We start from the raw sequence: 46,305 nt of genomic DNA, 5'->3' as shown, positions 1-46,305 counted from the left end.
CCGCCCACGTACGTCCACTCCCGCTCGCGCGTCTCGTCGGGCGGCGCCCCGAGCCGCGCGATCACCCGGGCCATCCGGCACGCACCTCCCGGAACACACCCGCGTGTCCGGTGCGGCGCGCACATGCTGCGGATATGCCAACCCGCGAGCCGCTCGACGAGCGCCGGGACCCTCCGCCCGCGCCACACCCCACCCGGTCCGCTCCGGCGGCACCCTGGACGAGGTGAGCGAGGCGGCGCGGCCGCCCTGAGCGCGCCTTCCGCCGTACTCCGAACGCCCCGCCCACCAGGTACAGCCCCACGCTCCGTGCGACGGTGACGGTACTGCACGAGGACCGTACGGAGCCCCCATGGCAGACCTCCAGAACGACCTGCGCCCCAGCGCCACAGCCGGCGATCTAGACGATCTGGCCGAGCCGTACCCCGACGACGGCGTCATCACGGCCGAGTCCTACGAGCCGGTCTCCGACCCGGACGACGCGCCGATGGTCCGGGCCCACGCCATCCTCGCCGCCCACCCCGTCGCCGACGGCTACAACGGACTGCCCTGGGCGCTCAAGCGCCTGTCCTACTACGACCTGGAGCTCGGCGAGGGCACCGTCGGCACGGACGTGCCCCGGCTGCGCGGCGGTCATGTGGGCGCGCTGTTCTGGTCGCTGCACCTGCCCGAGGGGTTCGACGGCGACCGGGCCGTCGGCGCCACCCTGGAGCAGCTGGACCTGGCCAAGACCGTGGCCCGGACCTGCGACGACGGGCTGCGGCTCGCCGCCACGGCCGGGCAGGTCGCGGACGCGCGCAACTGCGGCCGGGTCGCCGTGCTCCTCGGCCCCGCCGGAGCCCCGGCCATCGGCGACTCGCTGGGCATCCTGCGCCAGCTGCACCTGCTCGGTCTGCGGGCGCTGACGCTGACCGGTGTCTCCTGGGCGAGCGAGGCGGGGCTGACCCGGTTCGGCGAGGAGGTCGTGCGCGAGATGAACCGGCTCGGTGTGATCGCGGACCTCTCCGGCGCGTCCGCGCAGACCATCCGCCGTGTCCTGAGCCTCTCCCGGGCGCCCGTGCTGTGCAGCCGCTCCGCCGCCCGCGCCATCCGGCCTCACCCGGTCAACCTGCCCGACGAACTGCTGGCGGAGCTGGGCGCGGCCAAGGGGCTGTGTCTGGTGCCGCTGACCGCCGAGCAGACCGGCCCGAGCGTCCGCGACGTCGCCGACCACCTCGATCACATCCGGGCCGTGGCCGGAGCGCGGTGCGTGGGCCTGGCCGGCACGTACGACGCCGGCTCGGCCCACCCGCAGGAGCTCGGCGACATCTCCTGCTATCCGCGGCTCATCGCCGAGCTGCTGCGACGCGGCTGGGAGGAGGCCGATGTGGCCCTCCTGACCTGGGGCAACGTCCAGCGGCTGCTGCGCGGCACGGACTTCACGGCCCGCGCCGCCCGGCAGCGCCGCGCACCGTCACCGGCGAAGATCTCGGAGCTGGACGGGTGAGCGTCCCGCCCGCCCGGCCGGATCAGCCGTGCTCGATCCGGCACAGGCAGAACGGATGCCCCACGGGGTCCGCGTAGACCCGGAAGTCCTTCTTCTCGTAGTCCTCCTTGTCCAGTACCCGAGCCCCCAGCGCCAGCACCCGCTCCTCGGCCGCGTCGATCTCCTCCCAGGTCGAACCACCGTCGAAGTCCAGGTGGAACTGCTGGGCGTTGCGGTCCGAGCGGGGCCACTCCGGCGGGGAGTAGCCGGGCGAGCGCTGGAAGGCGAGCCGGGGCCCGCCGGGAATCCGCAGCACCACCCAGTCGGGGTCGTCGTCCTCGGGGGTGCCACCCCCGACCTGCGCGTAGAAGCGGGCCAGTTCGCGCGGATCGGGGCAGTCGACGACCACGGAACGGAAACGTGCCACTGCGGACATGGGGCCTCCAGGGGTCAACAGGCACAGAGACAGAACGGGTGCCCGGCCGGGTCGGCGTAAACCCGGAAGGACCGCGACCGGTCCTCCGCGTCCAGGGGCTTCGCACCGAGCGCCAGCACGCCCTTCTCGGCCGCGTCCAGGTCCTCCACCTCCAGGTCGAGGTGGAACTGCTGCGAGTGGTCCGGCGAGGGCCACCGCGGCGGTACGAACCCGGGGGCGGCCTGGAAGGCCAGCGGCGTGCCGCCCGGCACCTTCAGGTCGACCCATTCGTCCTCCCCGTCGCTCTCCACCGTCGGTGTGCCGCCGAGCACCTCGGCGTAGAAGGCGGCCAGTGCGTGTGGGTCGGGACAGTCCAGGACGACGACACCCAGCTTGGCGAGAGCCATGACTTCCTCCTCGAAGTCGCTGTTACCTTCGGATCCGGGTAACCGGTAACCGTTACTGCATGATCCCGCAATGGCGGTAACCTCGCAAGGGAATACGCGAGAGGTACGGTCCAGCCATGACGGAGAGATCACCCGCGCCCGGCGGCCTGGCCCTGGTCGAGGCCCTGGTGAACACGCTGGACATCGAGTCGGGCGCCGACTCGCTGGACACCGCGGAGGGCCGGGCCCGGTTCGGGATCACCCGGGACGGGGAGGCCGAGCAGGCCCGGGTCCTGCGCGAGTCACTGCGTGCGGTCCTGCTCGCCCACGCCGGTCACCCGCCGCACCGCGAGGTGACCCCGCTCGGGGACCTGCTGGCCGGCACGCCCCTCGTCGTCACGGTCGACACCACGGACGGCTCGGCCGCCCTGACCCCCGCCGACGACCGCCCCCTGCCCGCCCGGGTGGCCGCCGCCGTCGCCGAGGCCCTGGTCGCCGGCACCTGGACCCGGCTCAAGGCGTGCGAAGCCGCCGACTGCCACTGGGCCTACTACGACCGCAGCCCGGCCGGCCGCGGCCGCTGGTGCTCGATGCAGGTGTGCGGAGCCCGCGCGAAGATGCGCCGTTACCGGGCGAAAGGGGCGTGACCCGCCCGCGTGAGGGCCCGGTGGGGCAGAATGCACGTGACGCCGGTTCGGCCGACTGAGCCTCGGCCGAACCGGCGTCACCCTTCTCAGACGCCTTCAGGCATCTTCCGGCGTTCCAGGCACGTTCAGGCCCTGGGCCGACCCATCGCCCGGTACGTCCAGCCGGCCTTGCGCCAGCGCTCCGGGTCGAGGGCGTTGCGGCCGTCGAGGACGACCCGGGCCGCCGCGACCTCGCCGAGGGCCTCGGTGTCCAGCTCGCGGAACTCCCGCCACTCCGTCAGATGCAGCACGATGTCGGCCCCGCGCACGGCCTCCAGCGCCGTGTCGGCGTAGCCGAGGGTCGGGAAGACGCGGCGGGCGTTGTCCATGCCCTTGGGGTCGTAGACCGTCACCTGGCCGCCCTGGAGGTGGATCTGCCCGGCGACGTTCAGCGCGGGGGAGTCCCGGACGTCGTCCGAGTCGGGCTTGAAGGTCGCGCCCAGCACGGCCACCCGCTTCCCCAGGAACGGCCCGCCGCCCAGCGCCTGCCGGGTCAGCTCCACCATCTGCCCGCGCTGGCGCATGTTGATGGAGTCGATCTCCCGCAGGAACGTCAGCGCCTGGTCCGCGCCCAGTTCGCCGGCGCGTGCCATGAACGCCCGGATGTCCTTCGGCAGACAGCCACCGCCGAAGCCGATCCCGGCCCGCAGGAACTTCTTCCCGATCCGGTCGTCGTAGCCGATGGCCTCCGCCAGCTTGGCGACGTCACCGCCCGCGGCCTCGCACACCTCCGCCATGGCGTTGATGAACGAGATCTTCGTGGCGAGGAAGGAGTTCGCCGAGGTCTTCACCAGCTCGGACGTCGGGAAGTCGGTGACCACGAACGGCGAACCCTCGGCGATCGGCGTGGCGTACACCTCCCGCAGCAGCTTCTCGGCCCGCTCACTGCGCACGCCCACCACGAGCCGGTCCGGGTGCAGCGTGTCGTCGACGGCGAAACCCTCGCGCAGGAACTCGGGGTTCCAGGCCAGCTCGGCGTCCTCACCGGCGGGCGCGTGCGCGGCCAGGTAGGACGCCAGCCGGTCGGCGGAGCCGACGGGCACGGTCGACTTGCCGACCACCAGGGCCGGACCGTGCAGATGCGGGGCGAGGGACGCGATCGCCGCGTCGACGTACGACATGTCACACGCGTACTCGCCGTGCCGCTGCGGAGTGTTCACACAGACGAAGTGCACGTCCCCGAACGCACCGACCTCGGCCCAGTCCCGCGTGAAGCGCAGCCGGCCGCTGGAGCCCTCGATCCCGGCGACATGCCGGCGCAGCAGTTCGTCGAGCCCCGGCTCGTACATCGGGGCCTCGCCGCGCTCCAGCTTCTCGATCTTCTCGGGCACGACGTCGAGGGCGAGCACCTCGAAGCCGAGCTCGGCCATGGCCGCCGCGTGTGTCGCGCCGAGATAACCGGTGCCGATCACGGTGATCTTCAGGGCCATGGGTGCTCCAGGGGTCTACGGCATGTGGTGCGCGCCCGAGCATAGCCGGGGCATGGGAAGGCGCTTCACTGGGCAACTTCTCCGCTGTCGTCTAGCTCACGTATCACTCCCGGGGACGACCCCATAAACTTTTGATTACTTAACGGTAGTTAGCGTCAGCATCGCAGCGTTTTGGAGCGTGAGAGACCTTGGCCGGATCGGCTGACTTCGACCTGTACCGCCCGTCCGAGGAGCACGACATGCTCCGTGACGCCGTCCGCTCGCTGGCCGAGGCGAAGATCGCGCCGTACGCCGCCGCCGTGGACGAGGAGGCCCGCTTCCCGCGGGAGGCGCTCGAGGCGCTGGTCGCGAACGACCTGCACGCCGTGCACGTGCCCGAGGAGTTCGGCGGCTCCGGCGCCGACGCCCTGGCCACCGTCATAGTGATCGAGGAGGTCGCACGCGTCTGCGCGTCCTCCTCCCTCATCCCGGCGGTGAACAAGCTGGGCTCGCTCCCGGTGATCCTCTCCGGCTCCGAGGAGCTGAAGAAGAAGTACATGTCCCCGCTCGCCAAGGGCGACGGCATGTTCTCCTACTGCCTCTCCGAGCCCGACGCCGGTTCCGACGCCGCCGGCATGAAGACGAAGGCCGTCCGCGACGGCGACCACTACGTCCTCAACGGCGTGAAGCGCTGGATCACCAACGCCGGCGAGTCCGAGTTCTACACGGTGATGGCCGTCACCGACCCCACCAAGCGCTCCAAGGGCATCTCGGCCTTCGTCGTCGAGAAGTCCGACGAGGGCGTCTCCTTCGGCGCCCCCGAGAAGAAGCTCGGCATCAAGGGCTCCCCGACCCGCGAGGTCTACCTCGACAACGTCCGCATCCCCGCCGACCGCATGATCGGCGAGGAGGGCACCGGCTTCGCCACGGCGATGAAGACCCTCGACCACACCCGCATCACCATCGCCGCCCAGGCCCTCGGCATCGCCCAGGGCGCGCTGGACTACGCCAAGGGCTACGTCCAGGAGCGCAAGCAGTTCGGCAAGCCGATCGCCGACTTCCAGGGCATCCAGTTCATGCTCGCCGACATGGCCATGAAGATCTCGGCCGCCCGCGCCCTGACCTACCAGGCCGCCGCCGCCTCCGAGCGCGGCGACGCCGACCTGACCTACCTGGGCGCCGCCGCCAAGTGCTTCGCCTCGGACGTCGCCATGGAGGCCACCACGGACGCCGTCCAGCTGCTCGGCGGGTACGGCTACACCCGCGACTACCCGGTGGAGCGCATGATGCGGGACGCCAAGATCACCCAGATTTATGAAGGCACGAACCAAGTTCAGCGGATCGTGATGGCAAGGAACCTTCCCTAGCAGGGTTTTTGCAGGTCAGGAGCTGTTTCGAGGGTCCGCAGGGAGACCTTCGGCTTTCTGCCCGTTGCGGCCCGATCAGAGGCGTTCCTGGGCGTCATGCTGGGGGAATCCTGGGCGGAAGCCGGACTGCAAACAGCCACTGACCTGCACAAACAACACAGCCCCCGGCGCGACGCCGGGGGCTGTTGTCGTACACGGATCAGGCGACCTCTGATGCCTCCGTCGGGTCGTCGGCGCCGGGTGTCAACATCGTCGCGATGGCCGCCCGGCCACGCTGCTCGGCCCCTTCGAAGATGTAGTGGTAGTGCTCCCTCAGCACGTCCGTACTGCTGTGGCCCATCCAGTCGGCCACATCGTTCTCGGGGACTCCGGCGTACAGCAGTCGCGACCCGTAGTAGTGCCGGAGTGAGTGGGCCTTGCAGTACTTCACCTGTCCCTTGCCCAGAGCCTCCATCCAGATCTTCGGATAGAAGTACGACGCGTAGAGGTAGCCGGTCCGCGTCACGTTGGGGAAGAGAAGCCGCTCCGGCCCCCATACGCCGTGGTTCTTGATGTGCCGCCGAAGCTCGAAGGCGACATTCGGCGGGAGGGGGACGGAACGCCCTGGCTCGCCTTCGTCGCGAGCCTTGATGTGCCGACGCTGGATGGCGCTGTTCTTGCCCGACTCGGTGGCTCCGTCCTCCGCAATCTGGAAGTCGACCCGAAGCGTCTCGGCCTTGAAGTCGATCTGATCGCGGGACACCGCCATGGCCTCACCCAGCCGCAGGCCGCACCCAGCCATGAGCCACAGCATCGCGCGGTAACGCGGAGGGGCGGCATCCAGCATCGCCAGGACTTCCCGCGTCGTGAGCCGCCTTGCGGTGCTCTTCTGCTCCCGGATCTCTTTGGCGCGGCTTCCGGCGCCCTTGACCTTCTTGCACGGGTTCCGGCCGATGATCTCGTTAACGACAGCCCAGTCCATCATCCCGGAGAAGAACGAGAATCGCTGACGGCGTGTGCGGGCGGAGAGCTTCCGGTCCTGCTCCATCCACAAGAGCCACTGCTCAACGTCTGCGACCTTCAGGGACACGATGGAACGGGCCTTGAAGAACGGCTCAATGGTCGTGTTGAGGATGGACCGGTACTGCTTCTTGGTGCTGTTCTCCAGCTTCCTTTGATTGGTCCACTGCTCCCACACGGCCGTCACGGGCTGCTTGCCCAAGCGGTCGTCCAGGTAGGTCCCGGCGTCGAGTTCCTGTTCCTTGCGCTTGCGCTGGTCATCAGCCCGCTTCTTGGTCTCGAACGTCTTCTGTCGTTGCTTGCCGTCCGGGTCGTACCAGAACGTCGTCCACTTCTTCGGGTCGTCCTTTGACCGCGCGACCCATGCCCTTGCCACTGAAGCGGCCCCCTCCTGCTGCTGCCGACGTACGGGCCCGCCCCGCCGTCGCGCCGGTCACTCCCCGGCGTCTTCAAGTTTGCGCATTGACCACCCGGGGTTGTCAACACAGGGTGGAACCCCCTGGGTGTGTTAAGTTGAGTGATATGGAAGCGGATGACAGCGGGTTCGAGATCACTCAGCAGCAGGGCGCCTGGGCGGTCCGCATGTGGTGGCCCGTGGGGCCGGTCAACGGGGGGCCGCAGCGGATCACCATCGAGCCGGCCGAAGATGCCCCTGCTCGCGAGGTGGCGCGGGGCATCTCGACCACTGTCCTGCGCAGGCTCGATGTAGCCGCAGCCCTGGAGTTGGCCAAGCAGGCTCCCGAAGCCCAGCGAACGTTGGAGGAGGTGGCAGGGAAGCTGAATGGGATGGGAGAGGCGGCGGGGCTCGCCCTGGAGGGCGAAGGCGTCTCAGAGCGGTACTTGGCCTTGCTTGTTGCCACGTACACCGCCATGGCGGATTTTGGGGCTCCTGCGCCCATTCCGTGGCTGGCACGGCTCATCGGCCGGCGACCTGAGACGGTGAAGGATCACCTGAAGCGGGCCAGAAGGGACGGCTTCCTGACCACAGTTGCCGGTAAGGCGGGTGGAGAGTTGACGGACAAGGCCACAGCAGTACTTGAGGAAATGCCTGAAGCAGGTAGCTAAGGCGGCTGAACGACCTAGCACTTCATACGCATGAGCCCCCGAGGGTCTTCGGGGGCTTTCTTGTTTCTTGGAGGACGGATGGCGCTAGCCAAGCTGATGACCGTTGATGACGTAGCCGACTATCTCAACAAGCCCCGTTCCTGGGTGTACGGGAACTGGAAGGCCGAACAGATCCCGTTCCGGAAGGTAGGACAGTCCCTCCGCTGCCGACCGGTCGACTTGGAAAAGTGGCTGGACGACCAGAACTGAAGAACCGCGAGAAGCGAACGCCCCCGAGGCAAACCGGGGGCTTTTCTGTTTCCGACGTGAGGATGGAATGGCAGCAGTAGAAACGAAGCGCGTTCAATTGGTCTGCGCATGGTGCAAGGAGGAATGGACGTTCCTCCGCCCCAAAGGGAGGCGAGGGGCAAACCCGGTGACGAATCCCAATCACCCACAGTGCGGCGTGAAGCGACAGAACCAGAACCGCGCTATCCGTCGCCAACAAGAGCGTCAGGGAATCGCCTACGAAGCGTGGAACATCCGCCCACCGGCCAAAGCGGACAACCTGACAGTGCAGGAAGAATCCGTCCGACAGGATGTTGTCGAACGGCCTTGGTGGCGCAGTTGCCCGTCGACAGATCTCGATGAGGGAAATCATCGTTACCTCTGGGATGAGTGGCGGAGCGAGGACAAGACCGACGTAGACAGCATCGTCATGTACTCGAACGAGGAAGACCGGAAGACAGTAGAGAGATGGTTTCAGGACAGCCGGGCCGCCAAGATAGGGGACTACCTGGGGCAGACAGCGAGACGGGACCGGAAGATAGCCGTCATCGGATCCGCTCGCCCTTGGAGAGAGGCGAACCTACCTGGGGCACTCCTGTGCACGAGGGGGACGGTGGAACGCATGGAACCGTTCGGCATGGGCGAGTGAGGACGGGCCCTGTCCGATTTTTTATAGGAGTGAGGGAGCTTTCCCTTGGAGTTGGCGTTCACTGGGCGGTGAACCGTCGACGCGGACGAGAGTCCGGGCCTGTCTGAAGTCCAGAGCATGTTGTGAAGGTGCTCGAATGCAGCTCTGCGGATACCTGCCTGTGAGACACAGCAGTGACAACACAGAGTCAGTCCCACACCCTGTGAAGTAAATGTGCGGGGTAAGGGACCTGTCTTCTCTTACGTTGTCCTGTTGTGAGTTATAGGGCCGCCTCAGAGCGGCCCTTCTCTCTACTACATATTCTTCTCTCGTTAAGTTCCCTAGGAGGTGTCGCAATGAGCGACGCAGAACCGATTTCCGAGGCCATGCCGGCCGTCAGAGTTGAAGGACCGTGAGAGTAAATCCCCCGGGATTTAACGAATAGCCAAGGAGAAGAACGATGAGCAATGACCCAATGCACGCAATGATCCGAGACGAAATTCTGAAAGTGATGCAGGAGGCCGGGCCCGCGCAGTACACGCGGGACGATCTCGCCCACATGTCGCCGGAGCAGATTGCCCAGGCCCGACGCGAGGGCCATTTTGACGACCTACTGTTCGGCCGTATCTGACATCTGAGGAGCCACGTATGACTATTACTCACAAGGGATTTGACCTGTCTGCATTCCAGCTCTCTGACGAGACTCTGGAACTGATTCACAAGCGTGACGAGCTGGAGGAACGCCACCGCAAGTACAGAACGGAGAATGCGGATTGCGCTCGTCAGTATATCGATGACAGCCACGGCCACGTGTCGCGTGATTACTACGTTCCCGCATTGCGCAGAGCGGATAGGGAACTCAGGGAGCAGGAGATGCAGGCCGTAGCCGACGGCCGACCGCTTCCCGATCGGGATGAGTATCTGGCCGAGGTCCGTTCGAGAGTCAAGGAGTATGAGCGGGTAGAGCCTGCCCTAGCCCGTGCTGTGGAGCAGGCCGAGTCCGCAGTAACAGGCGCCATCGTGAAGGAGCTGCCGGAACTGGCCCGCCAGGGGTTCGAACAGTCTGAGCGGGCACTCAAGCAGTACCGGGCCGCAATCGCCAAGGCGGAAGTGGCACGGGCACAGTTGACAGACAGCGTCAGCCGTTTCCTGTGGGCCGTAACCGGCGCAGAGCTGACCCGGCCGAAGTGGCGCGGCTTCTCTGGGGCGCTCGGGGAAGAGGTGAACGCCTGGCGGACCACATCAGACGGTCGACTCACGTTCGAGAGCGCCAAGGACCTGGGGATCATCGATCCGTATCGAGGCAACCTGGCTGAGTGTGATGGCTTCATTGCACCGCCCGAGGAAGATGCAGCCTGACAATTTTTGCCGAACCGGCCCCCTGCACGCAGCAGGGGGCCTTTGTTTTGCTTGAGAGGTGATGAGATGCCGAAGTTCCGAAACCCGAACAGTCCCCATTCCAGATATAAGGGGCTGGTGGAACTGCCTTCCGACCACGGGCTCCCCGTGCCTGACATGCCGGCCGTCCGGGACTGGACGGAGGCTGAACGGGATCAATGGCGGCAGTGGTGGGAGTCTCCGCAAGCCGCCATGTGGGACGAGTCGTTCATCCCGACCGTGGCTGTGATGCTCACCTACTTCGGCAAGATCCTTGATGGCACTGCCACCAGCACTCATCAGATGGAGTTCCGTCACCTTGCCGGGGCCCTGGGCCTCACCGCAGAGGGTATGAAGCGACTTGGGTGGGCATTTGAGGGCGATGCCGAGTGAGCGCCCGCCGCACAGCGAAGGCCGGGGCCGCTGAGACTCGTGGTGGTGTGCATCGTCCCGGCTTCGAATGCCCCTGGACTGAGCCTCAGTGTCCAGCCTGCCTCCAGGAGTTCGCTGTTCACGTCGGTTGGGCTGTGACCGGCGAAGCTCGCCCATGGGGTGAACGCTTGAGACACATCGGGTCGCGCTGCTTCGAGTGCTGTCAAGGCCCCTGACTCGTTGTCAGTGGCAGCCGCTACAGTCCGATGCACCGATTTGGGAGGGGCGTTGGGCAGGAAGCGCAAGAAGTTCGACACCTGGTTTCAACTCATGATCCTCATGGCCAACGAGGGAAGGTGTGTTTACTGCGACGCCGCGAAGTCGGAGGTCATGGATCACGTAATACCATTCGCTCACGGCGGTGCGGATAACTGGAAGAACCTGGTCCCTGCTTGCAAAAGATGCAACCAAGAAAAGGCAGACAGGTCCGTTCTCACGTGGATTGCAGACCGCGTCTCGCGAGGTGGCTGGTACAAGCAAATTTCTATGGGGAGCACACCGCATGGCGAACAGGGACTTGAATGGCTTAATGGGCAGATCGACTACGTCTACCAGAACATTAATGCCCTTCTGGTCGGGGCCTACGAGGAAATAGGGGACGCGCAACGGCGTGATTGGTTCTTTGATGGCTTTTGGTCGACCGGAAGGGGCAGTTTTGCCCTGTCATGGGGAAGGACGCTCGCCGAACGCGACATTCAGGAGGCCAAGCAAGCGGGGTACCCCAAGCGGCCTGAGCCGCCCAAGAAACGCTACAGAATTGTCCGAGACGTTATAGGGAAGGTTCTGGAGGAGATCCCCGGGGATGGCGACCAGGGGATCTCGTAATCTGATTGGCAAACGCGGTCGAAGAACGGCACCCCCGGTGGGTCCTTTTCAATCGAATTCCAGCATTACCCCCGGTTTCATCATGCATTCAATTCAAATTCGATCCATTCTTTGCAATCAGTTCGAAATCTTGGAGTGATCGTTCCGGGATGGGTTTTCTTTGAATGGATGAGAGATTAGAGACGTAGGTAGACGTCAGGTGGCGGGCCGATATCAGTCGACTCTCAAGGCAAAGGAAGCGGGCAATGCGCAAGACGGTTGTAGTCGAAATCGAGAAGACGTTCTGCGATGCGTGCTTGCGCAAGGGCGAGGAGGCGGAGGCGACCGAGCTTCTGTCTCTGGCCACCTCTGTCGAGGGTGCCTCTGACCGTGCGTGGGACCTCTGCCTCACCCACAGTGTCACCTTCGGTCGCTACCTCATAGACACCCTCGGCATGGGTGACGGCACTGTGCCTCAGGCCGCTGCCCCTGTGTCCGTGCCTGAGGTGGATGAGCGCCAGGACGTGACCGAGGCTGAGCCTGAGGCCGTTGCTGAGCAGCCTGCTGAGGCTGCGCCTGTAGCTGAGGTGGAGCGCAAGGGCAGTGTCGTTGTGGCTGGCCTGCCTGATGACTACGACGTGAGCGACTACCGCACGGCCTTGACGAACCTGGGCTACAAGACGGTGCACAAGGCGCAGGGTGACACCGTGGGCATCATCGTGGGCACCAACGGGGCCAACGCCATTGGCAAGCTGCTGGACGCCAGTGAGAAGACACTCCCGTGCCTGGACACGATTGAGCAGCCGGGCGCAGTCAGGGCCGCTGTCTCGGCCGGTGTGCTGACGTTCCCTCACTCTGTGCCTGCTGTGGCCAAGGTCTACGCCGTTCGCAGCACTGAGCCTGAGGCCGGTAGCCCGGAAGCGATCCGGGCCTGGGCCAAGCTCAACGGTGTGCCCTGTGCCTCGAAGGGCCGGATCAGCAGCAAGATCCGGGAGGCTTACAAGGCGGACCTGGCGGGAAAAGCGTCGGCGGCCTGAGGAAGTCTGAGAACGGGGCCGCGGTAGTGGCGGCCCCCGCTCCCAAGAGGGTCGCTCGCAAGCACCCAACGCCCAAGGACACGACCGTATGGCGGTCGGCCCGGGGCAGCCTCCCCACCAAGCCGAGCCGTAAGGCGTTCTCCGCAGGCTCCTGGGTGAAGTGGACCGGCACAAATGGCCGTGACTACCAGGGGATCGTCTCGACCGACCGGGCCACGCTTCATCAGGTCACTGGTGAGGTGGCGACGGGAAGCAGGTCGGCCCGGGTGAAGGTCGTGATCATTCCGGCCGATGGCTCAGACGCTCTCCCGCTGGCACTGCCGAATGCGAACCACTGGAAGGCAGAGGCCAAGCAGGCCGGCCGATGGATTCAGGTACAGCGAATGGATATGGAGGGGGCAGCGTGAGCACGCAGGTTGAGCTGTACGGCCCGGTCGGTGAGGCCGTGAGGACGGTTGCTCCCAAGGTCGAGACCGATCCGGTCGGCATCTACATGGCGACCCTCAGCCTGTGGTCCGCTGCCATCAGTGGCACGGTCACGGTGGAGGGTCGTGCCCCCCTCGTGTGGTCCGCCCTGGTGGCCAAAACGGGACGCGGTAAGGGCACTGCCCTCCGTGCGGCCAAGCACATAGCAGGGCCGGGCCTCGGCCGGTTCCTGGATACCCACACTGCCTCTGGCCTTACCTCGGGGGCCTCCCTGGTGAACGCCCTCTATGAGGCCTAGGAGGCGTCTGCCGAGACTGAGCACGGCACCGACGTGCGCCTCTTTGTGGAAGAGGAGGAGTGGCAGGAGACGCTGAGGCGAGTGAAGAGGGACCCTAGCTTCACGGGCAAGCTGCGGTTGGCCTGGGACGGTTCCGTGCTGCGGAACACGACCAAGGAAGGCCCTCAGGAAGTGCGTGACCCGCGCATGGTCATGCACACCCATTGCACCCCGTCTGACTGGAACAAGTACGTTAGTGCCGATGAGGCCGCGGGCGGCTCGTACAACCGCATCCTGCCTGTGATCCTGGGCGGGGCCCACCTGATCCGGAAGCGGTCGGCCCTGCCTCATGTCGACCCGTTCTCTGAGGCGTACACCTGGGCCACGGCCAAGCCTCGCGTCATGGTCATGGACGCCTGGGCTGAAGACCTCTTCTACGTGATCCGTCGTTACGGCTCCATTCTCAGTGAGTCCCTGCCTGAGGTTGAAGCTGCGATGATCCAGCGCACGGCCGAGCAGACGCTCAGGGTCGCGGCCTGCCTCGCAGCGGCCGACATGACCGAGGTGATTACGGAAGACATCCTCTTGGCTGCGTTCTCTCTGGTGCGCCGTTCCGTGCGTGACGTCCTGGTGCTCACCCGTGGGCAGGCGACTGCCGCCAAGGCGCCCGTGAGGACGCTTGAGGAGAAGGTTCGGGAGCGCATTGCCAGCCTGGGAGGTAAGGCGTCCTCCAGTGATCTGCTGCCGTTCCTTCGAGTGTCCAAGGCTGCTGTGGAAGCCATCCCGGCCGTCGTGATGACTCAGGCCCGCAACGGGAAGCAGGGCCGCCCGGTTACGTTCTACTCGTTCGGGGAAAAGCAGCGGCCGGCCAGCTCGGAGAGCAGCAAGCAGCAGGCTGCCTCATCTAGGGTGGCCGCCGCAGTCAAGGCCACACCCAAGCGGATCACCGTTCGCATCCCTGCCCAGACCGCGCCTGTGGAAGTGCAGGCTGATAACCCGTTTGCTGCCTTGATCTAGTGACGCTCGGATGTAAGGCCCCCGCTACGGCGGGGGCTTTCCTCATTTTTCAAGGTACATATGGCGCCCATGGTGACCTGGGGCAGTGCGGCTTACCTACCTCGCAGCGCGGCATATTTATGCATCTCGGTGTCGAGATTCTTAGCGATACGTTTCAGTTCATGAGAGAATGGATTGCGCCAGTTATCAATATCATGTTCGATTTTCACTCCGTGACTGGAAAGCCTTTCCAGGCTGGTCCGAAGCTCAGCAACAAGCTCCCGATGCCTATCCGGTTCAACAGCCCAGGTCTTCACTACCTCATTGGCGATCGGCAATGCCTTTGCCAGCTCAAGGTGCGCACGCTTAATCCGCTTACGCTCCTCTTCAGCACCCCTCAGTTCAACGGCACGATCCTCGTCCATCTTGACGTGCCGGAGCTGTTGCCTCTTCTCCCGGTCACCCTTCATGATCTCGACGCGGTGCCGGAGATCGTCAACCCAGATCATGGTTGCCTCAAGCGAGGCTTTCCGCCAAGCCGTGACCATTCCGGCAGCGAAGCCGAAGACAAGCGTGCTGATGAGTCCGGCCCAGTCGACCACGTGCCCCCCTTTTGCGCAGTCAGAGTGTGCAGGAATCCTACTCCCGAGCCCTGACAGTGCGCTTGCCTCTTGGCGAGAGACATGGGCCTACCCCTGCCAGCCACGGGGGACATCTTGCAGGGGCTCGGAGGTGTCAGCCGTGTAGCCGTCAAAGTGCGTCTAGGCCGACTTCGGCGCGCACATCAGGTTGCTACTCGTTCCGCACCACTATGGCGAAGGACGTGCAGAGGCGCCGGAAGCCGCCATGTCCGGTCCGGCCGGTATGGCTCGTGCACTCGACATGAACGGCGGCCCTGTCCGTCGACCGGGGGGGGGGCCTGCCAGCCGCATTCGTATGTCGGGACTCGGTCTCGAAGGTCACGTCAGTGTCCGGGTGCTGGGTGATCTTGCGTTCGATCTAGGAAAGGACGGAACGGGGCATCACCGGCAAGTGAAGCCCAGCGAGAGGCCGAAGCATCCACCGGCTTAAGCCGGTGCGGGGCAGGCTGCAGAGTCACTAGCAAGTGGAACAGGCTTGATAGCTAACCGACTACAAGGTTCCTCAGCAGAGTTGGGAGGGCTGACGCGGAAACAAAGAAAAGCGCCCGGCTGCCTCATGGCAACCGGGGGCGATTCTTTTATTTCCCTCAAAACCCGAGGTAGACCCCTCTACCGCGGGTTGAGAGATAATGAACCCGCCCCCCAGGGGGCGGGCCCTTTTTCGTTTCACGCCTCAGCGTCGAGGAGGCTTCCTCTTCGCCTGACCCTTGATGACCTTGACCGGGGGGAACTGCACGCTAATGAGGCCGTTACGGCGCTTTACGACCTCCACCCGGATCGGACGCTCGGGGAGGAGGTTGAAGGTGGCCGCTGCGCGGATGTCTCCACTCTCGTCCCACGCAAAGGAGCGGTCTTCGGCGTTCTTGAACAACTCGATCATGCCCTTGAACGCCAAGTCCATGACCACGCCCTGCAAATTCCTAGGCATGCCTTCCATGCTGATGGGCATCAGCTCTTCCCCCCGAAGATCGGAACCTTGACGACCGTAAAGTTCGTGCGGTGCTCGGCCACTAGGAGCCGCTTCCTGGTCTCCGCCGCCCTCGCACTGTAGGACACCACGGAGCGGACGCGCTGCCCGTTCGGCCCACTCCACCTTGCCGGTCTCTCGTCAAGGTGTGGCAGGCCCGTCCTGCAGGGACGGACCCCTCGGAGAGACAGACCGTCCGGGGATGGTGCCAGGAGTGGGGAGCGCCGTCTTCACGAGCCTCCTCTACTCGTTCACCAATTAAGCACTTATGATCGGCGACCACACGAACCATGTGGGGGGTACATCTACACGCAAACGACACAGGGCCGGCGCCCTCTGCGAAGACTGGTCGACCGCTACGGCTGGCCGAAGGTGCTTCTCGTCGCCTGCATCATCGGCGCCTCGGGCGGCTGGATCAGCTCGCACATCAACCACAACGACGGGCCGCCGGCCTGTGCGAAGCGGTGGGCTGGCGTGTCCGGCGTAAGTAACGCGGACGCGAACAAGATGGTCGAGTGTGACGACCAGATCGACAAGTGGTGCGCGAAGAACCACCCGGAAGACCCGGACGGCTGCTCCAACAACATCACCATCGACGGCGACGCTCGCAACGTCGGCAAGGGCTGAAGCTGGTGTTCCTCAAGAGTCGGAGACGTCGACAACACCGTCTTTGGGTGTGGTTGTGCGTCCTTGAGGCCAACGACGGTTGCTGTGTGTACTGCGGCGGGGCCTCAGAGACCATGGATCACGTCATACCGTTCTCTGACGGGGGAGCCGACGACATGTCGAACCTCGTGCCGGCCTGCCACCGTTGCAACCGGCAGAAGGGCGACAAGACTCCGGCTGAGCTGTACATCGGATGGGATCTGCGCCACCGGTGGAGCGGGAAGGGCACAGCCCAGAAGTCAGACACAAGCGGCTTGAGCCTTCGGGACATGTACCTGTCTATACATGAAGGAGTGCTGGGTCTGCTCGATGACCTCGACAAGGTTGCAGCCGAGATAGCAGACCGGAGACGTCGGGACTGGTTCCTCTGGGCCTCGCCCTGGACTTACCACTATGACCTGGGTATCAACTACTACCGCAAACGCTTCGCTGAGGAGATTCAAAAGGCCAAGGCGGAGGGGTGGCCGGACAACCGTCCCGAATCGGTCAAGAAGAGGAGTGCCTAAACAAAGACAAGCCCCGGCCCGACGGCCGGAGCTGACTGAGCGCCGCCGCCCGTACCGGGCGGGAGTCAAGGTCCCCCACACTGCGCCAGGGGCTTTACTCGGCGCGAACGACCATGGCGAACGAGGTCCTGATACGTCGGAAACCGGCGTGACCGGAGCGCCCGGTGTGGCTCATGCACTCCACATCGACAGACGCCGACTCGGTGGAAGGTGTCGCCTTCCACTTGCAGTGCAGGCACTCAGCCTCAAAGGTCACGTCTGCATCCGGGTGCTCGGTGATCTTGTGCATCACGTACCGCATCGCCGTTCTGATGCTCACAGCCCGCCCCTACGGCTCCGCGCGTTGGCCTCGGCAACTCTGCTGCTCAGTCCCTCTGTCGGCCCATTCGGCGGGGTCTTGTAGTCAGGACACTTCGGGCTCCCGCACTCGCACCGGGGCCAGCGCAGGGCCGAACCTGGCGCCATGTCGGCGCCTTCGGGGCCAGGATCGCTCTTATGCACCATGAGCACGCCGCCTACGCCGAATGCGTCGGAGAGACGGGAGAGGAACTGTCGGGCCTCACTGCTGCCCAGATGATCAGCCGGTTCGCTACCCCGCGGCCTGCTTTCGCCCATCACACCGTGCCCTCCCGATCGTTTCCGCGTCGATGTGCCGACCGTAGGAAGTGGCGACTGTCGGGCTCCACAAACTTGCACGAGCTTGCATGTCAATTCTCGTAGCTGGTAGCCATATTGACGCTGTCTCTACAGGTCAACGAAGCTGATGCAAGCCCGAGCAAGCACCTAGACCAGGGAGCCAGCCATGGCCGTAGAGTTCATTGGAATCGACCCCGACACGGACCGGGACCACTGCCCCACCGTGTGGGCCGACGCCGAAGCTCAGGAGATCTTGTTGCAGGGGTGGAAGCCGAACACCGAGACTCAGGCGGACTGCGAGGCAAGCAGCCCCGCGAACGGTCCGGTGCCCGACAGCGAAGCCATCGTGAGGATTCCGGCCCGGATGATTCCGATGATCAGGGAGGCGTGTGATGCCGTCGAGCGTGCCCAGCTTCGCTGAGCTGCTTGGCCAGTGCGAGCGGTCCGCCGTCCACCTGGAGCTGCGCGACTCCTACGCGCCAACGGATCGGTTCGAGGCATGGAAGCGGGGGGAGCGGATCAACTGGGAGGACCGCGAATCCTGGTGGCACCCCTACGACCAGTTGATCGCGGACACCGTGGCCCGGGGTGTGGTGATCCGCCGGGCACGGGTGATCTCCGAGCCAGTATCGGACTACATCCGGTGGGAGCACTACGTCACACGCGCCAACATCACGGCCGGTGAGGAAGTGCGGTGGTTGCCCCGGCGACGGGCCACGAGCATCCCTCTGCCAGGGAATGACTTCTGGCTGTTCGATGGTGCGCTGCTCCGGGTGCATCACTTCTCAGGTGACGGTGCGGTGGTGGAGGACGAGATTACGGCGGACCCAGAAGCCGTGAAGCTGTGCTCCGCCGCCTTCGAAGCGGTTTGGGAGCGAGCGATCCCGCACCACCTGTACAAGATCTGACGAAAGCCAGCTCCGTGCCCACACACCCGTCCTCACGCGTTCAGCAGGCCCGCGAAGAGCTGGCCGGCCGTCTGCATGAGATCCGGAAGGATGCGGGGATCAGCGGGCGGGAGCTGGCCGTCAGGTGCGGTTGGTCAGAGTCGAAGTCATCCAGGATCGAGAACGCGAAGACGCCTCCCTCCGATAGGGACATCAGAGCGTGGTGCCGAGCCTGCGCCGCTGATGATCAGGTCCCCGACTTGATCGCGGCTAACAGACAGTCCGCCGATGCTCACGTGCAGTGGAAACGACTCCAGCGGAGCGGCCTACGTCGCCTGCAAGAGTCCACAGGCGATCTGTACCAACAAACCAAGCTATTCCGGATCTACGTCTCCGACGTGATTCCCGGATTCCTCCAGACGCCCGGATACGCCACTGCCCTGCTGTCATCCATCGCAGACTTCCGAGGAACCCCGGATGACGTGAGTGACGCTGTGGCGGCCCGCATGAGGCGTAACGGAGTGCTGAGCAATGGCACACGCCGGTTCTCGTTTGTACTGGAGGAGTCCGTGTTGCGGTACCGGCTGTGCAGCGCAGAGACGATGGCAGCGCAGCTTGGTCATCTGCTCGGGGTCATGGATCTCCAGAACGTTGCCGTGGGGATCGTCCCGTTCTCGACCCAGCGGACTATGTGGCCGATGCCCACCTTCACGATCTTCGACGCCAGCAGGGTGCACGCGGACACGCTGGATGCTGCTACCACCCTCACGCAGCCAAGCCAGGTCGAGCTGTACGCCCGAGCCTTTGACCGGCTCTCACAGGTGGCCGCGAGGGGAGCAGCGGCACGTTCCCTGATAGCGGATGCGGTGGCCTCCCTCACGTGACAAGCGATGTCGGTGCACCCCTCGGTAGTGATCATGGGGAAATGCTGGGGGAGTACCTCCTGAAGGGTATGTTCGTGCAGGTCAACGCCATATGACCTGTAAAGCACGCAGATATACGAGGGCACCAACCAGGTGCAGCGCATCGTCATGGCCCGCAACCTGCCGTAAGGCCGCCCCGCTTCACCGGTCGCCCTCCTGCCCGTCCGGCCAGGAGGGCGATCCGCGTTTCGCCACGGTGTCCAACCCCGCGCCCGCCGAGCGGATTAGGTCCTTCCGCCCCGTGGCGGTCGGGGCCGGGCAGGCGTAGGACGGAAGACACGGGGGCCGGCCCCGGCCCTCGCCGTCTCCCCGGGAGGAAGCCATGACCCAGCAGCCCGCCACCACGGCCCCGCTGAGCAAGGAGATGCAGGACTGCGTCCAGGCGTGCATGACCTGCCACGGCGTGTGCGAGGAGACCATAAGCTCCTGCCTGCAGATGGGCGGCCCGGCCCAGATGCAGATCATGCGTGCCGTCATGGACTGCGCCGAGATGACGCGCATGTGCGCCGACATGATGATGCGCCGCTCGCCGCTGTCCGCCGAGATGTGCGCGATGTGCGCCCGCGCCTGTGACATGTGCGCCGAGGCGTGTATGTCCATGCCGGACGACGACCAGATGATGCGCTGCGCCGAGGCGTGCCGCCGCTGCGCGGACACGTGCCGCTCGATGTCGGCCACCACGATGTGAGCACCGGCTCATGCCGGCCGGATCACGCCGGCCGGCACACGGCAAGCCGACCGGCTCACGGCAGAGGGGGCACCCCACGGGGTGCCCCCTCTGCGCTGCCCGGTGCTCACTTGCTCGAGACGGTGACCTTGTCGTCGTTCTTCAACTCGTTCACCAGGGTCTTCACCTTCGTGGTGTCCCACTGGAGGTTGCCGTTCCCGGAGTTGCCCGCGATCGGCATGTTCATGGACTTGCCCTCGCCGCCACTGACGCCCTTCATCGCCCAGAACATGTCGGCCAGGTCGAACAGGCCCATGTCCTTGTCGACCACGAGGGAGTCGAGGCCGGCGCCCATGGTCGGGTAGAGCTTGAACGGGTTGAGGACCGTGCTCGGGGTGGCGACCTGGCTGGCGAGTGCCGAGAGGAACTTCTGCTGGTTCTTCGTACGGTCCAGGTCGGAGCCGGCGAGCGCGTAGCGGGTGCGGACGAAGGCGAGGGCCTGCTCGCCGTTGAGGGTCTGCTTGCCCTTTTTGAAGTCCGCGCCGGACTTGGTGTCCTTGATGTCCTGCGGGATGTCCATCTCGACGCCGCCGACCGCGTCCACGATGTTCGCGAAGCCGCCGAAGCCGATCTCCACGTAGTGGTCGATGTGCAGGCCCGTGTTGGACTCGACGGTACGGACCAGCAGTTCCGGGCCGTCCTCCGCGTACGCGGCGTTCAGCTTCGTCTGGCGGCCCGTGGCCGGGTAGAGCTTGCCGGAGTCGGAGCCCTTGTAGGACGGGATCGTGACGTTCGAGTCACGCGGCAGCGAGACCAGCGTCGGGGCGCCGCTGCCGGTGTGCAGGATCATCATCGAGTCCGTGCGCTTGCCCTCGGCGGACCCGGTGTGCAGCTTCTTCTTCTCCTCGGCCGACATGCCCGCACGGCTGTCGGAGCCGACGATCAGGTAGTTCGTGCCCTCGCCCGCCTCCGGCCGGTCGATGACCTTCGACAGGTCGACGTCGCGGTTGAGCTTGGAGTCGGCCCAGAAGTACGTGGCGACGCTCGTCACGACCAGCACCGTCGCCAGCGTGATGACCGTCACCTTGATGCGGCGGCGCCAGTTGGGCGCGGGGCGCGGCTCGTACAGGCCGTCGTCCGGTCCGCCGGGGCCTCTGCCACCGGGCGAGCCGTAGACCTGGCCGGTGTTGTAGCCGCTGTCGTAGCCGCCCGGCGGCTCGGCGTATCCGCCGTCGACGTACGACGGCTGCTGCGGTACTCCGCCGACGTACTGCGGCGCACCGCCGTAGCCGGCCTGCCCGGGCGACGCCGCCGGACCGCGGCGGACCTGCCGCATGACACGGGCGCTCTCGGGCTGTGAGCTGGAGCTGCCGCGTCCGTACCGGCCGCCGCGGTTGTCGCCGGACCATCCCTCGGGCCAATCATTCATGCGGCCCAGTGTGCAGGTCTCCGTAGTGCGCCATACAAGAGTCGTCGGAAAATCAGAGCACGGCTGTGGCGAAGCTGACACAAATCCCCCTCATATGGCGACGGCATAAGGGGTGCTTTCACTATGAGCGCGCGACCCGGGCGGGCATAGTGAAAGCGCCCCTAAGGTAGGGGCCATGACAGAGCAGGCCTCAGCTGCGGATTCCGGCGCCTCGGATATCCCGGGCAAGGCGACATCAGCCTCCCGAACCACCCTCAGCCACATCATGACCCACAACGACACGAACCTTCTGGGGACGGTGCACGGCGGGGTGATCATGAAGCTGGTCGACGACGCGGCGGGGGCCGTGGCCGGGCGGCACTCCGGCGGGCCGGCCGTCACCGCCTCCATGGACGAGATGGCCTTCCTGGAGCCGGTCCGCGTCGGTGACCTCGTGCACGTCAAGGCGCAGGTCAACTGGACCGGCCGGACGTCCATGGAGGTCGGTGTCCGGGTCCTCGCCGAGCGCTGGAACGAGTCGGCCCCGCCCACCCAGGTCGGTTCCGCCTACCTCGTCTTCGCGGCCGTCGACGCCGACGGCAAGCCCCGCCGGGTCCCGCCGGTCCTCCCGGAGACCGAACGCGACAAGCGCCGCTACCAGGAGGCCCAGATCCGCCGCACCCACCGCCTGGCCCGCCGCCGCGCGATCATGGAACTGCGCGAGAAGCGCGCGGCGGAGGGGTACGAGGACTGACGCGCCGACGCGCTACGAGCACGCCACCTCGTCCCCACGGACCACCCCGTCCCCACCCTGCTCCGGGTCCTCCGCCCGCACCTTGCGGACGCGGTCGAAGTCGGTGCCCGCGATGACCTTCAGGGTCGCGCCCAGGCCCGCGACCGGCCGGAGCTCGCTGCCCGGCAGGGCCGTCGCGAGGGACTTCGCCGAGCGGTCCCAGCGGGGGTCGTAGGCGACGACCGTGCGCTTCACGTCGTCGGTGGCGTGGGTCACGGGGGTGCGGGTCGTGACGAAGCCCGCCGCCGCGAGCGCCGCGTCCACCCGGCGGCCGAGGCCGGGCGTGCTCGTGCCGTTCTCCACCTGGACGCTGATCCGCTGCGGAGCGACCGGGACCAGCGGGACCGCGCCACCCGGCCGGTGCGCGGACAGCGGCCGGTCCTCACGCAGGGCGTGGAAGAGGCGCTCCGACTTCGCGGGGTCCCACTTCAGCGTCGACCCGACACCCTCCACGGCGTACCCCATCCCCCCGATGGGGACGGTGGTGAACTCGGAGGAGGAAGGGGAGAAGTTCCGCATGGCCCGGCCCAGGTCCAGCATCTCGTCCGTGCCGAAGCCCTTGTCGGCCCGCACCGAGCCGAGCACCGCCCGGGTCACGTCCCGGAACTTCATCGGGTTCAGCATGATCCCGGAGGAGGTGACCCGGTCCACGAGCGCCGCCATGAAGCGCTGCTGGCGCTTCATCCGGCCCAGGTCGGAGGCTCCGTCGACATGCCGGGCCCGTACGTACTGCAGCGCCTGCCCGCCCTCCAGCGTGTGCTGCCCGGCGGGCAGGTCGAGGCCGGTGTAGCTGTCCCTCAGGGGGGCGGCGGTGCAGATCCGCACGCCCCCGACCACGTCCACGGTCTTCATGAAGCTGGTGAAGTCGACCTCCAGATAGTGGTCGATCTTCACCTTCGTCATGCTCTCGACGGTCCGCACGGTCAGCTGCGGCCCGCCCTCCGCGTACGCCGCGTTCAGCTTGATCGGATGGCCCCCGTGCCGTGCGCCCGTCGTGCGGTCGACGTGCGCGGGCGTCACCGCGTAGGAGTCGCGCGGCAGACTGACCACGCTCGCCCGCTCCCGGTCCTCCGAGATGTGCACGATCATGATCGTGTCGGTGCAGTGGCAGGGCGCGCCGCCGAGCCGGTACTTCCGCCGCTCCTCCGCGCCGATCCTGTCGCGGCCGTCGGTGCCCACGAGCAGGACGTTCATGCCGTGGCCCGCCTCGGGCCGGTTCTTCATGTCCTTGAAGGGGTCGACCCGGACGATGTCCGCCTCCAGGCTGGTCATCACCGCGTGCCCGATACCGGCGGAGGCCAGGACCACCACGGACAGCGTGGTGATCACCCGCAGACCCCAGCGCGGCTTCCGGGCCCGTCCGGACGGCGCGGCCCTGCGCGGGGCACGGCCGGGGGAGGGCTGTGGGCGGCGCTGTGGGGCGGTGGTGGTCCGAGGGGATCGCGGCGGCGTGGGCAAGGGGATACCTCCGGACGGCGGCCGTACGTGAGATCCGTGACACCGTAGGCCGATACGATCTGCGGCCTGCGGGAACCGCCCCGGCGGCGCGCACCGGTGTCCCCCGTTCGCGGTAACGTGAGGCCTCTATGAACGCCAATCCCGACGTGCGGCTCCCCGCCGTTTCTGTGATCATGCCCGTCCTCAACGAGGAACGGCATCTGCGGGGAGCAGTCCAAGCGATCCTCGCGCAGGAGTACGCCGGCGAGATGGAGGTCGTGATCGCCCTCGGTCCGTCCACGGACCGCACGGACGAGATCGCCGCCGAGCTCGTGGCCGAAGACGCGCGTGTCCACACCGTCCCGAACCCGACCGGCCGTACGCCGGCCGCCCTCAACGCCGCGATCAACGCCTCCCGGCACCCGATCGTCGTCCGTGTCGACGGGCACGGCATGCTCTCGGCCGACTACATCACCACCGCCGTACGGCTCCTGGAGGAGACCGGCGCGCAGAACGTCGGCGGCATCATGCACGCCGAGGGCGAGAACGACTGGGAGCACGCCGTCGCCGCCGCGATGACCTCGAAGATAGGGGTCGGCAACGCCGCCTTCCACACCGGCGGGCAGGCGGGCCCGGCCGAGACCGTCTACCTGGGAGTCTTCCGGCGCGAGGCGCTGGAGCAGCAGGGCGGCTACAACGTGGAGTTCATCCGCGCCCAGGACTGGGAGCTGAACTTCCGCATCCGTGAGGCCGGCGGGCTGGTCTGGTTCTCGCCGGAGCTGCGGGTGTCGTACCGGCCGCGGCCGAGCGTGAAGGCGCTCGCCAAGCAGTACAAGGACTACGGCCGCTGGCGGCACGTCGTCGCCCGCTTCCACGAGGGCTCGATCAACCTGCGCTACCTCGCCCCGCCGGCCGCCGTGTGCGCGATCGCGGCCGGGATCCTGGTGGGCGCGGTGCTGACGCCGTGGGGATTCGTGGTGCCCGGCGGCTATCTCGCGGCGATCCTCCTCGGCTCGCTTCCGGCGGGCAAGGGGCTGCCGCTGAAGGCCCGGCTGCAGATCCCGGTGGCGCTGGCCACCATGCACATGTCGTGGGGCTGGGGCTTCCTGACCAGTCCGCGCGCGCTCGCCCGCAAGGTGATAGCGAGCCGCCGCCCGGCGGTCCGCGCGGACGCGGCCACCGGCTGACGCACACCGCTCGTGTCCGGGCCCCTTCCCCTGCGGGAGGGGCCCGTTTCCGTCACCAGGTGAACGCCGGGTTCACGTGCATGCAGGCCTTGTCGTCCGCGCCGTTGAGCGCCTCGGCCGACTTCGGGGTCTTGTCGTCCCGCCGGGGAGCCTTGTAGGTCGTGCCGGTACGCCAGTCGGCGCCCACGACGAGTGTGACGCCGGTGACGTCGGTGGACCGCTTCACCGAACCGAGCGGGATGCCCAGGGCCTTGGCGACCCGCTGGGCGTCGCCCTCCAGGTCGGCGCTCGGGTAGCGGACGACGGTGCCGTCCTCGCTCCACGAGCCGGTGGTGTCGGCGACGGCCTGGGCGAAGCCCTTCTCCGTCAGCAGCCCGGTCACCTCGCTCGCGCGTCCGCGTACCGCTGCCAGGGTGTCGGTGCGGGTGCCGTTGCGGACCTGGACGGGGATCTCGTCGTCGGCCGCGGCCGGGTCGGCGGCGGCCTCCTCCGCCGTCTGCTTCCGGGCCTTGTCCTTGCCGTCCAGCGCGATGTCCTCGCGCACCAGCCGGAACAGCTGCTCGGCGTCGTCCGTGGGCTCCACACGGGCGCCGACGTACCGGTTGGGCATCGTGGTCATGGTGATGCGCTCCGGCTCCACCTTGCGCAGCTCGTTGCTGAGGTCGTAGAGCTTCTTGACGGTGTCGAGGCCGGTGTCGACCGTCAGGGCCCGGGTGGCCTCCTCGGCCAGTCTGCGGAGCTTGTTCGGGCTGCTCAGGGTGGCGTTGTCGCGCAGTTGCCGGACCATCGCGTTCATGTACATGTGCTGGGCCTTGGCGCGGGCGAGGTCGCTGCCGTCCTCGAAGCCGTAGCGGGTGCGCAGCCACTGCAGGGCCTGCTCGCCCTGGATGTACGAGGTGCCCTTCTCCAGTTTCAGGCCCGAGCCCTTGCCGTCGGAGGTGCGGGAGTGGATGTTGGCGTCGACGCACACCGGGACACCGCCGACGGCGTCGGCCATGGACACCACGCCGGCGAAGTCGACCATGACGAAGTGGTCGATGTGGATGCCGGTGAGCTCCTGCCAGGTGGCCACGCTGCAGCCCGGACCGCCGTGCCCGAGGCTCTGGTTGGTCATGGTCCGGCCCTGGGTCGCCGGGTACACCTTCCCGTCGTCCGGGTCGGTGCACTTCGGGATCTTCACCAGGGTGTCGCGGGGCATGCTGACGACCGACATGTTGGTGCGGTCGGCGGACAGGTGCAGCAGCATCTGGACGTCCGCGAGGGGGGTACCGCCGAACGTCTCGCGGGCGCCGCCGAGTTTCTGGTTCTCCTCGGTGTCGCGGGCGTCGGAGCCGATGAGCAGGATGTTCAGCGGGGTCTGACCGGCGGCGTTCGGTGTGGGAGCGGCGACCTTGTGGTCGCCGAGGTTCAGGGCGTCCTTCTTGATGTTGCCGTTGAGGTGCCGGTAGTAGAGGTAACCGGCCCCGGCCGTCCCGAGTATGAGCAAGGCGAGCACGGCGGCGGACCACTTCAGCAGCCGCCGCGGACGCCGGGGGCGGCCCGCGATGCTCCGGCCTTCAGCGCCGTCACCGCCGTCGCCGGGGGGCTGTGCACCCGCCTGGGCGTCCGGTCCGGTGTCCTTCGCCGGTCCGCCCTCGTCAGCCGTCTCCGTCTCGGTCTCCGTCGCCGGCTCCGCCTCGCCCGGGCCCGGTTCACCGCGGACGCCCCGCGTCTCGTTCTCCCGCACACCGCTCTGCGTCACTTCCCCGGTCCTTCCCGCCCCCCGCGCACGCGACAGGCCCGTCCTGCCTCCTGTTAGACGCACGACGGGCCTGTCAGTTGCCCTCAGCGGGTCAACTCGCGCACTTCACCTTGTCGGCCGTGGACTTCTCCACGTCCGGCGCCTCGACCGGGGCGTCGAGCTTCACACCCGCGCCCTTGAAGTCCTTGCCCAGGGTCAGGGTGATCGAGGGCAGCCCCTGGGAGTTGGCCACGCTCTCGCCGGGCTTCAGCGCCGACCCGGGCAGGCCCATGATGTCGGCGAGGCGACGGGCCTGGTCGGCCTGGTCGGGGGCGTACTCGAGCGTGGTCTTCGCCAGTGCGGCGGGCGCGTTGCCCACGTTCTCCGACTTGGTCACGCCCTCCTCGACCTGGAGGTACTGGAGGGTCTTCTGGGCGCTGCCGGCGACGGCACCGCCGTTCTGGATCCGCACCCGGACCTCGGAGGCCGGGGCCTTGGTGCCCTTCAGCCGCGCGGCCTCGGCGTCCTTCTCCTTCTTCTTCTGCCGCTTGACCTCGGTGAACGACACGTCGTTCGCGATCATGTCGAACACCTGGGGAGCCTTGGTCTCGTCGAGGACGACCGTCGCCTTCACGGTCTCCGCCGGGTTGTCCTTCACCGGCACCGTCGTGAAGGTGATGTTCTTCGTCGGCACCTGCTTCAGCTCCAGCGCGACGTCCTTGAGCGTGCCGACGCTGCCGATCGCCTTGTCCACCGTCAGCGCCTCGGTCGCGGCCTCGGCGAGCTTCAGCAGCTTGGACGGGCTGGTGAGGGTGTCACCGGAGGACATCTTGCGCATGAGCGAGCCCAGGAACTGCTGCTGGACCTTGATCCGGTCGAGGTCGCCGCTGTTGCCGAAGCTCTTGCGGGTGCGGACGAACGCGAGGGCCTGCTCGCCCTCGACCTTCGACTCGCCCGCGGGCAGGACGAGTTTGGAGTCCTTGTCGTTGACCGCTTTCTCCACGCAGACGTCGACCCCGTCGACCGCCGTGGTCAGCGTCTTCACCGCGTTGAAGTCGGCCATCATGAAGTGGTCGACCCGGATACCGGTGTTCTCCTGCACCGTGCGCATGGTGCAGCCCGGGTCCCGGCCGTTCTCCCCGAGGCTCCGGTTGAAGCGGACGGCCTGCTGCCCGGCGACGATCCTCTCCGAGCCGTCCTCCTGCTTCGTCGGGCAGTCCGGGATGTCCACGATCAGGTCGCGGGGGATGCTGAGCGCGGTCGCGTTGGAGCGGTCCTCGGCGACGTGCAGCAGGATCGTGGTGTCGGCGTGCCCGGAGCTGCCCTTGTCGCCGTAGCCCTCGTTGCCCTCACCGGTGCGCTTGTCCGTGCCGATGATGAGGACGCTGAAGGCCTCGTCCTTGCTGAAGTTGCTCGCGCCCGCGCTGCCGACGTCGGTCGTCGTGACGTTGCCCGCCAGGTGCTGGAGGTAGAAGTAGCCGGCGGCGCCGACCCCGACCAGTACGAACGCCATCGTGCCGCCGGTCCACAGCAGCACCTTCTTCGCCTTCTTCGGCTTCTGCTGGGCAGGCCGCCGTCCGCCGCGCCGTCCCGGCGGCGGCTCCTCGGGGGCGCCGCGCCGTCTGCGCTGCGGCGGGACCTCGGTACGGGTCGTCGTCCCGGGGCCCGTCCCACGGCCGGTACCGCGGCCGCCGGTGGCTCCGCGTGTCCCGGCGCCCGGCGACTGCGCTGCGGATGGAGTCAGTCGCAGTTCGTATTCGCCGGTGTTCGGATTGAGTACCCACTGGTCTGCGGGGTCGATCGGTTCCCCCCGCCCACGGCGTTGCGCGTCCACGGTTGCTTGTTTCCTCCGTCTGGGCACGCGGCGCCCTCTCCCCCCGGAAGGCGCACGGGTACTTGGTCATCACAGAAGCACTGGATCGCTCACACTATCCGCCCAGTTGAACGCCGATGTGCGCCGAATGACAAATTCAACATCCATACATTTGGGCAATCCAGCCCAATTCATGAACGGAAGTTCGAGGAGTTCGTGTGCGCGTGACGCCTCGTCCGCTACCAGCGGTACGGCGCGTACACGTCCATGCACTTTCCGGCGTCGGAACCATTGAGCGCGTCCGCGTCGCCGGGCAGGTTCCCGGCCTTCGGCGCCGCCTGCTTCGGATAGGCCGTGCCCGTACGCCAGTCGGCGCCCACCACGACCGTGACACCGGAGACGTCGGTCGACTGTTTCACCGAACTCGTCGGAATACCCAGCGACTTGGCGACGCGCCGCGCATCGCCCTCCAGTTCGGCGCTCGGATAGCGCACGACGGTCCGCTCCTCGGAGCGCGCGGGCGAGGTGTCAGCGGCGGCCTTCGTGAATCCCTGGCCCACGAGCGACCCGGCGAGGGCCGCCGCGCGTCCGCTGACCGGACCGAGGGTGCTGGAACGCGTGGCGTTCTGCACCAGCACGCCGATCGCACCGTCCGCCGCGGCCGGATCCCGCGAACCCTTCTCCGCCTTCCGCGCCTTCTCCGTCTTCTTCGAACGCGGCTTCCCGCCCTTGCCGTCGAAGGGCACGTCGTCGCGGAGCATGGCCCACACCCGGTCGGCGTCGGCGCCTGCCGGGATCAGGTGGTTGACGTCCTCCGGGTCCTCGGACGTGGGCAGCGTCGTCATGGTGATGCGGTCCGTCGGCACCGTCTTCAGCTGCATCCCCAGGTCGTACAGCTTCTTCACCGTGCCGATCTCCTCCGACACGTTCAGCGACTTGGTGGCCGCCTCGGCCAGGTCCGTCAGCCGGCCCGTGTCGGTGAAGACGTTCTGCGCCTTGAGCGTGCGGATCATCGAGTTCATGTACATGTGCTGCGCCCTGGCCCGCAGCGGGTCGCTGCCCCAGGCGTGGCGGGTGCGCAGCCACTGGAGCGCCTGCACGCCCTGGACCTTCTTGTGGCCGGCCTTCATCTTCAGGCCCGAGCCGCCGGGCACGCCGGGCAACGGACGGTCCCACACGTTCTGCTCGACGCACACGTCGACCCCGCCGACGGCGTCCGCCATCTGCACCACGCCCGCGAAGTCGATCGTCATCCAGTGGTCGATGTAGACGCCGGTGAGGTTCTCCCAGGTCGCCAGCGTGCAGCCCGCTCCGCCACGGGCCAGCGAGGTGTTGATGATCTTGTTGACCGGCGGGTACGTCTCTCCGGTCCTCGGATCGGTGCACTTGGGTATGTCGACCCGGGTGTCGCGCGGAATGCTCACCACGGAGGCGCTCTTGCGGTCGGCGGCCAGGTGGATGAGCATCTGCACGTCGCCGAGCGGCGGGTTGCCGCGCTCGTTGCGGGCGCCGCCGAGCTTCACGTTCTCGTCGGACTTACGGCTGTCGGAGCCGATCAGCAGGATGTTCAGGGGCGTCTGCCCGGCCGCGTTCGGAGCGGTCTTCGTCGCCTTGGAGTCGCCGCTGCTGCGCTGGCCCTTCTCGATGTTGCCGTTCAGGTGCTCGTAGTAGAGGTAACCGGCCCCGGCCGTCCCCAGGACCAGCACGGAGAGCGTGGTCGCCGACCAGCGCAGGGCGCGACGCCCGCGGCGCGGCCGACGGCCCCGCGGGCCGTCCCCGCCGCCCGGCCCGGCGGACCTGCCCCGGGCCGGCTCACGTGGGACGGCACCCCGTTTCGTCCCCTCCCCGTACACACTGCTGCTCTGTGCCATCTTGCTTCCCCACCCCCGTTGTCACCGGACAAGGCCTGCCCTACGCCCTGTGAGACGTGCATCAGGCCCGTCAGGTCACTCGGCGCACTCGACCTTGTCCGCCGTGGACCTGTCCACGTCCGCCGGCGCCTTGGTCGGAGTGGTCTGGGAGGCGCCCGCCCCCTTGAAGTCCTTGCCGAGGGTCAGGGTCATCGCGGGTACGCCCTGGGCGTTCTCCACGCTCTCGCCCGGCTTCAGCGCCGACCCGGGCAGGCCCATGATGTCGGCGAGGCGACGGGCCTGGTCGGCCTGGTCGGGGGCGTACTCGAGCGTGGTCTTCGCCAGGGAGGCGGGCGCGTTGCCCGCGTTCTCCGACTTGCTCACGCCCTCCTCGTTCTGCAGCCAGCTGAGCGTCTCCTGCGCGCTGCCGGCGACGGCACCGCCGTTCATGATCCGCACCCGCACCTCGGAGGCCGCGGACTTGGTGCCCTTCAACCGGGCGGCCACCGCGGCGGCTTCCTTCTTCTTCTTTTCCTTGACCGCGGTGAAGGAGACGTCGTTCTTGATCATGGAGAAGACCTGCGGGGCCGACGAGTCGTTGAGGACGACCGTGGTCGGGACCTTCTCCGCCGGGTTGTCGATCACCGGGGTCGTGGCGAACGTCAGGTTCTTGGTGTTGAGCTTGCCCAGCTCGAGACCGAGGTCCTTCAGCTTGCCGATGCTGGACAGCTGCGAGTCGACGGTCAGAGCCTTCGTGCCCGCCTCCGCCAGATCGAGCATCTTCGAGGGGCTGCTGAGCGTGTCGTTGTCCTTCAGCTTGCGCATCAGCGCGCTCAGGAACTGCTGCTGGAGCCCGATCCGGCTCAGGTCGCCGCCGAAGCCGACCGAGTGCCGGGTGCGCACGAAGGCCAGCGCCTGCTCGCCCTCGATCGTGTGGTTGCCCTTCGACAGCTTCAGGTGCGAGTCCGGGTCGTCGATGTCCTTGCCCAGACACACCTCGACCCCGCCGACGGCGCTGGTCAGCGTCTTGACGGCGTTGAAGTCGGCGACCATGAAGTTGTCCGGCTTGACCCCGGTCAGCTCCGTCACGGTCCGCATGGTGCAGCTGGGGGTACGGCCGTCCTGGCCGAGGCTGGTGTTGAAGCGGGTCCGCGGCGTCCCCGGGATGACCTTCTGCGACCCGTCCTCCTGCGTGGTCGGGCAGTCCGGGATGTCGACGATCAGGTCACGGGGGATGCTCAGCGCGGTCGCGTTCGAGCGGTCCTTGGAGACGTGCAGCAGGATCGTGGTGTCGGCGTGCCCGACACTGCCCGCGTCGCCGTACTTCTCGTTGCCCGCGCCGGTGCGTTTGTCGGTGCCGATCAACAGGATGTTGATGGCCTTGTCCTTCTCGAAGCCACCGGTGCTCGCGCCGTCGTCGGAGACCGACGCGATGTTGTTGTTCAGGTGCTCGATGTAGAAGTACGCGGCGCCCGCCCCGGCGACCAGCACGAACGCCATCACGCCACCGGTCCAGAGCAGGGCCTTCCTGCCCTTCGAGGCCTGCTTGGCGGGCCGCCGCCCGCGGCGCCCGGGCAGCGGCTCCTGCGGCGCCCCGCGGCGCCTGCGCGGCGGCACCGCACGGCCGGGCGTCTCGGGCCGCGGCCGGCCGGGCGCCTCCGTACGGCCGCGCGCCGGCGGACCCGAGTCGGAGGACGGCGGCCTGCGGGGCCCGGGAACACCCGACTGCGGTGCGGAAGGGGGCAGTCGCAATTCGTATTCACCGGTGCTCGGATTGATCACCCACTGGTCTGCGGGATCGATGTCGTCCGCCCGCCCACGGCCTTGCGCGTCCACGGTTGCCTGTTTCCTCCGTCGGGGCGCGGCGCCTTCCCCTCAAGGCGCCCGGGTCTCGGTCACACAGTGCGCGATCTCAGGACCGTCCTCAGAGCCGGGGCGCACCGGGATCGCTCACACTAACCGCCCAGTTCAGTGCCGAGCGACGACGGTGACAAATTCCACGTCCCTACACTTGGGCAATTCGCCCATTTCCTGGGTGAAGAGTTCGTTGCCTTGGAGTTGCCTTGGTGCCCGCTTTACTCACAGGTGTCCTCGGCTGCCGTGTTCCCGCGGAACGTCGGTGGAGGAGAAACGGTGACGACGGGCTCGGCAAACGGGGCCGCATGCGAATCCTCGTACGATCCGTCACGCGAATCGGCAGGCCTCAGGGGCGCGGAACCGTTCGACCCGGACCCGGTGATCGCCACCGGAGTGTCCGTACGCAGCCTCTCGAACAACCTCTCCGCCGCCGGCTCCACGAGTTGGTCGCGATTGGTGTCGTACGCATACGACTGCCGAGGCACGGTCAGGAATTGCACTTGTTCCATGGGGATGTCGCGCAGCCCCCGCACGAGTTCGTACAAACCGCGAAGGCTCGCCAGATCCGGGTCCGTTGTGAGAGAGGACGTGGCGGCGTCCAGCACGGGATACAGCTTCACCGGATTCAGCAGGACGTCATTGCTCCGTACCTTGTTGACGAGTGCCCCGAGGAAGCGCTGCTGCCGCTCCATGCGTTCCGTGTCGCTGCCGTCGCCGAGCGACTTGCGGGCGCGGACGTAGCCGAGGGCCTGCTCGCCGTCGAGCGTCACCCGCCCGGCGGGCAGTCGCAGCTTGGCCGCCCGGTCGTCGATCGGCTCCTTCAGGCACACCTCGACGCCGTCGACCGCGTCGACCATCCGCTTGAAGCCGTGGAAGTCGACGACGACGTGGTGGTCGACACGGATGGCGGTGAGCTTCTCGACGGTCCGGATGGTGCAGGCCGAGCCGCCCAGCTGGAACGCCTGGTTGAACATGGCGAACCTCGGCGCGCTGCGGGAACCGTCCGGGCGCCGGCAGCCCGGCACGTCCACCATCAGGTCCCGGGGCAGGGAGACGGCGGTGGCGCTGCCCCGGCCCGCGGACAGGTGCAGCAGGATCGTGGTGTCCGACCGCTCGGTCCCGGAGTCCCGGCCGTAGCGGGCGTTGTCGTCGCCCTGACGCGAGTCCGACCCGATGAGCAGGATGTTCCGCGCGTCCTTGATCAGTGAGGTGGGCCGTTCCTTCTCGTACCGCGCGAGCTCGGCCGCGGCTGCCTCGTCGGGCGTGATGTTCCCGCTGAGCTTCGCGTACACCGCCCATCCGGCCCCCGCGGCCGCCACGACCACGACGGTGATCCCGAACGCAGTCCACCGCGCCCACCGCCGCCGGCGCCGCCGCACCAGCCCCCGCCCACTGGCCGAGGCCCCCACACTCGCCCCCGGCCTCCGGAAGGACCCACCACTGGTGCCGGCCAAGACAGGACCCCTCCTGACCCCTGACGTAGGAACGCGCCACGCGCACTTCTCCTACGACTGTGGCGCGAAAGGAGCCCGGGGGAGGGATGGGGCTAGCCCAAACGAGGCGCCCGCCCTAGCTGCGGGCAGTCGTGCCGCTTGGGGCGGCACGGGTGGGCGCGGCGGCACCCCGCAACGCCGGGCTGCGCAGCGCCCCGCCCCCAGCACCAACGCCGAGCACCGCGCAAGACGCCCTACCGGGCGATAGCCGTAACCCGCTCACTCTCCACCCGCTTGTCCAGCACCCCGTCCCCGGCAAGCTCCACATGCCGGCACAACACCACAGACCCCCCCGTGGCCAACGGCCCGTACAACCCCGCGTTCAACCCCTCCCACGTGTCGTACGGCAACCCCGACAGAATCCGCGACCCCGGCCCCGTAAGCCCCAGCCCCGTAGCCTCCGCCCGAGCCCGCTCCACGACCTCCGCCCCACTGAACTCCCGCCCCGCCACGATCAGCGCAGGCCCCTCCGGATCCACCGGCGCGTACGGCACGAACCGGTCCCCCTGCCCCGGCACCTCCACCGCGTAGTCGACGAACCCCTCGGGAACCTGCGGAAACCGCCCCCCGAGCGGCCGCAGCGCCATCGCGATCCGCGCCCCGGAGCACGCCCGCGCCGCCTCCAGCCCGTCCGGCCCGCTCACCACGACGTCGGCCGCCCGCGCGTCCCCCGACACGTCCGCGACGACCCCCACCGACGAGCAGGCCAGCAGCCACACCGCCGTCTGCCAGTGCGCGGGCAGCGACAGCGCCACCCGGTCCCCGGGTTCGACGGACAACTCGTCCTGGAGGAGGTTGGCGGTCTTGGCCACCCAATTGGCGAAGGTGGCCACGGAGAGTTCGACGCGTTCGCCGGTGGCGTCGTCGTAGAAGGTCACAAGGGGACGTCCCGGATCCGCGGCGAGCGCGGAACCCAGCAGGTCGGCAGGGGTGCGATCGGTGGCGTTCACCCGCGCAAGCGTACGTGCCGCACGAGCCCGCGCCCAACGCCCCGGCCGTCGCCCCGCCGCCGCTCCGTCACCGGTTCGGCCGCACGCTGGGCGACAGAGCGTCACATCCCAAATGGACAGAGTTATATGACCATGTCCAACATCAGGGGCATGCGTGGATTCCTTGCTTCTTCCATCGGTGTCACCTGTGCGGCCGCTCTGGCCCTCCCGCTCGCTCCCCCCGCCCTGGCGGGGACGGAGAGACCGGTACCCACCGCGGAAGCCGCCACGACAGCGAGACCCGCGCCCCGAGCGGGGACGCCGACCACGACAACCACCACTACGACAACCACCACCACGACCGACCGGCGCGCCGCCGAGCCGTACGCCCCCGGCAGCACCCAGTCCCTCCCCCTCGAACCCCTCACCCAGAGCCGCGCCACCCCGACCGTCCCCGGCACCGCCGAACTGGGCCTGCCCCGCCGTGCCGTACGCGGCTTCTCCCTCGTCGGCGTCATCTGGGACGACCCCGAAGTGGAACTGCACGGCCGCGTCCAGGTCCGCACCCGCACCGCCGGCACCGGCACCTGGACGGGCTGGCAGGACCTCGAGACGCACACCGCCGAGCACAGGTCCGACCCGAACACCCCCGAGGGCGCCCCGGGCCGGGTACGGGGCGCCACGGCACCCCTGTGGGTGGGCAGGTCCGACGGTGTGGAACTCCGGGTCACCCCCGACCCCGACGACACGGACGCCGCCCCCGGCGCACACGGCACGGGCGCCTACGAGCCGCCCGGCGCGTCCGCGTTCCCCTCCGGCCTCCGCCTCGAACTCGTGGACCCGGGCGACGCGGCGGAAGGCGCCCAGGCCGGGGGCACACTCTCCGGGGACACCACGGACGCCGCCGCACTCCCCGGGGCTCCGGAGGAAATCCCCCGCACCGCCGAACTGAACGCCGATGACTCCGCCGTCACCGACGCCGCTGCCGTCGCCGCCGCCGACGCGGCCTCCGCGGCCAACGCCGGACTCGCCCCCCTCGGCGCCACCGAGATCTCGGAACTGAGCCGCGCCGAGACCGAGCAGGAGTACTTCGCTCTCAACGCCGACGCGCTGACGCAGGCACAGCTCGCGAAGCCGTACGTCGGCCCGCGGCCGCGGATCGTCACGCGGCGAGGCTGGGGCGCGAACGAGGGGCTGCGGGAGAGCAAGTTCGTCTACACGAAGAAGGTCAAGGCGGTCTTCGTGCACCACACGGCCAGCGGCAACGGCTACAGCTGCTCGCAGGCCCCCTCACTCATCCGCAGTATCTACCGCTACCACGTCAAGAGCATGGGCTGGCGGGACATCGGCTACAACTTCCTCATCGACAAGTGCGGAAAGATCTACGAGGGCCGCGCGGGGGGCGTGGCGAAGCCGGTCCTCGGCGCGCACACCCGTGGTTTCAACAGCAACAGCATGGGGATCGCCGTCCTCGGTTCGTACGGGTCCAAGAAGCCGTCGTCCGCCGCCGTCAAGGGCATCGCCCGGCTCGCGGCGTGGAAGCTCGGCCTGTACCGGATGAATCCGCGGGGCAAGACATACCTGAAGTCGGGAGGTGGCAACCTCTACCGAAAAGGCAAGAAGGTTCGACTGAACGTGATCTCAGGTCACCGGGACGGCTTCAACACGTCATGCCCGGGACGCAAGCTCTACGGCAAGCTCGGCTCGGCCCGCTCGAAGGCGGCCGGTTACCAGGGCCGCTGAGACACACCTTCACCGCCGTCGGGGGGCAGCGGGGCGGAATGCCGCACGGCCAGCGAAGGCGCCACGGAACGGTCTGCATACACTGACCGGCCGAAAGACAGTTCGGCCGGTCCCGGCAGGAAGCAGAGACGACACGTGACAGAAGCGATCCTCCTGGTCGGCGGCAAGGGCACCCGGCTGCGCCCGCTCACGGTGCACACGCCCAAGCCCATGGTCCCGGCGGCCGGGGTGCCCTTCCTCACGCACCAGCTGGCGAGAGCGAGAGCCGCGGGCGTCGAGCACATCGTCCTCGCCACGTCCTACCTGGCCGAGGTCTTCGAGCCGTACTTCGGTGACGGCTCCGCTCTTGGACTCCACCTCGAGTACGTGACGGAGGAGGAGCCCCTGGGCACGGGCGGCGCCATCCGCAACGTGGCCTCGCGGCTGCACTCCGGCCCCGACGACCCGGTGCTGATCTTCAACGGGGACATCCTGACGGGCCTCGACATCCCGGCGCTGGTGGACACCCACGCGACTACGGGCGCGGACGTCTCGCTCCACCTCACGAAGGTCACGGACCCCCGCGCCTACGGTCTGGTCCCCACGGACGACACCGGCCGGGTCCTGGCGTTCCTGGAGAAGCCGCAGACGCCGGAGGAGATCGTCACCGACCAGATCAACGCGGGTGCGTACGTCTTCCGCCGCTCGGTCATCGACACGATCCCGCTGGGCCGCCCGGTCTCGGTGGAGCGGGAGACCTTCCCCGACCTGCTGTCCGCCGGGGCGCACCTCCAGGGCATGGTCGACTCGACGTACTGGCTGGACCTGGGCACGCCGGCGGCCTTCGTCCGGGGCTCGGCGGACCTGGTCCTCGGCCGCGCCCCGTCTCCCGCGGTCCCCGGCCGCTGCGGTGACCGCCTGGTCCTCCCGACGGCGACCGTCGCGTCCGACGCGAAGCTCTCGGGCGGCACGGTGGTGGGCGAGGGCGCCTTCGTCGCCGAGGGAGCCCGCGTGTTCGGCAGCACGATCCTCGCAGGCGCGGTGATCGAACCCGGCGCGGTCATCACCGACTCCCTCGTAGGCACCCGGGCCCGGGTCGGCGAACGCTCCGTCCTCACCGGCGCGGTCATAGGCGACGGCGCGACGGTCGGCCCCGACAACGAACTCCTGGAGGGCACCCGCATCTGGTGCGACGCCCAAATCCCCCCAGCAGCGGTCCGCTTCTCATCCGACCAATAACCCAGCTACGGCCAGTCGTGCCGCCCTAGCTGCGGGCAGTCGTGCCGCCCGAGCTGCGGCCAGTCGTGCCGCCCTAGCTGCGGGCAGTCGTGCCGCTGGGGCGGCACGGGTGGGCGCAGCGGCACCCCGCGCCGCCGGGCTGCGCAGCGCCCCGCCCTCAGCACCAACGCCGAGCCCCCGAAAACGGGCAGCCCTCACAACTGCCCGATATCCCACCGAGGCATCTTCGGCACCCGCCGCCCCGGCACCCTCCCACTCAGCAGAATCAACCGAGCCGCCCGATGCCGCTGCCCCGCATACGGCTCCAGCAAATCCAGCATCACGGAGTCATCCGCATCCCGATCCCCGGCCAGCGCCCACCCCACGATCCGCGGCAGATGCAGATCCCCCACGGTCACCTCGTCCGCCGCCCCATGACTCCGCTGCACCGTCTCGGCCGACGTCCACGGCCCGACCCCCGGCACGACCTCCAACCGCGCCCGCGCGGCCCCCGGCTCCATCCGGACCGCCTCCTCCAACCGCCCGGCCACCCGCACCGCACGCAGGATCGTCGACGCCCGCTTGTTGTCGACCCCGGCCCGATGCCACTCCCACGACGGAATCAGCGCCCACGTACGGGGCGCCGGCATCACACACATCCGCTCGGGCGCGGGCCCCGGCGCCGGCTCCCCGAACTTGCGCACCAGCAGCCGCCACGCCCGGTACGCCTCGTCGGCCGTGACCTTCTGCTCCAGAATCGACGGAATCAGCGACTCCAGCACGAGACCGGTCCGCGTCAGTCTCAGCCCCGGCCGCCGATGCCGGGCCACCGCCACCAGCCGGTGCCGCGGCACGAAAGCCGACGGGTCGTCCGCGGCGCCGAGCAGCTCCGGCAACCGCTCCAGCAGCCACTCCGCCCCGGGCCCCCAGGCCTGACCGCGCACCCCACCGCCGTACGCGCAGACCCGTAGCGTCCCGGGCCCGGCCGGCGTACGGCAGGCCCGCCACACGGACCCGTCCGGCATCGCACGGAACGTCGGGTCCCCCGGCCCACGCCGCAGCGGCCCCAGCACCAGCCCGAGATCCAGCGGCCCGTCCGGCGCCCAGTCCCGCACCCGCCCGGTGTCCGCCCGCCCCTGCTGACGCGGAACAGGTACGACGGCCTCGCCACCGCGCACGGTTGTACGCGTGGGTCTGGGAGCGAATCGTCCTGCCATGAATGAAATCCCTGGGATCCGAGAGGAGCGGCCCTACGAGAGTAGGCCCCGCCCCGCGTCCGTCACCGCACCTCGATGAACGCCCCGGCGTCCCGCTCCGGCCGTGGCCGCGGTTCCTCCGCCGGATGCCCGACCGCCACCGCGCCCATCGGGTCCCAGTCCGCCGGCAGTCCCAGCACCTCGCGCACCACGTCCCGGCAGAACATCGTCGAGGACACCCATGCCGACCCGAGCCGCTCCCCGGCCAGCGCGACCAGGAAGTTCTGCACTCCGGCGCCCGCGGCGACCACGAACATCTCCCGCTCGGCGGTGTCGCGCCGGGGATCGCCGTAGGTGTGCGAGCCGTCCATGACCAGGCAGGGGACGACGAGGTACGGCGCGTTCCGCAGGACGTCCCCCCGCCGCACGCGCTTGGCGACGGACTCCTCCGTCTTGCCGTCCCGCCGCAGGTCGGCGATCCACGCGTCGCGCATGGCGTCGAGCAGCCGCGTCCGCGACTCCTCGGACTCCAGCAGGACGAAGCGCCACGGAGTGGTGTGGTGCGGGGCCGGTGCCGTCACCGCCGCGGCCACCGCCCGCCGTACCGCTCCGGGGTCGACGGGCTCGTCCGTGAAGGCCCGGACCGTACGTCGCTGGGTCACGGCCAGCCGTACCGCCTCCGACGTACCGAGCCGGAACATGTCGTCGCGCGCGCCGCGCACCATGGCCCGCGCGCCCTCCGCGTCGTCGCCGTCCGCCACCACGTGCGGCAGTCCGCGCACCACGGCGACGGGCAGCCCGGCGGCCTTGCCCTTGACCAGGTCGCCGGCGGCGGCGAGTTCGTCGGCGGTGGCGACGACGGTGGCGCTGAGCGGATTGCCGTACGCGTCCGTGCCCCCGCGCAGGTCGTCGAGCACGCGCACCCCGGCGGCGCCGATCGCGACGTCCGTGAGCCCCGCGCGCCAGGGTCGCCCGAAGGTGTCGGTGACGACGACGCCGACGTCGACGCCCAGGACGTCCCGCAGTCCCTCGCGGATCGCGCGGGCGGAGGCGTCCGGGTCCTCGGGCAGCAACAGCACGGTCCCGGACGGCGTGTTGGAGGCGTCGACCCCGGCCGCCGCCATGACGAGGCCCTGCCGGGTCTCGACGATCCGGAGGCTGCCCCGCCGGGCGACCACCCGCACCGTCTCCGCGTCGATGGCCGCCTCCCGGTCGGCCGCCCGCAGGACCCGGCCCTCCGCCTTGGACACGATCTTCGAGGTGACGAGCAGCACGTCACCGTCGGCCAGGCCGGGCTCGGCGGCCGCGATCAGCTTGGCCACGTCGTCCCCGGCCGTGACCTCCGGCATACCGCCCAGGGCCCACACCCGGTACCCGTCGGCGCCCTGCCGGTCATGCGAGACCTCGCCGCTCAAACCGCCCGCACCTCCTCCGCCAGTGCCAGCGCCTCCCGGGCCATCTGCGCGGTCGCGTCGGCGTCGGTCATCATCAGCGGCACGGCACGGCAGCGGATCCCGGCCGCCTCCACGCGCTCCACCGCGCCCGCGTCCACCGTGTCGACGAGCCAGCCGTCCAGCAGGCCCGAGCCGTAGTGCTCGGCCACCGCCGACGCGGTCGACTCGACCCCCACGGCCGCGAGCACCTTGTCGGCCATGCCCCGCACGGGCGCGTCGCCGACGATGGGGGACAGGCCGACCACCGGCACCCCGGCGTCCGCGATCGCCTCCCGGACACCGGGGACGGCGAGGATCGTGCCGATCGACACGACCGGGTTGGACGGCGGGAAGAGGATCACGTCCGCCTCGGCGATGGCCTCCAGGACGCCCGGCGCGGGCTTCGCCTGGTCGGCGCCGACCGGCACGATCGCCTCCGCGGGCACCGAGGCGCGCAGCCGCACCCAGTACTCCTGGAAGTGGACCGCCTTGCGTTCACCGTCGACCTCGACGGCCACATGGGTCTCGATGCGGTCGTCGGACATCGGGATCAACCGCACGCCCGGCTTCCAGCGGTCGCACAGCGCCTGCGTCACCGCACTGAGCGGGTATCCGGCGCCGATCATCTGGGTCCGCACGATGTGCGTGGCGAAGTCCCGGTCGCCGAGGCCGAACCACTCGGGCCCGACGCCGTACGCCGCGAGCTCCTCCTTGAGGTGGAAGGTCTCGTCGGCGCGCCCCCAGCCCTGCTCCTCGTTGATGCCGCCGCCGAGCGTGTACATCACCGTGTCGAGGTCCGGGCAGACCTTCAGCCCGAAGAGGTGGATGTCGTCCCCGGTGTTGCCGATGACCGTGATGTCCGCGTCCGGCACGGCCCGCTTCAGACCGCGCAGGAACCGGGCACCACCGATGCCGCCTGCCAGAACCACAATGCGCATGGGCGACAGTCTTGCAGGCCCCTACGACAACCGGTCGGCGGCCACGACAACCGGTCAAGCGGCCACGGCAACCGGTCAGGCGGTGAGGGCAACCGGTCAGGCGGTGAGGGCGCCCGGCTCGCTCAGCGCCTCGCAGTGCGGGGCCGTGTGCATCGGCATCTCCGTCAGCCCCGGGTAGTAGACGTGCAGGCTCACCGCCGGCTCCAGCGTGTCGTTGTCCACCTCGTGCACGTACCCCGGCGCGAAAACGCGCTGCGCGCCCGCCCGCAAGGCGCGCGTTCCCCGGTCCGTGCGCTCGGTCAGCGTGCCGTCCAGCACGGTCAGCACACCGGAGGAGCGGCCGTGGTCGTGCGGTCCGCTGCCCTGCCCGGGCACCCAGGACAGCAGCCACACCTCGTAGCCCGGGCCGGTGCGCAGCCGGTGGTACCAGCGGCTGGTCGCGTCGTACCGGACGAGGTGCTCCCACTGGGAGCGGTCGGCGGCGATGGAGCGGGCGAGGCCGACGAACTCGGCGACGGTGGCCGGGTGCTCGCGCGGGGCCTGGAGCAGGTGCGCGACTTCGAGGATGTCGCCGGCGATCTGGAGGTCGCTGTCGCTGTTCATGGGGTGGGGTGGTTCCTCAGTGAAAGAAGGTCAGAGGGAACGAGAGCCGAGGGACGGGTGGCTCGGCCTTCAGCTGGAGCGGGTGTGGCTCAACAGCTGGAACAGCAACAGCTACAGCGAGCGCGGGCAGCACCGTGGGACCCGGCGGTGCGGGTCGAGGTGAATGCCAAGTTCGCGAGCATGCCCACTAGGACACCGGTTCACACCCCCACTGTCAACTCGGCACCCGGGAAGTGGGACGGGTTTCACCTCTTCCGGTTCACCGCTCAGATGAAAGGTTTGTTCATGGCCCGTCCGGGACACATGGCGTCCATCCGTGCGCGCGAGCGCCGTTGCGTACTCGTGATCCGACTGTGATCCGGTTCGCTTCGGTGTACGTGTCGGAACGAGATCGAACCTCTGGGCGTCCTTCTCCGTACAGGTCTGCGAGGGGTCCGGCGGAAGGTGGGTGCCCTCGTGGGCTCCGTCTGTGTGTCAGGGTTTATGGTGATTTGAACACTTTCCGCATGGGCTTGGTTCCGCAGAGTGAATAAGGGGCTCAATAGCAGATCTCGGCTTGACTCGCCCGGAGCAGCACACTTGTAATTTCACTCGTGTCGTTCAGCCGGAATCGGTAACGGCTACATCACGGGGACGCGGAAAAGAACAGACGAGGGGCGCACATGACCGAGCTGGTGCAGCAACTGCTGGTCGACGACGCGGACGAGGAACTCGGCTGGCAGGAGCGCGCACTGTGCGCCCAGACCGACCCCGAGTCCTTCTTCCCCGAGAAGGGTGGCTCGACCCGGGAGGCCAAGAAGGTCTGCCTCTCCTGCGAGGTCCGCTCCGAGTGCCTCGAGTACGCGCTCGCCAACGACGAGCGCTTCGGCATCTGGGGCGGCCTGTCCGAGCGGGAGCGCCGCCGGCTGAAGAAGGCCGCGGTCTGACTCCACCCCTCTTCGTGAACGGCCCGTCGCGGGTGGGTTGTCCACAGGCGGCGGGCCGCCCTGCCCGCCCGTCTCCCGACCACCGCCCCTCAACGAGGCGCTGCGCGCCGCCCCTATTGGACTGCCAGTAGTGTGGTCGCTCGTCCGAGACGCCCCGCTGCCCCCACCGGTCGCGGGCGTCCACCGAAGTCCACCGAACCGGGGCCCGTACCTCGATGTCCGTGCACAGCCACCCGGCAGCCCATCACGACCCCGCTGCCACAGCCGCGTTCGACCCGGCCCGCCCCCCTGAGTTCCCGCGTCATGTGGTGACCGCGGTCCTCGTCTCCCACGACGGGGCCCGCTGGCTGCCCGACGCGCTCGCCGGGCTGGTCGGCCAGGAGCGACCCGTCCAGTACGCGATGGGGGCCGACACCGGCAGCGCGGACGACTCCGCCCAGCTGGTCACCGACGCCCTCGGCGCCGACCGCGTACTGCACCTCGCCCGCCGCACCGGCTTCGGCCAGGCCGTCGAGGAGTGCGGCCGCACCGCCCCGGTCCTCACCCCGGAGCACCTGCCGTACCTGAAGCGGCCCAGCGGCTGGGACCCGGTCACGCGCTCCTGGCGCGACGAGGCGTACGACCTGCCGGACCTCCCGCACGGCGAGCCGGTGCAGTGGCTGTGGCTGCTGCACGACGACTGCGCCCCGGAACCCGACGCCCTGGCCCAGCTGCTGCGGGTCGTGGAGAACGAGTACGAGCTGGGCCGCGAGGACGTGGCCGTGGTGGGCCCCAAGCTCCGTGGCTGGTACGACAAGCGGCAGCTGCTGGAGGTCGGCGTCTCCATCGCCAACTCCGGCCGCCGCTGGACCGGTCTGGACCGCCGCGAGCAGGACCAGGGCCAGCACGACCACGTCCGGACCGTGCTGTCGGTGTCCACCGCCGGCATGCTCGTCCGCCGCGACGTCTTCGAACAGCTCGGCGGTTTCGACCGGCACCTGCCCCTCATGCGCGACGACGTCGACCTGTGCTGGCGCGCGCACGCGGCGGGGTACCGCGTCCTGGTCGCCCCCGAAGCGGTCGTCCGGCACGCCGAGGCGTCCTCCCGTGAGCGCCGCACCGTCGACTGCGTGGGCCGCACGTCGGCCTCCCCGCACAAGGTCGACAAGGCCGGCGCCGTCTACACCCTCCTCGTCAACGCGCGTACGGCCGTGCTGCCCTGGGTGCTGCTGCGGATCGTGCTCGGCACCCTGCTGCGCACGCTCGCCTACCTCGTCGGCAAGGTCCCCGGACAGGCCGTCGACGAGATCCGCGGCCTCATGGGCACACTGCTCAGGCCCGAGCGGATCCTCGCCGGACGACGCGGCAGAGGCGCACCCCAGATCGACAAGGACGAGCTGCGGGCGCTGTTCCCGCCGCCCGGCGCGACCGTCCGCGCCACCGTCGAACAGGTCGCGAGCAACGTCGTCGGCCGCTCCGACCCGGAAGTCGCCGCCGGCGCGGGACGGCACGGCGGCGCCGTCGAGTCGGGCCCGGGCGGCGACGACGCGGACTTCCTGGAGATCGAGCAGTTCGCCCGGCTCAAGCGCATCGCACGCAAGCCCGGCCCGGTGCTCTTCCTGGTCCTGCTGCTCGTCTCCCTGGCCGCCTGCCGCGAACTCCTCGGCGGCGGCGCGCTCGCGGGCGGCGCCCTGCTGCCCGCCCCGGCCGACTCCGCCGACCTCTGGGCGCGCTACCTGGACGCCTGGCACCCGGTCGCCGCCGGCGGCACCTCCTCCACGCCGCCGTACGTCGCGCTCGTGGCGATGCTGGCCTCCCTGCTGTTCGGCTCGACCGGCCTCGCCGTGACGGTCCTGCTCATCGGCTCGGTGCCGCTGGCCGGTGTCACCGCGTACTTCGCCTCCCGCCCCCTGGTGGAGTCCCGGCTGCTGCGCGCCTGGGCGGCCGTCGCCCACGCCTTCCTGCCCGCCGCCACCGGCGCCCTGGCCGGCGGCCGGATCGGCACCGCCGTCCTGGCCGTGCTGCTGCCGCTCATCGCCCGCGCGGGCATCGCGGCCGGCGGCCTGGCCAACCCCGCGGGCACCCGAGGCAGTTGGCGCGCCACCTGGGCCTACGCCCTGCTGCTGACCGTCGCCACGGCGTTCACCCCGATCGTGTGGCCCATCGCGCTGCTCCTCGGCGCCGGGCTGCTGGTCCTGCGCCGGTCGGAGATCACGGCCTACGGACCGCGCTTCCTCGCCCAGCTCGGCACGCCCCTGCTGGTCCTCGCGCCCTGGTCGCTGTCACTGCTTCCGTTCGGCTTCTTCCGGCAGGCCGGCCTGGACTACGGCCCCTCGGCCGCCTCCGCCCTCGACCTGCTCGGCGCCAGCCCGGGCGGCCCCGGCACCGTCAGCGGCCTGATGCTGATCGGCATCGTGCTGGCCGCGCTCGCCGCCCTGCTGCGCTCCGAACGCCAGTCGGGCATCCGGACGGCCTGGGCCGTCGCCCTGACCGGCTTCGTCTTCGCGGTCCTGGCCAACAGCTCCACCTGGGCCGGACCCGCGACCCTGGTCTACGGCATCGCCCTCCTGGCCGCGGCCGTCCTCGGCGCCGACGGGGCACGCGCGCGGGTGGCCGAGCAGAGCTTCGGCTGGCGCCAGCCGGTCGCCGCGCTGATCGCCTTCGCCTCGGTCGCGGGCCCGCTGCTCCTCGCCGCCGGCTGGATCATCCGCGGTGCCGACGGGCCCCTGGAGCGGCGAGACCCGACCCAGGTGCCCGCGTTCGTCGCCGAGGAGAGCGGCACCCGCGACCAGGCCCGCACCCTGGTCCTCGACAGCGACTCCGCCTCCCATGTCGGCTACATGCTGGTCCGTGGCTCCGGTGCCCGCCTCGGCGACGGTGAGATCGCCGCGGCCGACGGCGAGAACGGCAAGCTCGACAAGGTCGTCGCCAACCTCGTCGCCGGCTCCGGCGCCGACCAGGCCGACCAGCTCGGCGGTTTCGCCGTGCGCTACGTCCTCGTCCACCAGGGCGCGCCCCGCGAGGTCACCCGTGTCCTGGACGCCACGCCCGGGCTGACCCGGCTGAGCCAGCAGGGCGGCGGGGCGCTGTGGCGGATCGACCAGGAGGTCGCGCGCGCCGCCATCGTCCCGGCCTCCGGCTCCGGCACCTCCCAGCCCGTCGCCGCCGGCCCCGTCGACATCCACACCACGATCCCGACCGGCACCGACGGACGCGTGCTGCGCCTGGCCGACACCGCCTCCGACGGCTGGACGGCCACGCTCGACGGCAAGCCGCTGACCCGCACCACCGTCGACGGCTGGGCCCAGGGCTTCGAACTCCCCGCCACCGGCGGCAAGCTGGACGTCACCTACGACGACCCGCTCACCCACACCCTGTGGCTGTGGGCGCAGGGCCTGCTCGCCGTCGTCCTCGTGGTGCTCGCCCTGCCGGGCCGGCGCCGCGACGTCGACGACGACCTGCCCGAGGAGCCGGTCGTCCCGGCCCAGGCGGTCGCCGGCGAGGGCCGCCGCGCCCGCCGCCTGCGCGCCCAGGCCGAGGCCGAAGGGGCCACGGCACCCGAGGAGTTCCCGGCCGCGCCCGCGCCACCGGAACAGCCACCCGCAGGGGTCCCGCAGCAGCAGAACCACGGCCAGTGGAACGCGGCGGGCTACCCGGGCGGCGACTACACCGGCTACGGCGACCAGTACCAGGGCGCCCAGTACCCGGCGGACGCGTACAACGGGCAGTACCAGGCGGACCCGTACCAGGGCGGCCAGTACGACCCGTACGCCTACGGCGGGCAGCCCCAGACACCGTCGTACGACCAGACGGGCTACGACCAGGCCTACACCCAGGGCTACGGCGTGCCGTACGACCCGGCAGAGCAGCACGACCC

General features: G+C 68.8%; 44 protein-coding genes. 26 read left to right on the top strand and 18 right to left on the bottom strand.

Features of this window, described 5'->3' with window-relative positions:
• Nucleotides 1-349: 349 nt before the first annotated feature.
• The gene (locus SSQG_RS15450) at nt 350-1,483 is read left to right on the top strand and encodes a dipeptidase (RefSeq protein ID WP_003990721.1); all 1,134 of its coding nucleotides are present in this window, start codon (nt 350-352) and stop codon (nt 1,481-1,483) included.
• A 22-nt stretch (nt 1,484-1,505) separates the two neighbouring features.
• Here SSQG_RS15450 and SSQG_RS15445 read toward each other — a convergent pair whose 3' ends face one another.
• The gene (locus SSQG_RS15445) at nt 1,506-1,898 is read right to left on the bottom strand and encodes a VOC family protein (RefSeq protein WP_003990720.1); all 393 of its coding nucleotides are present in this window, start codon (nt 1,896-1,898) and stop codon (nt 1,506-1,508) included.
• 14 nt (nt 1,899-1,912) lie between these two features.
• The gene (locus SSQG_RS15440) at nt 1,913-2,284 is read right to left on the bottom strand and encodes a VOC family protein (RefSeq protein WP_003990719.1); all 372 of its coding nucleotides are present in this window, start codon (nt 2,282-2,284) and stop codon (nt 1,913-1,915) included.
• Between the two features lie 116 nt (nt 2,285-2,400).
• Here SSQG_RS15440 and SSQG_RS15435 point away from each other — a divergent pair, with 116 nt between their 5' ends.
• On the top strand, nt 2,401-2,910 hold the full coding sequence (locus SSQG_RS15435) for a CGNR zinc finger domain-containing protein (RefSeq protein WP_003990718.1): 510 nt from the start codon (nt 2,401-2,403) through the stop codon (nt 2,908-2,910).
• A 125-nt stretch (nt 2,911-3,035) separates the two neighbouring features.
• On the opposite strand, the gene SSQG_RS15430 is transcribed toward SSQG_RS15435, so the two are convergent.
• Nucleotides 3,036-4,379 (bottom strand): UDP-glucose dehydrogenase family protein, encoded by a 1,344-nt coding sequence (locus SSQG_RS15430; protein WP_003990717.1) that lies wholly within the window; start codon nt 4,377-4,379, stop codon nt 3,036-3,038.
• Between the two features lie 188 nt (nt 4,380-4,567).
• Here SSQG_RS15430 and SSQG_RS15425 point away from each other — a divergent pair, with 188 nt between their 5' ends.
• The gene (locus SSQG_RS15425; protein ID WP_003990716.1) at nt 4,568-5,725 is read left to right on the top strand and encodes an acyl-CoA dehydrogenase; all 1,158 of its coding nucleotides are present in this window, start codon (nt 4,568-4,570) and stop codon (nt 5,723-5,725) included.
• A gap of 199 nt (nt 5,726-5,924) precedes the next feature.
• Here the strand turns inward: SSQG_RS15425 and SSQG_RS15420 are convergent, their stop codons facing one another.
• On the bottom strand, nt 5,925-7,100 hold the full coding sequence (locus tag SSQG_RS15420) for a tyrosine-type recombinase/integrase (RefSeq protein ID WP_003990715.1): 1,176 nt from the start codon (nt 7,098-7,100) through the stop codon (nt 5,925-5,927).
• A gap of 146 nt (nt 7,101-7,246) precedes the next feature.
• On the opposite strand from SSQG_RS15420, the gene SSQG_RS15415 reads away from it, so the two are divergent.
• The 11 genes from SSQG_RS15415 to SSQG_RS15390 all read left to right on the top strand — a co-directional run bounded on the left by SSQG_RS15415 (nt 7,247) and on the right by SSQG_RS15390 (nt 14,054).
• Nucleotides 7,247-7,789 carry a hypothetical protein gene (locus SSQG_RS15415; RefSeq protein WP_003990714.1) on the top strand — a complete coding sequence of 181 codons (543 nt, stop codon included), beginning with the start codon at nt 7,247-7,249 and terminating at the stop codon, nt 7,787-7,789.
• A gap of 30 nt (nt 7,790-7,819) precedes the next feature.
• On the top strand, nt 7,820-8,038 hold the full coding sequence (locus SSQG_RS39190) for a helix-turn-helix domain-containing protein (protein WP_338117257.1): 219 nt from the start codon (nt 7,820-7,822) through the stop codon (nt 8,036-8,038).
• Between the two features lie 166 nt (nt 8,039-8,204).
• Nucleotides 8,205-8,705, top strand: coding sequence for a hypothetical protein (locus SSQG_RS41375; RefSeq protein WP_003990712.1), 501 nt, complete (start codon nt 8,205-8,207; stop codon nt 8,703-8,705).
• A gap of 439 nt (nt 8,706-9,144) precedes the next feature.
• Nucleotides 9,145-9,315 (top strand): hypothetical protein, encoded by a 171-nt coding sequence (locus SSQG_RS41370; protein ID WP_158681049.1) that lies wholly within the window; start codon nt 9,145-9,147, stop codon nt 9,313-9,315.
• A 17-nt stretch (nt 9,316-9,332) separates the two neighbouring features.
• On the top strand, nt 9,333-10,043 hold the full coding sequence (locus tag SSQG_RS15410) for a hypothetical protein (RefSeq protein WP_003990711.1): 711 nt from the start codon (nt 9,333-9,335) through the stop codon (nt 10,041-10,043).
• A gap of 66 nt (nt 10,044-10,109) precedes the next feature.
• Nucleotides 10,110-10,454, top strand: a complete 345-nt coding sequence (locus SSQG_RS15405; RefSeq protein ID WP_003990710.1) for a hypothetical protein — start codon at nt 10,110-10,112, stop codon at nt 10,452-10,454.
• Between the two features lie 267 nt (nt 10,455-10,721).
• Nucleotides 10,722-11,318, top strand: a complete 597-nt coding sequence (locus SSQG_RS39185) for an HNH endonuclease (RefSeq protein ID WP_244299134.1) — start codon at nt 10,722-10,724, stop codon at nt 11,316-11,318.
• A 245-nt stretch (nt 11,319-11,563) separates the two neighbouring features.
• Nucleotides 11,564-12,334, top strand: coding sequence for an Lsr2 family DNA-binding protein (locus tag SSQG_RS15395; protein ID WP_003990708.1), 771 nt, complete (start codon nt 11,564-11,566; stop codon nt 12,332-12,334).
• Between the two features lie 155 nt (nt 12,335-12,489).
• Complete coding sequence (locus tag SSQG_RS41365) at nt 12,490-12,741, top strand: hypothetical protein (protein ID WP_158681047.1); 252 nt, start codon at nt 12,490-12,492, stop codon at nt 12,739-12,741.
• Complete coding sequence (locus SSQG_RS42710) at nt 12,738-13,058, top strand: hypothetical protein (protein ID WP_052310288.1); 321 nt, start codon at nt 12,738-12,740, stop codon at nt 13,056-13,058. Before SSQG_RS41365 ends, SSQG_RS42710 begins: the two co-directional genes overlap by 4 nt.
• 33 nt (nt 13,059-13,091) lie before the next feature.
• On the top strand, nt 13,092-14,054 hold the full coding sequence (locus SSQG_RS15390) for a hypothetical protein (RefSeq protein ID WP_003990706.1): 963 nt from the start codon (nt 13,092-13,094) through the stop codon (nt 14,052-14,054).
• A 92-nt stretch (nt 14,055-14,146) separates the two neighbouring features.
• Here the strand turns inward: SSQG_RS15390 and SSQG_RS41360 are convergent, their stop codons facing one another.
• Nucleotides 14,147-14,635, bottom strand: a complete 489-nt coding sequence (locus SSQG_RS41360; RefSeq protein WP_039932797.1) for a hypothetical protein — start codon at nt 14,633-14,635, stop codon at nt 14,147-14,149.
• Nucleotides 14,636-15,347: 712 nt separating this feature from the next.
• Nucleotides 15,348-15,623 (bottom strand): hypothetical protein, encoded by a 276-nt coding sequence (locus SSQG_RS15380; protein ID WP_039932794.1) that lies wholly within the window; start codon nt 15,621-15,623, stop codon nt 15,348-15,350.
• A gap of 390 nt (nt 15,624-16,013) precedes the next feature.
• Here SSQG_RS15380 and SSQG_RS15375 point away from each other — a divergent pair, with 390 nt between their 5' ends.
• The 6 genes from SSQG_RS15375 (at nt 16,014) to SSQG_RS15345 (ending at nt 19,947) form a co-directional block, all read left to right on the top strand.
• Nucleotides 16,014-16,268: a hypothetical protein gene (locus SSQG_RS15375; protein ID WP_003990703.1), complete on the top strand. Its 255-nt coding sequence runs from the start codon at nt 16,014-16,016 to the stop codon at nt 16,266-16,268.
• On the top strand, nt 16,178-16,813 hold the full coding sequence (locus SSQG_RS38205; RefSeq protein WP_338117255.1) for an HNH endonuclease signature motif containing protein: 636 nt from the start codon (nt 16,178-16,180) through the stop codon (nt 16,811-16,813). The genes SSQG_RS15375 and SSQG_RS38205 overlap by 91 nt, the downstream gene beginning before the upstream one ends.
• An 802-nt stretch (nt 16,814-17,615) precedes the next feature.
• The gene (locus SSQG_RS15360; protein ID WP_003990700.1) at nt 17,616-17,870 is read left to right on the top strand and encodes a hypothetical protein; all 255 of its coding nucleotides are present in this window, start codon (nt 17,616-17,618) and stop codon (nt 17,868-17,870) included.
• Entirely contained in the window at nt 17,842-18,357 is a 516-nt protein-coding gene (locus SSQG_RS15355; protein ID WP_039932792.1) for a DUF6879 family protein, read from the top strand. Before SSQG_RS15360 ends, SSQG_RS15355 begins: the two co-directional genes overlap by 29 nt.
• A gap of 14 nt (nt 18,358-18,371) precedes the next feature.
• On the top strand, nt 18,372-19,220 hold the full coding sequence (locus tag SSQG_RS15350) for a helix-turn-helix domain-containing protein (RefSeq protein ID WP_003990698.1): 849 nt from the start codon (nt 18,372-18,374) through the stop codon (nt 19,218-19,220).
• Between the two features lie 361 nt (nt 19,221-19,581).
• Nucleotides 19,582-19,947, top strand: coding sequence for a four-helix bundle copper-binding protein (locus tag SSQG_RS15345; protein WP_003990697.1), 366 nt, complete (start codon nt 19,582-19,584; stop codon nt 19,945-19,947).
• A 106-nt stretch (nt 19,948-20,053) separates the two neighbouring features.
• On the opposite strand, the gene SSQG_RS15340 is transcribed toward SSQG_RS15345, so the two are convergent.
• Nucleotides 20,054-21,355 (bottom strand): LCP family protein, encoded by a 1,302-nt coding sequence (locus SSQG_RS15340; protein ID WP_039932789.1) that lies wholly within the window; start codon nt 21,353-21,355, stop codon nt 20,054-20,056.
• Between the two features lie 175 nt (nt 21,356-21,530).
• On the opposite strand from SSQG_RS15340, the gene SSQG_RS15335 reads away from it, so the two are divergent.
• Nucleotides 21,531-22,088 (top strand): acyl-CoA thioesterase, encoded by a 558-nt coding sequence (locus SSQG_RS15335; RefSeq protein WP_003990695.1) that lies wholly within the window; start codon nt 21,531-21,533, stop codon nt 22,086-22,088.
• A gap of 12 nt (nt 22,089-22,100) precedes the next feature.
• Here the strand turns inward: SSQG_RS15335 and SSQG_RS15330 are convergent, their stop codons facing one another.
• Nucleotides 22,101-23,585 (bottom strand): LCP family protein, encoded by a 1,485-nt coding sequence (locus SSQG_RS15330; RefSeq protein WP_003990694.1) that lies wholly within the window; start codon nt 23,583-23,585, stop codon nt 22,101-22,103.
• Between the two features lie 128 nt (nt 23,586-23,713).
• Here SSQG_RS15330 and SSQG_RS15325 point away from each other — a divergent pair, with 128 nt between their 5' ends.
• On the top strand, nt 23,714-24,751 hold the full coding sequence (locus SSQG_RS15325) for a glycosyltransferase family 2 protein (protein ID WP_039932788.1): 1,038 nt from the start codon (nt 23,714-23,716) through the stop codon (nt 24,749-24,751).
• Nucleotides 24,752-24,803: 52 nt separating this feature from the next.
• Here the strand turns inward: SSQG_RS15325 and SSQG_RS15320 are convergent, their stop codons facing one another.
• The 6 genes from SSQG_RS15320 to SSQG_RS15295 form a co-directional block, all read right to left on the bottom strand.
• Nucleotides 24,804-26,492 (bottom strand): LCP family protein, encoded by a 1,689-nt coding sequence (locus SSQG_RS15320; protein ID WP_003990692.1) that lies wholly within the window; start codon nt 26,490-26,492, stop codon nt 24,804-24,806.
• Between the two features lie 91 nt (nt 26,493-26,583).
• Nucleotides 26,584-28,305 (bottom strand): LCP family protein, encoded by a 1,722-nt coding sequence (locus tag SSQG_RS15315; protein WP_039932785.1) that lies wholly within the window; start codon nt 28,303-28,305, stop codon nt 26,584-26,586.
• 218 nt (nt 28,306-28,523) lie between these two features.
• Nucleotides 28,524-30,155: an LCP family protein gene (locus SSQG_RS15310; RefSeq protein WP_208865649.1), complete on the bottom strand. Its 1,632-nt coding sequence runs from the start codon at nt 30,153-30,155 to the stop codon at nt 28,524-28,526.
• Nucleotides 30,156-30,230: 75 nt separating this feature from the next.
• A complete protein-coding gene (locus SSQG_RS15305; protein ID WP_078506857.1) occupies nt 30,231-31,970 on the bottom strand; it encodes an LCP family protein in 1,740 nt (579 codons plus the stop codon).
• Between the two features lie 239 nt (nt 31,971-32,209).
• Nucleotides 32,210-33,400, bottom strand: a complete 1,191-nt coding sequence (locus SSQG_RS15300) for an LCP family protein (protein WP_003990688.1) — start codon at nt 33,398-33,400, stop codon at nt 32,210-32,212.
• Nucleotides 33,401-33,678: 278 nt separating this feature from the next.
• The gene (locus SSQG_RS15295) at nt 33,679-34,434 is read right to left on the bottom strand and encodes a TIGR03089 family protein (RefSeq protein WP_003990687.1); all 756 of its coding nucleotides are present in this window, start codon (nt 34,432-34,434) and stop codon (nt 33,679-33,681) included.
• A 150-nt stretch (nt 34,435-34,584) separates the two neighbouring features.
• Here SSQG_RS15295 and SSQG_RS15290 point away from each other — a divergent pair, with 150 nt between their 5' ends.
• Nucleotides 34,585-36,156: a peptidoglycan recognition protein family protein gene (locus SSQG_RS15290; protein WP_039935089.1), complete on the top strand. Its 1,572-nt coding sequence runs from the start codon at nt 34,585-34,587 to the stop codon at nt 36,154-36,156.
• Between the two features lie 135 nt (nt 36,157-36,291).
• Nucleotides 36,292-37,374 (top strand): sugar phosphate nucleotidyltransferase, encoded by a 1,083-nt coding sequence (locus SSQG_RS15285; protein ID WP_003990685.1) that lies wholly within the window; start codon nt 36,292-36,294, stop codon nt 37,372-37,374.
• Nucleotides 37,375-37,568: 194 nt separating this feature from the next.
• Here SSQG_RS15285 and SSQG_RS15280 read toward each other — a convergent pair whose 3' ends face one another.
• The 4 genes from SSQG_RS15280 to SSQG_RS15265 form a co-directional block, all read right to left on the bottom strand.
• The gene (locus SSQG_RS15280) at nt 37,569-38,570 is read right to left on the bottom strand and encodes a DNA-3-methyladenine glycosylase family protein (protein ID WP_003990684.1); all 1,002 of its coding nucleotides are present in this window, start codon (nt 38,568-38,570) and stop codon (nt 37,569-37,571) included.
• A 62-nt stretch (nt 38,571-38,632) separates the two neighbouring features.
• Nucleotides 38,633-39,964: a coenzyme F420-0:L-glutamate ligase gene (locus tag SSQG_RS15275; protein ID WP_003990683.1), complete on the bottom strand. Its 1,332-nt coding sequence runs from the start codon at nt 39,962-39,964 to the stop codon at nt 38,633-38,635.
• Nucleotides 39,961-40,920, bottom strand: coding sequence for a 2-phospho-L-lactate transferase (gene cofD / locus SSQG_RS15270; RefSeq protein ID WP_003990682.1), 960 nt, complete (start codon nt 40,918-40,920; stop codon nt 39,961-39,963). Before cofD ends, SSQG_RS15275 begins: the two co-directional genes overlap by 4 nt.
• 96 nt (nt 40,921-41,016) lie before the next feature.
• On the bottom strand, nt 41,017-41,523 hold the full coding sequence (locus SSQG_RS15265; protein ID WP_003990681.1) for a cysteine dioxygenase: 507 nt from the start codon (nt 41,521-41,523) through the stop codon (nt 41,017-41,019).
• A gap of 662 nt (nt 41,524-42,185) precedes the next feature.
• Between SSQG_RS15265 and SSQG_RS15260 the strand changes: the two genes are divergently transcribed.
• Nucleotides 42,186-42,449 (top strand): WhiB family transcriptional regulator, encoded by a 264-nt coding sequence (locus SSQG_RS15260; protein ID WP_003990679.1) that lies wholly within the window; start codon nt 42,186-42,188, stop codon nt 42,447-42,449.
• A gap of 215 nt (nt 42,450-42,664) precedes the next feature.
• Nucleotides 42,665-46,305, top strand: a 3,641-nt coding sequence (locus SSQG_RS15255; RefSeq protein WP_003990678.1) for a glycosyltransferase family 2 protein, incomplete at its 3' end; no start/stop codon positions are given.

This window comes from Streptomyces viridochromogenes DSM 40736, assembly GCF_000158955.1.
In the GTDB taxonomy this organism is placed as follows: Bacteria; Actinomycetota; Actinomycetes; order Streptomycetales; family Streptomycetaceae; genus Streptomyces; species Streptomyces venetus.
Note: the sequence above shows the minus strand (reverse complement) of the source record. Positions and strands in the feature narration are given on the sequence as shown.

Coding starts and splice junctions, on each gene's coding strand:
- SSQG_RS15450 (WP_003990721.1), top strand. CDS start 350: ATGGCAGACCTCCAGAACGACCTGCGCCCCAGCGCCACAGCCGGCGAT.
- SSQG_RS15445 (WP_003990720.1), bottom strand. CDS start 1,898: ATGTCCGCAGTGGCACGTTTCCGTTCCGTGGTCGTCGACTGCCCCGAT.
- SSQG_RS15440 (WP_003990719.1), bottom strand. CDS start 2,284: ATGGCTCTCGCCAAGCTGGGTGTCGTCGTCCTGGACTGTCCCGACCCA.
- SSQG_RS15435 (WP_003990718.1), top strand. CDS start 2,401: ATGACGGAGAGATCACCCGCGCCCGGCGGCCTGGCCCTGGTCGAGGCC.
- SSQG_RS15430 (WP_003990717.1), bottom strand. CDS start 4,379: ATGGCCCTGAAGATCACCGTGATCGGCACCGGTTATCTCGGCGCGACA.
- SSQG_RS15415 (WP_003990714.1), top strand. CDS start 7,247: ATGGAAGCGGATGACAGCGGGTTCGAGATCACTCAGCAGCAGGGCGCC.
- SSQG_RS39190 (WP_338117257.1), top strand. CDS start 7,820: ATGAGCCCCCGAGGGTCTTCGGGGGCTTTCTTGTTTCTTGGAGGACGG.
- SSQG_RS41370 (WP_158681049.1), top strand. CDS start 9,145: ATGAGCAATGACCCAATGCACGCAATGATCCGAGACGAAATTCTGAAA.
- SSQG_RS15410 (WP_003990711.1), top strand. CDS start 9,333: ATGACTATTACTCACAAGGGATTTGACCTGTCTGCATTCCAGCTCTCT.
- SSQG_RS15405 (WP_003990710.1), top strand. CDS start 10,110: ATGCCGAAGTTCCGAAACCCGAACAGTCCCCATTCCAGATATAAGGGG.
- SSQG_RS15395 (WP_003990708.1), top strand. CDS start 11,564: ATGCGCAAGACGGTTGTAGTCGAAATCGAGAAGACGTTCTGCGATGCG.
- SSQG_RS15380 (WP_039932794.1), bottom strand. CDS start 15,623: ATGCCCATCAGCATGGAAGGCATGCCTAGGAATTTGCAGGGCGTGGTC.
- SSQG_RS15360 (WP_003990700.1), top strand. CDS start 17,616: ATGGCCGTAGAGTTCATTGGAATCGACCCCGACACGGACCGGGACCAC.
- SSQG_RS15355 (WP_039932792.1), top strand. CDS start 17,842: ATGCCGTCGAGCGTGCCCAGCTTCGCTGAGCTGCTTGGCCAGTGCGAG.
- SSQG_RS15345 (WP_003990697.1), top strand. CDS start 19,582: ATGACCCAGCAGCCCGCCACCACGGCCCCGCTGAGCAAGGAGATGCAG.
- SSQG_RS15340 (WP_039932789.1), bottom strand. CDS start 21,355: ATGAATGATTGGCCCGAGGGATGGTCCGGCGACAACCGCGGCGGCCGG.
- SSQG_RS15335 (WP_003990695.1), top strand. CDS start 21,531: ATGACAGAGCAGGCCTCAGCTGCGGATTCCGGCGCCTCGGATATCCCG.
- SSQG_RS15325 (WP_039932788.1), top strand. CDS start 23,714: ATGAACGCCAATCCCGACGTGCGGCTCCCCGCCGTTTCTGTGATCATG.
- SSQG_RS15310 (WP_208865649.1), bottom strand. CDS start 30,155: ATGGCACAGAGCAGCAGTGTGTACGGGGAGGGGACGAAACGGGGTGCC.
- SSQG_RS15290 (WP_039935089.1), top strand. CDS start 34,585: ATGCGTGGATTCCTTGCTTCTTCCATCGGTGTCACCTGTGCGGCCGCT.
- SSQG_RS15280 (WP_003990684.1), bottom strand. CDS start 38,570: ATGGCAGGACGATTCGCTCCCAGACCCACGCGTACAACCGTGCGCGGT.
- cofD (WP_003990682.1), bottom strand. CDS start 40,920: ATGCGCATTGTGGTTCTGGCAGGCGGCATCGGTGGTGCCCGGTTCCTG.
- SSQG_RS15265 (WP_003990681.1), bottom strand. CDS start 41,523: ATGAACAGCGACAGCGACCTCCAGATCGCCGGCGACATCCTCGAAGTC.
- SSQG_RS15260 (WP_003990679.1), top strand. CDS start 42,186: ATGACCGAGCTGGTGCAGCAACTGCTGGTCGACGACGCGGACGAGGAA.